At 72.7% G+C, this 43,883-nt stretch carries 37 protein-coding genes and 1 pseudogene; 19 read left to right on the top strand and 19 right to left on the bottom strand.

The window, feature by feature from the left end; translation table 11 throughout:
* Positions 1–18: 18 nt before the first annotated feature.
* The 6 genes from JHD21_RS02070 to JHD21_RS02045 are packed head-to-tail and all read left to right on the top strand — an operon-like array spanning position 19 to position 7,560.
* A complete protein-coding gene (locus JHD21_RS02070; RefSeq protein WP_292671264.1) occupies positions 19–3,711 on the top strand; it encodes a nitrate reductase subunit alpha in 3,693 nt (1,230 codons plus the stop codon).
* Positions 3,711–5,381 carry a nitrate reductase subunit beta gene (gene narH, locus JHD21_RS02065; protein WP_292671263.1) on the top strand — a complete coding sequence of 557 codons (1,671 nt, stop codon included), beginning with the start codon at positions 3,711–3,713 and terminating at the stop codon, positions 5,379–5,381. Before JHD21_RS02070 ends, narH begins: the two co-directional genes overlap by 1 nt.
* Entirely contained in the window at positions 5,378–6,034 is a 657-nt protein-coding gene (gene narJ / locus JHD21_RS02060) for a nitrate reductase molybdenum cofactor assembly chaperone (protein WP_292671261.1), read from the top strand. Before narH ends, narJ begins: the two co-directional genes overlap by 4 nt.
* On the top strand, positions 6,034–6,762 hold the full coding sequence (gene narI, locus JHD21_RS02055) for a respiratory nitrate reductase subunit gamma (RefSeq protein WP_292671258.1): 729 nt from the start codon (positions 6,034–6,036) through the stop codon (positions 6,760–6,762). Before narJ ends, narI begins: the two co-directional genes overlap by 1 nt.
* 5 nt (positions 6,763–6,767) lie before the next feature.
* Entirely contained in the window at positions 6,768–7,232 is a 465-nt protein-coding gene (locus JHD21_RS02050; RefSeq protein ID WP_292671256.1) for a hemerythrin domain-containing protein, read from the top strand.
* A 1-nt stretch (position 7,233) separates the two neighbouring features.
* A complete protein-coding gene (locus JHD21_RS02045) occupies positions 7,234–7,560 on the top strand; it encodes a cupin domain-containing protein (protein ID WP_292671254.1) in 327 nt (108 codons plus the stop codon).
* Positions 7,561–7,960: 400 nt separating this feature from the next.
* On the opposite strand, the gene JHD21_RS02040 is transcribed toward JHD21_RS02045, so the two are convergent.
* Positions 7,961–10,630 carry a bifunctional GNAT family N-acetyltransferase/acetate--CoA ligase family protein gene (locus JHD21_RS02040; RefSeq protein ID WP_292671253.1) on the bottom strand — a complete coding sequence of 890 codons (2,670 nt, stop codon included), beginning with the start codon at positions 10,628–10,630 and terminating at the stop codon, positions 7,961–7,963.
* Between the two features lie 169 nt (positions 10,631–10,799).
* Here JHD21_RS02040 and JHD21_RS02035 point away from each other — a divergent pair, with 169 nt between their 5' ends.
* The 3 genes from JHD21_RS02035 (at position 10,800) to JHD21_RS02025 (ending at position 12,723) form a co-directional block, all read left to right on the top strand.
* Positions 10,800–11,690: a universal stress protein gene (locus tag JHD21_RS02035; protein WP_292671251.1), complete on the top strand. Its 891-nt coding sequence runs from the start codon at positions 10,800–10,802 to the stop codon at positions 11,688–11,690.
* 136 nt (positions 11,691–11,826) lie between these two features.
* Entirely contained in the window at positions 11,827–12,414 is a 588-nt protein-coding gene (locus tag JHD21_RS02030) for a hypothetical protein (protein ID WP_292671249.1), read from the top strand.
* 153 nt (positions 12,415–12,567) lie between these two features.
* Complete coding sequence (locus JHD21_RS02025) at positions 12,568–12,723, top strand: hypothetical protein (RefSeq protein ID WP_292671247.1); 156 nt, start codon at positions 12,568–12,570, stop codon at positions 12,721–12,723.
* 5 nt (positions 12,724–12,728) lie between these two features.
* On the opposite strand, the gene JHD21_RS02020 is transcribed toward JHD21_RS02025, so the two are convergent.
* A complete protein-coding gene (locus tag JHD21_RS02020; RefSeq protein WP_292671245.1) occupies positions 12,729–13,208 on the bottom strand; it encodes a pyridoxamine 5'-phosphate oxidase family protein in 480 nt (159 codons plus the stop codon).
* 48 nt (positions 13,209–13,256) lie between these two features.
* On the opposite strand from JHD21_RS02020, the gene JHD21_RS02015 reads away from it, so the two are divergent.
* Positions 13,257–13,811, top strand: coding sequence for a GNAT family protein (locus JHD21_RS02015; protein WP_292671243.1), 555 nt, complete (start codon positions 13,257–13,259; stop codon positions 13,809–13,811).
* Positions 13,808–14,383: a GNAT family N-acetyltransferase gene (locus tag JHD21_RS02010; protein WP_292671241.1), complete on the top strand. Its 576-nt coding sequence runs from the start codon at positions 13,808–13,810 to the stop codon at positions 14,381–14,383. Before JHD21_RS02015 ends, JHD21_RS02010 begins: the two co-directional genes overlap by 4 nt.
* Before the next feature lie 65 nt (positions 14,384–14,448).
* Here JHD21_RS02010 and JHD21_RS02005 read toward each other — a convergent pair whose 3' ends face one another.
* From JHD21_RS02005 to JHD21_RS01985, 5 genes are all read right to left on the bottom strand, one after another.
* Positions 14,449–16,608: an MMPL family transporter gene (locus tag JHD21_RS02005; RefSeq protein ID WP_292671239.1), complete on the bottom strand. Its 2,160-nt coding sequence runs from the start codon at positions 16,606–16,608 to the stop codon at positions 14,449–14,451.
* Positions 16,605–16,880, bottom strand: coding sequence for a hypothetical protein (locus tag JHD21_RS02000; protein ID WP_292671237.1), 276 nt, complete (start codon positions 16,878–16,880; stop codon positions 16,605–16,607). The genes JHD21_RS02005 and JHD21_RS02000 overlap by 4 nt, the downstream gene beginning before the upstream one ends.
* 71 nt (positions 16,881–16,951) lie before the next feature.
* The gene (locus JHD21_RS01995) at positions 16,952–19,687 is read right to left on the bottom strand and encodes a LuxR C-terminal-related transcriptional regulator (protein ID WP_292671235.1); all 2,736 of its coding nucleotides are present in this window, start codon (positions 19,685–19,687) and stop codon (positions 16,952–16,954) included.
* A 32-nt stretch (positions 19,688–19,719) separates the two neighbouring features.
* On the bottom strand, positions 19,720–19,941 hold the full coding sequence (locus tag JHD21_RS01990; RefSeq protein WP_292671233.1) for a hypothetical protein: 222 nt from the start codon (positions 19,939–19,941) through the stop codon (positions 19,720–19,722).
* Positions 19,938–20,897, bottom strand: a complete 960-nt coding sequence (locus JHD21_RS01985) for an NAD(P)/FAD-dependent oxidoreductase (protein WP_292671232.1) — start codon at positions 20,895–20,897, stop codon at positions 19,938–19,940. The genes JHD21_RS01990 and JHD21_RS01985 overlap by 4 nt, the downstream gene beginning before the upstream one ends.
* A gap of 76 nt (positions 20,898–20,973) precedes the next feature.
* On the opposite strand from JHD21_RS01985, the gene JHD21_RS01980 reads away from it, so the two are divergent.
* A complete protein-coding gene (locus tag JHD21_RS01980; RefSeq protein ID WP_292671230.1) occupies positions 20,974–21,543 on the top strand; it encodes an XRE family transcriptional regulator in 570 nt (189 codons plus the stop codon).
* Between the two features lie 4 nt (positions 21,544–21,547).
* Here the strand turns inward: JHD21_RS01980 and JHD21_RS01975 are convergent, their stop codons facing one another.
* Entirely contained in the window at positions 21,548–21,943 is a 396-nt protein-coding gene (locus JHD21_RS01975) for a DUF4260 domain-containing protein (RefSeq protein ID WP_292671228.1), read from the bottom strand.
* 43 nt (positions 21,944–21,986) lie between these two features.
* Here JHD21_RS01975 and JHD21_RS01970 point away from each other — a divergent pair, with 43 nt between their 5' ends.
* Complete coding sequence (locus JHD21_RS01970; RefSeq protein ID WP_292671226.1) at positions 21,987–22,850, top strand: cyclase family protein; 864 nt, start codon at positions 21,987–21,989, stop codon at positions 22,848–22,850.
* Between the two features lie 12 nt (positions 22,851–22,862).
* Here the strand turns inward: JHD21_RS01970 and JHD21_RS01965 are convergent, their stop codons facing one another.
* The gene (locus JHD21_RS01965) at positions 22,863–23,330 is read right to left on the bottom strand and encodes a GreA/GreB family elongation factor (RefSeq protein WP_292671224.1); all 468 of its coding nucleotides are present in this window, start codon (positions 23,328–23,330) and stop codon (positions 22,863–22,865) included.
* Positions 23,331–23,532: 202 nt separating this feature from the next.
* Here JHD21_RS01965 and JHD21_RS01960 point away from each other — a divergent pair, with 202 nt between their 5' ends.
* On the top strand, positions 23,533–25,143 hold the full coding sequence (locus tag JHD21_RS01960; RefSeq protein WP_292671222.1) for an AMP-binding protein: 1,611 nt from the start codon (positions 23,533–23,535) through the stop codon (positions 25,141–25,143).
* Between the two features lie 6 nt (positions 25,144–25,149).
* Here JHD21_RS01960 and JHD21_RS01955 read toward each other — a convergent pair whose 3' ends face one another.
* The 3 genes from JHD21_RS01955 to JHD21_RS01945 are packed head-to-tail and all read right to left on the bottom strand — an operon-like array spanning position 25,150 to position 29,032.
* The gene (locus JHD21_RS01955) at positions 25,150–26,496 is read right to left on the bottom strand and encodes a flavin monoamine oxidase family protein (protein ID WP_292671220.1); all 1,347 of its coding nucleotides are present in this window, start codon (positions 26,494–26,496) and stop codon (positions 25,150–25,152) included.
* A complete protein-coding gene (locus JHD21_RS01950; RefSeq protein ID WP_292671218.1) occupies positions 26,493–27,698 on the bottom strand; it encodes a hypothetical protein in 1,206 nt (401 codons plus the stop codon). The genes JHD21_RS01955 and JHD21_RS01950 overlap by 4 nt, the downstream gene beginning before the upstream one ends.
* 47 nt (positions 27,699–27,745) lie before the next feature.
* A complete protein-coding gene (locus tag JHD21_RS01945) occupies positions 27,746–29,032 on the bottom strand; it encodes an MFS transporter (protein WP_292671216.1) in 1,287 nt (428 codons plus the stop codon).
* A 108-nt stretch (positions 29,033–29,140) separates the two neighbouring features.
* Here JHD21_RS01945 and JHD21_RS01940 point away from each other — a divergent pair, with 108 nt between their 5' ends.
* Positions 29,141–32,146, top strand: coding sequence for a BTAD domain-containing putative transcriptional regulator (locus JHD21_RS01940; protein ID WP_292671215.1), 3,006 nt, complete (start codon positions 29,141–29,143; stop codon positions 32,144–32,146).
* Here the strand turns inward: JHD21_RS01940 and JHD21_RS01935 are convergent.
* A complete protein-coding gene (locus tag JHD21_RS01935; protein WP_292671214.1) occupies positions 32,131–33,213 on the bottom strand; it encodes a class I SAM-dependent methyltransferase in 1,083 nt (360 codons plus the stop codon). The genes JHD21_RS01940 and JHD21_RS01935 overlap by 16 nt on opposite strands.
* Before the next feature lie 129 nt (positions 33,214–33,342).
* Here JHD21_RS01935 and JHD21_RS01930 point away from each other — a divergent pair, with 129 nt between their 5' ends.
* Positions 33,343–34,008: a class I SAM-dependent methyltransferase gene (locus JHD21_RS01930; protein ID WP_292671213.1), complete on the top strand. Its 666-nt coding sequence runs from the start codon at positions 33,343–33,345 to the stop codon at positions 34,006–34,008.
* A gap of 61 nt (positions 34,009–34,069) precedes the next feature.
* Here the strand turns inward: JHD21_RS01930 and JHD21_RS01925 are convergent, their stop codons facing one another.
* From JHD21_RS01925 to JHD21_RS01910, 4 genes are all read right to left on the bottom strand, one after another.
* Positions 34,070–35,815 carry a hypothetical protein gene (locus JHD21_RS01925; RefSeq protein WP_292671212.1) on the bottom strand — a complete coding sequence of 582 codons (1,746 nt, stop codon included), beginning with the start codon at positions 35,813–35,815 and terminating at the stop codon, positions 34,070–34,072.
* Entirely contained in the window at positions 35,812–36,519 is a 708-nt protein-coding gene (locus JHD21_RS01920) for a hypothetical protein (protein ID WP_292671211.1), read from the bottom strand. Before JHD21_RS01920 ends, JHD21_RS01925 begins: the two co-directional genes overlap by 4 nt.
* A gap of 117 nt (positions 36,520–36,636) precedes the next feature.
* Entirely contained in the window at positions 36,637–37,320 is a 684-nt protein-coding gene (locus JHD21_RS01915) for a response regulator transcription factor (RefSeq protein ID WP_292671210.1), read from the bottom strand.
* Complete coding sequence (locus tag JHD21_RS01910; protein ID WP_292671208.1) at positions 37,317–39,362, bottom strand: ATP-binding protein; 2,046 nt, start codon at positions 39,360–39,362, stop codon at positions 37,317–37,319. Before JHD21_RS01910 ends, JHD21_RS01915 begins: the two co-directional genes overlap by 4 nt.
* Before the next feature lie 135 nt (positions 39,363–39,497).
* Between JHD21_RS01910 and JHD21_RS01905 the strand changes: the two genes are divergently transcribed.
* Positions 39,498–39,641, top strand: a complete 144-nt coding sequence (locus JHD21_RS01905) for a hypothetical protein (RefSeq protein ID WP_292671207.1) — start codon at positions 39,498–39,500, stop codon at positions 39,639–39,641.
* A complete protein-coding gene (locus JHD21_RS01900; RefSeq protein WP_292671206.1) occupies positions 39,638–40,492 on the top strand; it encodes a PhzF family phenazine biosynthesis isomerase in 855 nt (284 codons plus the stop codon). Before JHD21_RS01905 ends, JHD21_RS01900 begins: the two co-directional genes overlap by 4 nt.
* Here the strand turns inward: JHD21_RS01900 and JHD21_RS01895 are convergent.
* On the bottom strand, positions 40,482–41,918 hold the full coding sequence (locus JHD21_RS01895) for a hypothetical protein (RefSeq protein WP_292671205.1): 1,437 nt from the start codon (positions 41,916–41,918) through the stop codon (positions 40,482–40,484). The genes JHD21_RS01900 and JHD21_RS01895 overlap by 11 nt on opposite strands.
* A 488-nt stretch (positions 41,919–42,406) precedes the next feature.
* A complete protein-coding gene (locus JHD21_RS01890) occupies positions 42,407–43,006 on the bottom strand; it encodes a dihydrofolate reductase family protein (protein ID WP_292671204.1) in 600 nt (199 codons plus the stop codon).
* Positions 43,007–43,145: 139 nt separating this feature from the next.
* Here JHD21_RS01890 and JHD21_RS01885 point away from each other — a divergent pair.
* Positions 43,146–43,883: pseudogene (locus JHD21_RS01885) on the top strand (hypothetical protein); the annotation flags it as partial.

Here is a 43,883-nt window from a genome sequence, read left to right as displayed (position 1 = left end):
CACCGGAGGTTCCTCCTCGTGACGCCCGCCCGCCCTGGACTCGACGACTCGATCACCGACCTGCTGGTCGGGACCCGGCGCTACTTCACCAGGGCGGAGGTGAGCGACGACCGGCGCACCATGGTCAAGGCCGGCGGTCGCGGGGCCGACGCGTTCTACCGGGACCGGTGGAGCCACGACAAGGTCGTCCGCTCGACCCACGGCGTCAACTGCACGGGCTCCTGCTCGTGGAAGGTGTACGTCAAGGACGGGATCATCACCTGGGAGACCCAGCAGACCGACTACCCGTCGGTCGGCCCGGACAAGCCGGAGTACGAGCCCCGCGGGTGCCCGCGCGGCGCCGCCTTCTCCTGGTACACCTACTCCCCCACCCGGGTGCGCTACCCCTACGTGCGCGGCGTGCTCCTCCAGATGTACCGCGAGGCCAAGAGCCAGCACGACGGGGACCCGGTGCAGGCCTGGGCGCACATCGTCGACAACCCGCAGCGGGCCAAGGCCTACAAGGCCGCCCGCGGCAAGGGCGGCCTGGTCCGGGCCACGTGGGACGAGGCCACCGAGATGGTCGCCGCCGCCTACGTCCACACGATCCGGAAGTGGGGGCCCGACCGGGTCGCCGGCTTCTCCCCGATCCCCGCGATGTCCATGGTCTCGCACGCCTCCGGCGCCCGGTTCACCTCGCTGGTCGGCGGGTCGATGCTGTCCTTCTACGACTGGTACGCCGACCTGCCGGTCGCCTCACCGCAGGTCTTCGGGGACCAGACCGACGTCCCGGAGTCCGGCGACTGGTGGGACGCGGGCTACCTGATCATGTGGGGCTCCAACGTCCCGGTGACCCGCACGCCCGACGCGCACTGGATGACCGAGGCCCGCTACCGCGGCCAGAAGGTCGTGGTGGTCGCGCCCGACTACGCCGACAACGTGAAGTTCGCCGACGAGTGGCTGGCCATCGCGCCGGGAACCGACGGCGCGCTGGCCATGTCGATGGGCCACGTGATCCTCAAGGAGTTCTTCGTCGACCGGGAGACGCCCTACTTCGCCGACTACACCAAGAAGTACACCGACCTGCCCTACCTGGTCGCGCTCGACGAGGTGGCCGATGCACCCGGCACCTACCGGGCCGGCAAGTTCCTCACCGCCGCCGACCTCCCGGCGCACGCCGCCGAGGAGAACGCGCACTTCAAGACCGTGCTCCTCGACGCCCGGACCGACGAGCCGGTCGTGCCCAACGGCTCGCTCGGCGACCGGTTCGGGGACGCCGGCGTCGGCAGGTGGAACCTCGACCTCGGTGACGTCGACCCGTTGTTGAGCGTGCTCGGCGGCGAGACCGTCTCCCTCGAGCTGCCGCGCTTCGACGACGTCGACGGGACGCCGGGCTCGCTCGTCCGCGACGTGCCCGTGCGTCGGGTCGGTGACCGGCTGGTCACCACCGTGTTCGACCTGATGCTCGCCCAGTACGGCGTCGGCCGCGACGGGCTGGACGGCTACGCCACGTCGTACGCCGACGCGACCGCGCCCTACACGCCGGCCTGGCAGGAGGCCATCACCGGCGTCCCGGGGTCCGCCGCCGCCCGGATCGCCCGGGAGTTCGCGCAGAACGCCGAGGAGTCCCAGGGCCGCTCGATGATCCTGATGGGGGCGGGCACCAACCACTGGTTCCACTCCGACACCATCTACCGCGGCTTCCTCGGGCTGACGACGCTCACCGGCTGCCAGGGCGTCAACGGCGGCGGCTGGGCGCACTACGTCGGCCAGGAGAAGTGCCGGCCGGTCACCGGCTGGGCGCAGCTCGCCTTCGGGCTGGACTGGAGCCGGCCGCCGCGCCAGATGATCCACACGGCGTACTGGTACCTCCACACCGACCAGTTCCGCTACGACACCTTCGGCGCCGACACCGTCTCGGCCAAGACCGGCAGCGGGCTGCTGGACGGCATGAGCACCGCCGACGTGATCGCGAAGAGCGCGCGGATGGGCTGGATGCCGTCCTACCCGACGTTCGACCGCAACCCCCTCGACCTCGCCGACGAGGCCGGCGCCGCCGGGAAGCCGGTGGCCGAGCACGTCGTCGACCAGCTCAAGTCGGGCGACCTGCGGTTCGCGGCCGAGGACCCGGACTCGCCGGAGAACTTCCCGCGGGTGCTGGCGATCTGGCGGGCCAACCTGCTCGGCTCGTCCGGCAAGGGCAACGAGTACTTCCTCAAGCACCTGCTCGGCACCGACAGCTCGCTGCGGGCGACCGAGGCGTCGGAGAGCCAGCGGCCGCAGGAGGTGGACTGGCACGACGGTGCGCCCGAGGGCAAGCTCGACCTGCTGCTCACGCTCGACTTCCGCCAGACCAGCACCACGATCTTCAGCGACGTCGTGCTGCCGGCGGCCACGTGGTACGAGAAGCACGACCTCAACACCACGGATATGCACCCGTTCATCCACTCGTTCAACCCGGCGATCGCGCCGCCGTGGCAGACCCGCACCGACTGGGACGCGTGGCAGACGATCGCCACGAAGTTCAGCGAGCTCGCCGCCGGCCGGCTGGACACCCGCACGGACGTCGTCGCCGTGCCGCTGCTGCACGACACCCCGGACGCGATGGCCAACCCGCACGGCGTGGTCCGGGACTGGAAGCACGGCGAGTGCGAGCCGGTCCCCGGCGTCACGATGCCCAAGATCGTCGAGGTCGAGCGTGACTACACGGCCGTCGGCGCCAAGATGCAGGCGCTCGGGCCGCTGCTGGAGAAGCTCGGCACCACGACCAAGGGCGTCACCTACGACGTCACGAAGGCCGTCGACTACCTGCTTCACAAGAACGGGCCGGTGCGCGGCGGAGCGGCCGACGGGCGACCGTCCCTGGTGCGGGACATCCACGCCTGCGAGATGATCCTGGCCCTGTCCGGCACGACCAACGGCGCGCTCGCCACCCAGGGCTTCAAGACCCTGGAGAAGCGGACCGGGCACCTGCTGCACGACCTGGCGGCCGAGCACGAGGGCAAGCAGATCACCTTCGCCGACACGGTGGCCGCGCCGGTCCCGGTCATCACGTCCCCCGAGTGGTCCGGGTCCGAGACCGGCGGTCGCCGCTACTCGCCGTTCACCATCAACGTGGAGCGGCTCAAGCCCTGGCACACGCTGACCGGGCGCCAGCACTTCTACCTCGACCACGACTGGATGACCGAGCTCGGCGAGGGCCTGCCGGTCTACCGGCCGCCGCTCAACATGGGGGCGCTGTTCAGCGAGCCGGACATCGGCTCGATGGGCGAGCTGGGGGTGACCGTGCGCTACCTGACCCCGCACAACAAGTGGTCGATCCACTCGGAGTACCAGGACAACCTGTTCATGCTGTCGCTCTCCCGCGGCGGCCAGACGATCTGGATGAGTGACAAGGACGCCGCCAAGGTCGGCGTCGAGGACAACGACTGGATCGAGGCCGTCAACCGCAACGGCGTCGTCGTGGCCCGGGCGATCGTCTCGCACCGGATGCCGGAGGGGACCGTCTACATGCACCACGCCCAGGACCGGCTCATCGACGTGCCGATCGCGGAGACCTCGGGAAAGCGGGGCGGGATCCACAACTCGCTGACCCGGATCCTGGTCAAGCCCAGCCACGTGATCGGCGGCTACGCGCAGCTGTCCTTCGCCTTCAACTACCTCGGCCCGACCGGAAACCAGCGCGACGAAGTGACCGTCATCCGCAAGCGCTCGCAGGACGTGACCTACTGATGAAGGTCATGGCCCAGATGGCGATGGTGATGAACCTCGACAAGTGCATCGGGTGCCACACCTGCTCGGTCACCTGCAAGCAGGCGTGGACCAACCGGACCGGCACCGAGTACGTCTGGTTCAACAACGTCGAGACCCGGCCCGGCCAGGGCTACCCCCGGCGCTACGAGGACCAGGAGGAGTGGAAGGGCGGCTGGACGATCAACAAGCGCGGCCGGCTGGCGCTCAAGGGCGGCGGGCGGCTCCGCAAGCTCTTCACGATCTTCTCCAACCCCAAGATGCCGAAGATCCAGGACTACTACGAGCCCTGGACCTACGACTACGCGACGCTCACCGACGCTCCCGCGCAGGAGCACACGCCGGTCGCCAGGCCGAAGTCGCTGCTCACCGGCAAGGACATGAAGATCACCTGGTCGTCCAACTGGGACGACAACCTCGGTGGCTCCGCGGCCACCCTGGAGCACGACCCGATGCTGAAGAAGATCTCGGACAAGGTGAAGTTCGAGTTCGAAGAGACCTTCATGTTCTACCTGCCGCGGATCTGCGAGCACTGCCTGAACCCGTCCTGCGCGGCGTCCTGCCCGAGCGGTGCGATCTACAAGCGCGCCGAGGACGGCATCGTGCTGGTGGACCAGGACCGGTGCCGCGGCTGGCGGATGTGCATCTCCGGCTGCCCCTACAAGAAGGTCTACTTCAACCACCGCACCGGCAAGGCCGAGAAGTGCACGTTCTGCTTCCCGCGGATCGAGGTGGGCCTGCCGACCGTCTGCTCGGAGACCTGCGTCGGCCGGCTGCGCTACATCGGGCTGATGCTGTACGACGCCGACAAGGTCCTCGAGGCCGCCTCCACCACCGACGAGCACGGTCTCTACGAGGCCCAGCGCGAGGTGTTCCTGGACCCGAACGACCCGGAGGTGCAGCGCGCGGCCGAGGCGGCCGGCATCCCGCGCGACTGGGTGCAGGCCGCCCAGCGCTCGCCGATCTACGCCCTGATCAACCGGTTCAAGGTCGCGCTGCCGCTGCACCCGGAGTACCGCACGATGCCGATGGTCTGGTACATCCCGCCGCTGTCGCCCGTGGTCGACGTCGTCAAGGACACGGGCTACGACGCCGAGGACAAGGGCAACCTGTTCGCCGCCATCGACGCGCTCCGGATCCCGATCGAGTACCTCGCCGAGCTGTTCACGGCCGGTGACGTCGCGCCGGTCGACCGGGTGCTGAAGAAGCTGGCCGCGATGCGCTCCTACATGCGCGACATCAACATGGGTCGCGACCCCGACCCGTCGATCCCGGCCGCGGTCGGGATGACGGAGGAGGAGATGTACGACATGTACCGGCTCCTCGCCATCGCGAAGTACGACGAGCGCTACGTCATCCCGCCCGCGCACGCCGAGCAGGCGCACTCGCTCGAGGAGCTGGCCACGGAGTGCTCGGTCTCGGAGTACGGCGGCGGCAACCCGGAGATCTTCGGCGAGGGGTCGGGCGGCCTCACGCCCATCGCGGTCGAGAACTTCCAGATGCTGCAGGACCGGCAGACCGCCGACTCGGTGGCGTCGCCGGCCGACAAGTCCTCCCGGGTCAACCTGCTCAACTGGGACGGCAAGGGCAGCCCGAGCGGGCTGTTCCCGCCCCGTCAGGACGAGCCCAGGGACGAGGAGGGGACACCGTGAACCGGCGCTCGCTCACCACGGCCTGGCAGGCGGCCTCACTGCTGCTCGGCTACCCGGACGAGGACCTGCTGCGGCGTCTCGACGCCATCGAACGGGCGACCGACGGGCTGCCCGACCGGCTCGGCGGGCCGCTGCGCGCATGCGTGGCGCACCTGCGGGAGACGCCGCTGGTCGAGCTGGAGGCGGACTACGTCGACACCTTCGACACCCGGCGGCGGCACAACCTCTTCCTCACCTACTTCGCGCACGGCGACACCCGCAAACGAGGCATGGCCCTGCTCCGCTTCAAGCAGACCTACGTGGCCTCGGGGCTCGAGCTGACCGACACCGAGCTGCCCGACCACCTCTGCGTGGTGCTCGAGTACGCAGCCACCTACGACGCCGAGCAGGGGCGCCAGCTGCTGCTCGACCACCGGGCGGGCCTCGAGCTGCTCCGGATCGCCCTCGCCGAGGCCGGGTCCCGGTGGGCGGGGGCGATCGAGGCCGTGACCGCCACGCTGCCGCCGTTGCGGGGCGACGAGTGGGAGGCCATCCGCCGGCTGGCGGCCGACGGGCCACCCGAGGAGGAGGTCGGCCTCACGCCGTACTCCGCCGGACCCACGTCGCTGCCGATGCCGTCGTTCCCCGCGCCGTCCGTGGGAGGAGTCCGCTGATGGACGTGTTCCTGTGGGTGATCGTCCCCTACCTCTGCCTGGCGACCTTTGTGGTCGGGCACTTCTGGCGCTACCGCTACGACAAGTTCGGCTGGACCACCCGGTCCTCGCAGCTCTACGAGGACCGGATGCTGCGGATCGGCAGCCCGCTGTTCCACTTCGGGATGCTCGGTGTCGTGGGCGGCCACGTCATCGGCCTGCTGATCCCGCGCGGCTGGACCGAGGCGGTCGGGATGGACGACCACCTCTACCACTACGTCGCGGTGATCGGCGGGCTGCTGGCCGGCATCGCGGCGACGGTGGGGCTGGTCATCCTGATCTACCGGCGCCGCACCGTCGGCCCGGTCTTCTCGGCCACGACCGCGATGGACAAGGTCATGTACCTGTTCCTCGGCGCGGCGATCGTGCTGGGCATGTGGAACACCATCGCCGGCTCGATCTTCACCCTGGGTGGCGAGTACAACTACCGCGAGGGTGTCTCGGTCTGGTACCGCTCCTTCCTCGCCTTCAACCCCGACCCCGAGCTGATGGCCGACGCGCCGATCGGGTTCCAGCTGCACGCGCTGGTCGCCTTCGGCCTGTTCGCGCTGTGGCCGTTCACCCGGCTGGTGCACGTATTCTCGGCACCCGTCGGCTACCTGACCCGTCCCTACATCGTCTACCGCTCCCGCGACGACGACCAGCTCGGCTCGCACAAACCGCGCCGCGGCTGGGACCGGGTGGGCTGACCGCCGTGTGCGAGCACTGCGGCTGTCGCCAGGTGGCCCCCATCGCCGAGCTGATGGACGAGCACACCGCGCTGCTCGACGAGGCCTACGAGGTGCGCAAGGCGCTCGGTGGCGGCGAGCCGGTCCGGGCGATGGAGCTGCTCCGAACGCTGGTGGGCCACCTCGACCAGCACGTCCGCCGCGAGGAGACGGGGATCTTCCCGGCGATGCGCGAGACCGGGGAGTTCCTGGAGGAGGTCGACGAGCTGGAGGGCGAGCACCGCGACCTCGACGCGGCCCTCGAGCGGCTCGACCCGCACGCCCCGGACTTCGCCCAGCGGGTCACCGACCTGCTGCACACGCTCGACCTGCACGTCCAGCGCGAGAACCTGGGCGTGTTCCCGGTCGCGATCGTGACCCTGGGCGCTGACGGCTGGAACACCATCGACCGGGCGCACGCCGCCACCCCGACGTTCCTCGGAAGGAACTGACATGGAGCCCCTCTCGCTCGACGAGCTCATCACCGACCTGTTCGCCCGCGCCCAGGACGGACAGGCGGGACGCGCCGCGCACAACCTCCTGGCCGGGCGGGAGCACCCGCTCAGCCAGACCGTCATCGCGATCCTCGCCGGCCACGGGCTCGCCGAGCACGAGAGCCCCGGCGAGGCCACCCTCCAGCTGCTGCGCGGCCGGGTCCGGTTCACCGCCGGTGACTCCTCGTGCGAGCTGGGTGCCGGCGACTTCCTGCCGATCCCGCGGGAGCGGCACTCGGTCGACGCGCTCGAGGACTCGGTGCTGTTGCTCAGCGTGGTGAAGTAGCCGGGCGTTCCTGTGCTGGCCGTGGTGCCCGCGCGCCCGTCTGCGTTGTGGTGGTCCGGCCCTCGCGTGCGGATCCCACGCACCTGGTGGATGCAGATCGCACGCTTGGGGGTTCGCCGCGGCGGCATCTGGTCGCGACACAGTTAGCGTCGCCCACGTGGGGGCTGAGCCTGGAGCTGTGGCTGCCTGGGGTGAACTGTGTCGCGAGCCCGGTTGGCGGCCGCGCATGCGGCGGCGCGGGCGGAGCCCGCGTCGTTGAGCGCGCCGCCTACCAGCCCGACAGAGGCTCGCGGTCAAGGATCGACGAAGTCGACCGCGCAGCGGCGGAGCGGAGCGACGTCCTTGACGGCGAGCGTCGGGCTGGTACGCGCGCGGCCGCCACCACAGCCCGAAGACCGCCTCAGCCCAGCGGCCGCAGCTGCCGAGGCGCGGTCGGGTCGGGACCGACGGGCGCGGACAGCCGCATCTTGACGTCGACCACGGCGTAGCCGTCGGGGCTGACCATGACCGGGTTGAGGTCGAGCTCGGCGAGCTCCCGGACGTCGGCGGCGAGCCGGCCGACGGCGAGGACCAGCCGCTCCAGTGACGCGACGTCGGCGGGCGCCGAACCCCGGTAGCCCTCGAGGAGCGGCCAGATGCGCAGGCTGCGCACCGCCCGCGACGCGTCGGCGTGGGAGAGCGGCGGCACCAGGAAGACCCGGTCGTCCCACACGTCGGTCGCGACGCCGCCGGCGGCGACCATCACGAGCGGACCGAGTGCGGGGTCGCGGACGACGCCGAGCGCGACCTCCACGCCGGAGGCCATCGGCTGCACCAGGACCGGCGGCACGGTGCCGAGCTCGGCGGCGAAGTCGGCCACCGCGGCGGCGACCTGCATGTCGCCGCTGACGCCGATCCGGACCAGGCCCCGGTCGGTCTTGTGCACGACCTCCGGGTCGGCGACCTTCATCGCCACCGGGTAGCCCATCCGCGTGGCGGCCTCGACGGCCGCCTCGGCGCCGACGACGGTCTCCCCCATCGCCGCGATGCCGTAGTCGGCGAGCAGGGCGGCGGCCTGCTCGGGGGGCAGCCAGCCGTCCTTGTCGGCCTCGAGGAGCAGGTCGGCGGCGCGCCGCTGGACGGTACGCCGGAGCTCGGCGTCAGTGGGGTCGCCGGCCTCGCGGGGCGCGGCCAGCCACTCGGCGTACCGCACCACCCGGCTGAGCGCCCGCACCGCGGACGCGGTCGTGCGGTAGGTCGTGACCGGGGCACCGTCGGACGCCGGCACCTGCAGGCCGCCGAGGGGCACCATGACGACCGGCAGGTCCGGGTGGTCGGCGCGGGCCCTCAGCATCGCGCGCAGCGACTCCGTGCCGTCGGTGACGCCGGTCGCGACCGGGACCAGGAGCAGTGCGTCGACCTCGCCCGAGGAGAGCATCACGTCGACGAGACCGGACATCGCCTCCGGAGATGCGCCGGCGCCGGCGTCGATCGGGTTGGCGGTGCCGGTGGTGCCCTGGACGAGGGCGGCGATCCGGGCCTGGAGGTCGGCGGACAGCTCCGGGACCTCGAGGCCGAGCTGGTCGGCGGCGTCGGCGGCGAGGACACCCATGCCGCCGGCGTTGGACACGATGCCGAGCCGCCGGCCCTGCGGCAGCGGCTGCTCGGCGAGCAGCAGCGCGGTGCGGGCCAGCTCCTCGGCGTCGAGGCACTCGATGACGCCGGACTGGGCGAACAGCGCGGACACACCGACCGCCGGCGACGCGGCCGAGGCGGTGTGCGACGCGCCGGCGCGCTTGCCGCCGGACGAGCGGCCGCCGACGACCGCCAGCAGCGGCTTGCGCTCGGCGAAGGTGCGGGCGAACCGGCCGAACTTCACCGCGTTGCCGAACGACTCCAGGTAGAGCGCCGCGGCGGTGACGTCCGGGTCGTCGTACCAGGCGGCCAGGAGGTCGTTGCTGGAGACGTCGGCCTTGTTGCCGAGGGAGACGAAGGTCCGGACCCCCAGCCCGACCTCGCGAGCGAGGTCCAGCATCACGATCCCGACGCCGCCGGACTGGCTGGCGATCGCCAGTCCTCCCGACGGCGGGATCGACTCCTGGAAGGTCGCATTGAGTCGGACGTCGGGGGCGTTGAGGAGCAGACCCAGGCAGTTGGGCCCGATCATCCGGATGCCGAGCGACCTGGCCGTCGCGGCCAGTGACCGTTGCCGCGAGACCCCGTCGCCGCCGAGCTCGCTGAAGCCCGAGGACACGACCACGGCTGCCCGCGCGCCGGCCGCGGCGGCCTGCCGCAGGACGTCGTCAGCGGCGGTGGCCGGGACGCAGAGCACCACCAGGTCGACCGGGCCGGGTACGTCGGCCATCGTCGGGAAGGCCTTGACGCCGACGATCTCGGCGGCGCGCGGGTGGACCGCGACGACCTGGCCCTGGAAACCGCCCGACCGGATCGCGCGCAGCACGGTCGCGCCGATGCCGGTCTCGTCGGAGCGAGCCCCGACCACCGCGACCGAGCGTGGTCGCAGCATCGGCGCCAGGGAGGCCGCTTCGGCGCGGAACTCGCGCTGGTCGGCCCGGGCGAGCAGGTCGGCACCGGCCTCGGTGGTCAGGCCGACCACGACGGTCGACCCGTCCGAGGCACGGGTGACGGACAGGCCCGACTCCTTGAAGACGGCGAGCATCGCGCGGTTCTCGCTCAGCACGTCGGCCTCGAGGTGGGTGAAGCCGCGGTCGCGGGTCAGTCCGGCGAGGTGCTCGAGCAGCAGCGTGCCGACGCCCTGGCCACGGGTCTCGTCGGCGACGAGGAACGCGACCTCGCAGGTGGTCTCGTTGATCGGCTCCGCGGTGCCGAGCCCGACCAGCTCGCCGCGCACCTCGGCGACGAGCGCCAGGCTGCCCTCCCGACGCAGGAGGTGGTCGACGTAGTCGTGGGCGGCCTGGCGCGAGGGCGCGAAGAACCGCATCCGGATGGCATCGTCGGAGACCCGGTCGTGCAGAGCGTGGAGGTTGGCGGCGTCCTCGGGCCCGAGCGGGCGCAGCACGGCGAGGGTGCCGTCGGCCAGGAGGACGTCGGCGGGGGCCAGGCTGCTCACAGGTCCGGCTCGTCGGTCTTCGGCATGACCCAAGTCTGTGCCGACGGGTCCATGCCAAGCAGGGTACTTGGTCCCTCGCCCAGGGGTCCCCGGGCCGTTCTGCGGTCGAACAGCGGCGTCAACGCTGGAGTCACAGGCATGCAGCCACCCTGACTCGACAGGAGACGTCATGAACCAGCCCGAGCACGCGATCGTCGTCGGCGTCCCCGCCGAGAACGGCGAGGCGGCGCTGACCTTCGCCATCGAGGAGGCTCGCCGTTCCGGGTCGCCGGTGCATGTCGTGCACGTGCTGCAGGTCCCCGCCGGAGAGCCGTACGCCGGGGTCTACGACGGCGCGAGGGCCGAGGCCGACGCGGTGCTCGAGGCGGCCACGGCCCGCGCCCGCGAGCTGGCCGGTGGCGGTGTCCCGGTCACCAGCGAGCTCACCGGCTCCGGGTCCATCGTGGGTGAGCTGGTCAGGCGGTCGGCGACCGCACGGATGGTCGTGGTGGAGCACCGCGACCTCGGCCGCCTGCGCCGGCTGTTCACCGGGTCGAGGAGCAACGGTGTGGCCTCCCGCGCACAGTCCGCCGTGGTGACGGTGCCCGCGAGCTGGCGACCCACCCAGACCCGCACCCCGGTCGTGACGGCGGCGGTGCAGCACGTGGACGAGGCCGACGACGTCCTGCGCACGGCGTTCGAGGAGGCCCGCGAGCGCGGTGCTGACCTGGTGGTCCTGCACGCGTGGTGGCTGGCCAACGGCTACGACGACGTCGTGGTCGACCAGGCCTTCCTGGACGAGCGGGAGTCACTGTTCCTCACTGACCTCGCCCCGGCACTGGAGCGGCTGTGGGCGCGCTACCCGATGGTCGACACGAGGGTGGAGGTCCGGCACGGGCCCCCGGTGGAGGCCGTGCTCGACGCCGCCGACCGGTCGGACCTGCTCGTGATCGGGCGCCGGCACCACCTGCTGCCCCTCGGCAGCCACCTCGGCCCCGTCTCCCGGGCGGTCATCGGGCGCAGCCCCGTGCCCGTCCTGATGACCCCCGAGCCCGAGTCCGTGCTGGTCACGGTGCCGTGACCGGCCGGCGCGACGCCCAGACGTCGGGACTTAGGTCACCCACAGGAGGTGTCGCACGGCACTGAACCTCGACCGACCGGGCACTCAGGCTGGAGCCACTAGACCAGAGCACCTCACAGAACAGGAGGTCATGGAGATGACCACCATCCACACCCCGCACTTCTCGCAAGCGGCCGTAGAGGACCAGGTCGTGACGCCGTTCGCGGCCCGCGCCCTGGCCGCAGTTCGCATCGCCTTCGGTCTCACGTTCCTGTGGGCCTTCTTCGACAAGCTGCTCGCCCTCGGGTTCTCGACCGGGCGCACCGTCGACCCCGCCACCGGCGCCGAGACCGTCGACCGCTTCGGCGACGCGGCCTGGATCAACGACGGCAGCCCGACCCTGGGCTTCCTGAAGTTCGGTGCGGATGGTCCCTTCAAGGGCTTCTACAACGACATCGCGGGCACCCACGTCGCCAACTGGCTGTTCATGCTCGGCCTGCTCGGCATCGGCGTCGCGCTGACCCTCGGCATCGGGATGCGGATCGGCACCGCCGCCGGCGCCCTCATGTACGTCCTGATGTGGACCGTCGTGCTGCCCCCGGAGAACAACCCGGTGCTGGACGACCACATCCTCGGCGCGCTGACCCTGATCGCCCTCGGCGCCCTGCACGCCGGCAACACCTGGGGCCTCGGGCGGGTCTGGGCGGCGACCGACCTCGTCAAGTCCAACCCCATCCTGCGGTAACCCCCTACCGCGAACCACCAGGCCCCGGACGCCAGCGTCCGGGGCCTGGCGCGTTCGTTAGCGCCACCGGGAATCGGGCACAGCAGAGGTGGGGGAACGAGAACGACGCGGTCGGGCCTACGGCTCGGCGGTGCCCTGGGGAGGGACAGCACGATGTGGGAGACCACGACCAGCGACGACGACGCAGAGCCCCTGACGCACGAGATGCCGTGCCCGCGCTGCGGGCACCCCCCGCACCTCTACCTCGCCTGCGGAGACGACTGCCCGTGCGAGCCGGACGGCATGCCCGGCGACCGGCTGACCGGCTGACCGGGTCAGAGGTCAGCCGTGCCCGTGTCGGTGTCGTAGGTGTCGCCGGTGACCTTCGTCTTGACGAAGCTGATCAGCGACGCGACCCGGCCGCCCGGGCTGTCCCAGTACTCACCGCCGGCGAGGTCGACGCGGATGAGCGCGGCGTTGTCGTCGTCCGGCCCCCCGGGCAGCCACGCCTCGGCGAAGGTGTTCCACAGCTCCTCGAGCTTGGCGTGGTCGTCCACCAGCGTCGCCGTGCCGTGGACCGAGACCCAGGAGTCCCGGCTCGAGAAGGTCAGGCCCACCTGCGGACGGGCCTGGAGGTTGCGCACGTGCTCGGTGTCACGGGCGGTGATGAACCACAGCTCGGCGGACGGGTCCACCTCCTGGCGCGCCATCGGCACCGCCTGGAAGGTCCCGTTGTCGCGGGTCGTGGTGAGCATCGCGACGTACATGTCGCGCATGAGCTCGAGCAGCTTGGCCTGGTCGTCAGTGTCGGTCACCCGCCGCCGGTACCCGCCCGGCCCCGGCTCCATCTACGCTCCCCCACCATGGACGACGACGTCTTCTTCTCGACCGAGCGGCTGACGGTGCGCGCCATGCGGCCCTCCGACGTCGAGGCCTTCGTCGGCTACCGGTCCGACCCGGACGTCGCGCGCTACCAGAGCTGGGAGGACTACACCCTCGAGCAGGGTGTCGCCCTCGTCGCGGACATGCAGACGCTGCGGCTCGGCGTCCCCGGCGAGTGGTACCAGCTCGCCCTCGTGGACGACGCCGGCCACCTGGTCGGTGACCTCGCCGCGTGCGTCAGCGCGGACGAGCCCCGGCAGCTGGAGGTCGGGTTCACGCTCGCGCCGGAGCACCAGGGCCAGGGCTACGCGACCGAGGCGCTCCGCGGCCTCCTCTCCTACGTCTTCGGCGAGCTGGGGGTCCACCGGGTCGTCGCCATCACCGATGCCCGCAACGACGCCGCGGCCGCCCTCCTCACCAGGGTCGGCTTCCGCAAGGAGGCGCACTTCCACGACAACGTGTTCTTCAAGGGCGCGTGGGGCAGCGAGTTCCTCTTCGCGGTCCTCGCTTCCGAGTGGCCCGGCGAGGCGGCATGACCGTCGAGGTCCGCCCGGCGCACGGCTTCCCGGACGTCGCGGCCGTCCTGGGCCCGAAGAAGAACCCCGATGCCAGCGTCTGCTGGTGCCTCAGCCACCGCGTCGACTCGGCCACCAACAAGTCGCTGGTCGGCAGGGCCCGCGGTGAGTACGTCGAGGAGCTGTGCCGCCGGAAGGTGCCCCCGGGCGTCCTCGCCTACGAGGACGGGGCGGTCGCCGGCTGGGCCGGGATCGCCCCGCGCGCCGGGCTCCCGGTGGCCCGCTCGACCAAGATCGACGCCGTCGACGACCTCCCGGTCTGGAACATCTTCTGCGTCCGGGTCCAGCCCGGCTTCCGCGGCCGCGGCATCTCCCACGCCCTGGTCGCCGGCGCCGTCGACCTCGCCCGCTCGCAGGGAGCACCGGCGGTGGAGGCGATCCCGGTCGACAACAAGGGGGCCAAGGTCGACCTCACGATGGCCTTCGTCGGGACCAGGGCGCTGTTCGAGAGCGCCGGATTCACCAAGGTCGCGGACACCCGGTCGGTGAGCGGCGGGTTCCCGCGGGTCGTGATGCGCCTGCCGCTGTCCTAGCCCGACCGGACGCAGACGATCCGGGCCGCCTGGTGGCCCGGATCGTCCGCGTTGCTGTCGTCGGCTCAGCGGGCGACGAGCTCCTGACGCCGTACGCCGTCGAGCGGGGCCGCGACCGGGTCGGACTCGACCGTGACCCTGGGCAGCACCCGGTCGAGCCAGGCGGGCAGCCACCAGTTGGCGTTGCCGAGCAGGGCCATCGTGGCGGGGACCAGGACCATCCGGACGATCGTGGCGTCCACCAGGATCGCCGTGGCGAGACCGAGGCCCAGCATCTTCAGCGACGGCACCGGGCTGGCGACGAAGCTGAGGAACACCACGATCATGATCAGCGCCGCCGAGGTGATGACCCGTCCGGTGCCGGCCAGCCCGCGGGCCACCGACTCGACGTTGTCGCCGGTCCGCTCGAGCTCCTCGCGGACCCGGGACAGAAGGAACACCTCGTAGTCCATCGACAGCCCGAACAGGATCGGGAACATCAGCACGATGATGATCGAGGTGATCGGGGTCGGGCCCTCCAGCCCGATCAGGCTGCCGCCCCAGCCCCACTGGAAGACCGCGACCAGGACGCCGTACGCCGCCCCGATGGACAGCAGGTTCATCGCCGCAGCCTTGAGCGGCACGACGACCGACCGGAACACCATCGTCAGCAGCAGGAACGAGATGGCGATGACGACACCCATGAACAGCGGGAGCTTGTCCCTGAGCTGGGTGTTGACGTCGTCGGTGACCGCGGTGATGCCGGAGACGTAGACGTTGCCGGGGATCAGGTCACGGACCTGGTCGATGGCCAGCGAGGTGTCGAGGTCGGCGGGCCCGGTGGTGGGCAGCGCCTGGAACACCGCGGTCCGGCCGTCCGCCGAGACCTGCGGCTCGGTCACCGACGCGATCCGCGGGAGGGCGTCGATGTCCGCGGTCAGCCCGTCGAGGCCGTCCGCACCCACACCCGGGGCGTCCAGGTCGGCGACGACCAGCAGCGGCCCGTTGAAGCCCACCCCGAAGCCCTCGGTGAGGAGGTCGTAGGCCTGCCGGTGCGTGGTGCCGGCGGGAGCGTCCCCGGCCGCGGGGAAGGCGGTCTGCAGCCACAGCGTGGGCGTGGCGATGGCGAGCAGCGCGACGACGGACCCGAGCAGGTAGGGCCACGGGCGGGCGGACACCCGGTGCCCGAAGCGCCACCACGCGGTGTCCTGGGGCTGCGTGGCCGGGCGGTGCCGGCGGACGACCTTGCCCCTGTCGATCCGGTCGCCCAGCAGGGTGAGCACGGCGGGGAGCAGGGTGGTCGCCGCGGCGACGGCGAAGAGCACCATCATCGCGGTGGAGAGGCCGATCGAGGTGAGGACGCCCAGCCCGGTGAGGGCCAGCGCCGAGGTCGCGATGACCACCGTGCCGCCGGCGAACACCACGGCGGACCCCGATGACGCCATCGCGTCGGACAGCGCGCTCTGGTTGGCCTGACCCGACGCGCGGTTGTCGCGGTAGCGGGCCACGATGAACAGTGCGTAGTCGACGCCGACGCCCAGGCCCACGAGGCCCGCGACCGGGATGGCCGAGGCCGACACCTCCATCGAGCCGGCCAGGAGGGTGATGCCGCCGATGCCGGCGCCCACGCCGACGATCGACAACCCGATAGGCACGACCGCGGACACCAGGGTCCCGAACACCACGACCAGCACGAGCAGGGCGACCAGCAGGCCGATCCCCACGTGGCCGGTGTCGTCCTCGGCCTTGAGGAAGACCGCGTCTCCGCCGAGCTCGACCTGCAGCCCGTCCACCTCGACGCCGGAGACCGCCTCGGAGATCACCGTCATCTCGGGCTTCTCGATCTCGCGCACCGGCACGTCGAGGGTGACCAGCGCGTAGCCGATCCGGCCGTCCGCCGACACGGTGCGGTCCGCGAACGGGTCGCCCACCGACTGCACGTGGGTCAGCCCGGCGACGTCGGCCAGGACGTCGGAGATGTCGGCGGCGTGCGACTCCAGCGTCTCGCCGTCCTCCGCCGCGAGGACGACCATGGCCGTGGCCTTGGCCGCCTCGGGGAAGCTCTCCTCGAGCATGGCCCGTGCCTGCCCGCTCTGGCTGTCGGGGACCGAGAAGTCCTCGGAGAAGGTGCCTCCCCCGGCTCCGGCGAGGAAGAAGATGCCGCCCAGGAGGAGGGCCCAGGAGGCGATGGTGCGCCACGGGTGCCGCGCACTGGTCATCGCGATGCGACGGGTGAACCTGTTCATGGTCGTGCCTTTCGGGGTGAGGGTGGAGGTGGCTGGTCCGCGTCGAGGCGGACGACCGAGACGAGGGGCAGCCCGATGTCCCGCACCTTGTGCAGGAGCCCGTGGAGCGCCGACTGGTCGACGACGTCACCGCGGATCACCGTGGTGCCGTCGGCGTCGTTGGTGACGGCCATGCCGTCGAACCAGCCCGCCCAGCGGGGGTCGAGGTGTCCCGTGAGCCGGATCTCGTAGCGCCCGGGACCGTGGTCGGCACCGCTCGACATCTCGCTCATGGCGCTGAAGCTAGGAACGGATGTGGTGAGTGCGGATCACCAGGTGTGGTGAGCGAGGTGGTGAACCGGCTCTAGAGGTCGAGCTCCTCGGCCCGGCGGACCGCGGCCCGACGGCTGTTGACGCCGAGCTTGGCGTAGATGTTCTTGGTGTGCGTGCGCACCGTGTTGAGCGAGACCACGAGCCGGCGGGCGATCTCCGGTCCGCTGAGGTCGGTCGCGAGCAGGCGCAGCACGTCGCGCTCGCGCTCGCTCAGCGGCTCGACCGGGTCGCCGCTGCGCGGACGACGCGAGCTCGGTGCCGTAGCGCCCTGCCCGGCCAGCAGCCGGTGCAGGTACGCCGGCCCGTGACCGCTCGCCGCCGCGGCGCGCAGCAGCGAGGCCATCGGCTCGCCCTCGTCCACGAAGACCTGCACGTGGCCCTCCGGCTCCGCCAGCTCGAGCGCCCGGGACACCGCGGCCAGGGCGGTGCGCGGGTCGCCCTGCCGCTGCGCGACGAGCGCCCGGAGGACGAGGACCTCGATCACGGCACCGGTCCGGCCACCGGACTGGGCCGCCTCCTGGAGCCGGTCCAGCAGACCGGCCGCCTCGTCCAGTCGGTCCTCGACGAGCAGCGCTCGGGCCAGCGTGACGTGCTCGAACTCGCGAAGGTAGGAGAGCTCGTCGTCCGGCGCCAGGCCCTCTCTCCGCGCCCAGGAGCGGACGTCGTCGAGACGACCCTGCTTGACCCACACCCGGGCCTTCCGGGCGGGCACGGGCCGCACCCGTGGCGAGAAGTCCCCGACGTACAGCCGCTCGGCCTCGTCGAGCAGCTCGAGGGCGCCGTCGAGGTCGCCCTCGGCCTCGAGGAGGCGGGCCATGGCCACACGGGACCGGTAGCGGTTCTGCGGCAGACCGAGATGCTCCCCGAGCTCCCGGCAGCGCAGCAGCGCGGCGTGGGCGGCGCCGAGGTCACCGCGCTCGAAGTGGACGCCGCTGATGCCGACGTACATGTCGGCGCTCCCGCGCGGGGCGGGTCCGCCCTGGGCCGCGGCCAGGGCGAGCGCGCTCTCATAGGTGCCCATGGCCTCGTCGAGCCGGCCGAAGGCGACGCAGAGGTCTCCGACCGTGATCGCGATCCCCATGACGTCCGCGACGTGACCGGCCCGCTCGAACGTGGTCAGGCACGAGACGTAGGCCGCATAGGTGGTGGCGAGGTCACCGGTGCCCCAGGACGCCAGACCGATGAGGGCGGTGGCGGCGCCCAGGCCGACGACGTCGTCCTCGTCGAGGACCTCGAGCGCCCGGCGGGCGTGGAGCACGGTGGCGGGTCCGTCACCGAGCGCCAGGGCCAGGCCGGCCCGGTAGATCGAGACCCACGTCGGCAGCCAGGCGAACTCCTGCTCGTTGACCACCACCAGCTCCGGCGGTCGTTCGCCCTGGCGTCCGGCGTCGTCGAAGACCAGGTCGCGCCATCGTTCGGCGTCCCGCAGCCTCCGCTCCACCCCCTCGACCTCGGCGGTGGAGAGCAGGGAGCCGGCGGCGGCGATGCACAGCACGGGGCGGACCCGGATGACGTCCTCGGGCAGGGCCTCGAGCCAGCTGCGGAGCAACGCGTCCTGACGGTCCCGGCGGACCGCGGCCAGGGTCCGCTCCACCAGGTCCGCGGCCTGTTGGACGTCGCCGCCCGCCATCGCGTGGCGGATGGCCTCGGCGGGCTCGCCGTTGTCGGCGTACCACCGGCTGGCCGCCGCGTGCAGGTCCGGCAGCAGCTCCGGGTGCTCGTCCATCAGCCGCGCCTGCAGGACGTCGGCGAACAGGTGGTGGTAGCGGTACCACCGGCGCTGGTCGTCGAGCGGGACCAGGAACAGGTTGCCGCGCTCGAGCGCCTGCAGCATCGCCTTGCCGCCGGTGGAGCCGGCGACCGCGTCGCAGAGAGGACCACTCATCCGGGTGAGCACCGAGGTGCGGAGCAGGAAGTCCTGCACCGGCTGGGGCTGCCGCTGCACGACCTCCTCCACCAGGTAGTCGACGACGTAGCGGTCGTCACCGGCGAACCCGGCGATGAAGTCCCCCGCGTCGGCGCGACCCTGCATCGACAGCGCGGCGAGCTGGAGCGCGGCGATCCAGCCCTCGGTGCGTCCCTCGAGGGCGGCGACGTCCGGGGCGGTGAGCTGCAGGCCCATCGCGTCGTTGAGGTAGGCCGCTGCCTCCTCGGCCGTGAACCGCAGGTCGGCGGCCCGCACCTCCACGAGCTCGCCGCCCGCCCGCAACCTGGCCAGCGGCAGCGGCGGGTCGGCCCGACTGGAGATCACCAGGTGCAGCTGCGGTGGGAGGTGGTCGAGCAGGAACCCCATCGCGTCGTGCACCTCGCGCGACTCGATCACGTGGTAGTCGTCCAGGACCAGCACCACGTCGCCGTCGACGGTGCCGAGGTCGTTGATCAGCGTGGTCAGCACCGCCTCGACCGGCAGCGCCTGCGGCGACTGCAGCAGCTCGAGGGCGCTGGCGCCCATGTCGGGGACGAGCGAGCGGAGTCCCGCGATGACGTAGGTCCAGAAGTGCGCCGGGTCGTTGTCGCCGGCGTCCAGCGAGAGCCAGGCGGCCGTACGCCGACCGCCGTCCGCCGACGAGGCGGCCAGCCACTCGGTGAGCAGCGTGGTCTTGCCGAAGCCCGCCGGGGCCGAGACGAGCACCAGGGTGGCCCGGGTCGCGCGGTCCAGGCGCTCCCGCAGCCGCGGTCGCGACACCTGGCCCGGACGCGGTCGAGGGACGTAGAGCTTCGTCTCGAGCACGGTGACGGGGATGACGGGCTGCGGCTGCGCGCGCATGGTGGGACGCACTCTAGGTCGAAGGGCCCGCCTCAGGCGCGCGCGAGCAGCCGGGCGCGGAGCCGGTGCAGCCGTGGCATCAGCCCGTAGATGACGATCGGAACCGCGATGGTGGCGAGGACGAACGTCCTCGGCACCGTGGACAGGCCGTCCAGTGCGTCCTCCAGGGCCAGGTTGAGGCCGACCAGGGTCGGCACCACGGCGACCCAGATCATCAGGGCGAGCTGGTGCTTGGTGGGTGGCGGGACGGTCATGTCGTTGCTCCTTGTTCCGTGGTTGCGTACGTGAGGGCATGGCGGACGTCCTCGTCCACCAGGTCGTTGTTGAGGGCGATGGCGGCGGCGGATCCCTCTCCAGCGGCGGTGATCACCTGCGCGCGGGGGTTGGCGACGTTGCCGGCAGCCCAGACCCCGGGGACTGTGGTCGCGCCCGTGGGGTCGACGACCGGCCACCCGTCGTCGCCGGTCGCGCAGCCGAGCCCGACGAGCAGGTCGCTGTGGGGGACGAAGCGGGGCCGGACGAAGACGGCCCGCCGGGCGACGACGGAGCCGTCGTCGAGCTCGACTCCTCGCAGCTCGTCGTCCTCGACCACGAGCCGGCGCACCGGCCGGTCGTCGACGACGATGCCGCGGGCGCTGAGCTGCTGGCGCTCCTCCGCGGTCGGCGTGCTGCCGTGGGTGAACAGGACGACGTCGGGTGACCACTGCCGGACCAGCAGCGCGTGCTGGACCGGGCCGCTCCCCTGCCCGAGCACGCCGAGCGGCTCGTCGCGCACCTCGTGGCCGTGGCAGTAGGGGCAGTGCAGCAGGTCGCGGCCCCAGCGGTCCCAGGCCCCGGCCACGTCGGGGATCTCGTCGCGGAGGCCGGTCGCCACGATGACGCGACGGGTGGCGAGCGTCGTGCCGCTCGCCAGCCGGACGTCGAAGCGAGGTCCCTCGTGCCGCACCACCCCGGACACCGTGTCCTCGACCAGGTGTCCGCCGTAGCGCGTCACCTCCGCCCGTCCCATCTCGACCAGCTCAGCGGGTGGTAGTCCGTCGCGCGAGAGGAAGCCCTGCATGTGCGCGGCGGGCGCGTTGCGCGGCCGGCCGCCGTCCACCACGGCCACCCGCCGGCGGGCCCGGGTCAGGACCAGTGCCGCGGACAGGCCGGCGGCGCCGCCGCCCACCACGATCGCGTCGTACTCGTTGTCGCTCTCGGTGTCGCTCATGGTCCCAGGCTGGACCCGTCCAGAATCGCCAGCAACGTCTGTTGCCATTCCTGGGAATCGCGGGTGGACTGCCGGGATGGACACCACCCCCATCGCGGCGGCCCTCGACCAGGTCGGTCCGCGCCTGCGGCGGATCCGCGCCGAGCGCGGCGTCACCCTGACCGACCTGTCAGAGCAGACCGGCATCTCCAAGAGCACGCTGTCGCGACTGGAGAACGGCCAGCGCCGGCCCAGCCTCGAGCTGCTCCTCCCGCTCGCCCAGGCGCACCGGGTGCCGCTCGACGACCTCGTCGGCGCACCCGAGGTCGGCGACCCTCGCATCCGGCTCAAGCCCCGGCGGGTCAAGGGGCGCACCGTTGTTCCGCTGACCAGGCAGCCCGGGGCCATGCAGGCCTGGAAGATCGTCATCCCGGCGACCCAGTCGAAGCCCGACCCGCGTGTCCACGACGGGTACGAGTGGCTCTACGTCCTCTCCGGCCGGATGCGGCTGGTCCTTGGGGACCGGGACCTCGTGCTCGAGACCGGAGAGGTCGTGGAGTTCGACACCGCGCTCCCCCACTGGTTCGGCAGCACCGGCGCCGGCGGGGCCGAGGTGCTCAGCATCTTCGGCCGCCCCGGCGAGCGGATGCACGTGCGGGAGACCTGAGTTCTCAGGCCCGCCCGATCCGGCCGAGGTGCGTGTCCTGGAAGCCGGTCCCGTACTTGAGCCCGTAGCCGAGCGCCCGGTCCATCCCGATGTGGGCGAACCACACCAGGGCGACGCCCTGCCACAGCGGCTCGTCCGCGGCGAGGGCGAGCGCACCGAGCATCGCCGGCACCGGGTAGCTGTGCGCCAGGTTGTAGGTCCACGCGCCGACCCGGGACGAGGCGGCGTACCCGGCCATGAACACGTCCGGCACGAACAGCAGCAGGGGCACCAGCCACCACGGCTCGTCGAGCCCGGCGAAGTACGCCGCGAGCGCGGCGGCCAGGAGGACGACTCCCTCGGTCTGGAGGATGCGGCGCGGGATGCCCGCAACGCCAGGCGCGTCGGACACGACAGTCATGCGCGACATGGTGGCAGGCCACGGGTCGAGTACCGTCCCGCGAATGACCCGCTGGGGAGCTGACGACGAGCGCGGCGCGCTCAACCTGCAGACACCGGGGACGGTGCTCGACGGTGTGGGCGCGGCCCGGAGCGGCCGGGTCTACAGCCTGGGTCTGCCGGTGCAGCGGTCCGGTGTGCCGCACGTGGCGCACCGGCCCACGCCCCAGCGCCTGACGCTGACCTCGGACAGCGACGCAGGGATGTTCGCCGCGTTCGGCGCCGCACCGGGCACCGGGTCGCACGAGGACGTCGTCGTCCTCCCGACGCACGAGGCCACCCACATGGACGCGCTGGGCCACGTCTACGCCGGCGACGTGCTCTACAACGGGTTCCCGCACGACGCCGCGTCGACCTACGACGGCCTGCAGCGCTGCGGCATCGACAAGTCCGGCCCGATCGTGGCCCGCGGCGTCCTGCTCGACGTCGTCGCTGCGCTCGGCGAGCTGGCACCGGGCTACGTGATCACGCCTGCCGACCTCGCGGTCTGCCTCGAGCGGCAGCAGGTCTCGCTCTCACCGGGCTCCGTCGCCGTGGTCCGCACCGGCTGGCTCGAGCGCTTCGACCCGGTCGCCGGGCTGACGTACGAGCAACCCGGCCTCGGCGTCGAGGCCGCCCGCTTCCTCGGCGACCACGACGTGATCGCGGTCGGCGCCGACAACACGGCGGTCGAGGCGATGCCGTTCGACGGCGGCGGGTTCATGCCGGTCCACGTCGAGCTCCTCGTGCGACGAGGCATCTACCTGCTCGAGCACCTCGTCGTCGAACAGCTCGCGCGCGACCAGGTTCACGAGTTCCTGCTGGTGTGCGCTCCCCTGCCGATCACGGGAGCGTCCGGCTCTCCGGTCTGCCCGGTGGCGATCGCCTGACGAGCGGGGAGCTCAGGCGCTGGCGGGCAGCAGCTCGCCGGCCGACCTGATGACGACGTCCAAGGAGACGCCGCGACGCGGCTCGTAGGTGACCGTCGAGCCGACCTCGGCGCCGACGATGGCCTGTCCCAGCGGGCTGCCGGGGGTGATGGTGTCCACGCCGGCGACGGCCTGCTCGACCGAGCCGACGACATAGGTCTCGTCGCCGTCGCCCAGGTCGAGGGTCACCACGTCACCCACGGACACGACACCGTCGACGTGCTCCCGGTGGTGGCTCTCGGCGATCTCGAGCTCGACGGTGGCGATCCGCTCGTCGAGCAGCTGCAGCCGGATCAGCGCCTCGACGTTCGTGGCCTGGTCGGCCGCGTCGCCCCTGTTGTCGGTCCGGGCCTCGGCCAGGAGGACGTCCCTCTCGGCACGGAGGGTGGCGAGGCGGGCGGTGAGGACGCGGTTGCTGTCGGAGGCGACGGGGACGGTCATGGGGCGATCCTCTCGGGGCGTTCAAGGGCGGCGGCGGTGGCTCCTCACTGCCCAATCACGAGGAGGCCCAAACCATTCCCGTCGCGCCCATCGGTTCAGGTGTCGGACGGCGGCACCACGGTCTCGTCGGTCGGCCGCGCGCCGCCGTTTGCGCAGATCCTCGGCAGGCGACGCAAGACCGGTCCAGGCGTAGCGTCGGCCCATGGAGTCGTACGCCCAGGGCGAGACCGAGCCGGCACTGCTCGACCAGACGATCGGCGACAGCTTCCAGGCGACCGCGGCGGCGTACGCCGACCGCGAGGCGTTGGTGGAGGTCGCCAGCGGGCGGCGGTGGACGTGGGCCGAGCTCGACCGCGACGTCGACGCCCTCGCGCTCGGGCTCGTCCGGGCCGGCATCACCAAGGGCGACCGGGTCGGGATGTGGTCGCCCAACTGCGCCGAGTGGACGATCGCGCAGTTCGCCACCGCCAAGATCGGCGCGATCCTGGTCAACATCAACCCGGCGTACCGCACCCACGAGCTGGCCTACGCGCTCGAGCAGTCCGGCACCCGGCTGCTGCTCTCGGCCGAGGAGTTCAAGGCCAGCAGCTACCGGGCGATGGTCGGCGAGGTGCGCGACCAGCTGCCGATGCTCGAGCAGGTCGTCTTCCTCGACAGCCCGGAGTGGACCGACCTGGTCGCGCCCGATCCGGGCCTCACCCTGGCGCAGGCGATGGACTGGGAGCTCTCACCCGACGACCCGATCAACATCCAGTACACCTCGGGCACCACCGGCTATCCCAAGGGCGCGACGCTCAGCCACCGCAACATCCTCAACAACGGCTACTTCACGACCGAGCTGATCAACTTCACCGCCGACGACCGGCTCTGCATCCCGGTGCCCTTCTACCACTGCTTCGGGATGGTGATGGGCAACCTCGGCTGCACCACCCACGGCGCCACCATGGTCATCCCGGCGCCGGGCTTCGACCCCGAGATCACGCTGCGCACCATCGCCGAGGAGAGGTGCACGGCCGTCTACGGCGTCCCGACGATGTTCATCGCGATGCAGAACCACCCGACGTTCGCCGAGCACGACCTGTCGTCGCTGCGGACCGGGATCATGGCCGGCTCGATCTGCCCGGTCGAGGTGATGAAGCGCTGCATCGAGGACATGGGCATGACCGAGGTGTCGATCGCCTACGGCATGACCGAGACCTCCCCGGTGTCCTGCCAGACTCGCGACGACGACGACCTCGACCGGCGTACGGCGTCGATCGGGCGGGTCCACCCGCACCTGGAGATCAAGATCGTCGACCCCACGACCGGGGAGACCGTCGAGCGCGGCCAGCCCGGCGAGCTCTGCACCCGCGGCTACTCGGTCATGCTCGGCTACTGGAACGACCCCGAGAAGACCGCCGAGGCCGTCGACGCCGACGGCTGGATGCACACCGGCGACCTCGCCGAGATGCGCGAGGACGGCTACTGCAACATCGTCGGCCGGATCAAGGACATGGTCATCCGCGGCGGCGAGAACATCTACCCCCGCGAGATCGAGGAGTTCCTCTACCAGCACCCCGACATCGAGGACGTCCAGGTCATCGGCGTCCCCGACCAGAAGTACGGCGAGGAGCTCTGCGCCTGGGTCAAGATGCGCGCCGGCGCCGCACCCCTCGACGCCGACGCGGTCCGGGAGTTCTGCGCGGGCCGGCTGAGCCACTACAAGATCCCGCGCTACGTCATGGTCGTCGAGGACTTCCCGATGACCGTCACGGGCAAGATCCGCAAGGTCGCGATGCGGGAGAGGACCGCCGAGCAGCTGGGGTTGGCCTGACCTGGGTCACCCGTCCGCTTCGAGGACCTCACGCGCCGTGGTCGCCCCCGAGCGGACGGCACCCTCCATGTAGCCGTTCCACTGGACGGCGTACTCGGCACCGGCCCAGTGGACCCGGCCGACCGGCGGCCGGAGCGCCGGTCCGTAGCTGGTCCACACCCCGGGCGCGAAGTGGGCGCCGTAGCAGCCGCGGGTGAACTCCTCGGCGCTCCAGTCCTTCTCCACGTACGCCGACGACTCGGCGGCCTGCGGCCCGAAGTAGCGCACGAAGCTGTCCAGCACCGCACGCCGGCGCTCCCCCTCCGGCAGCCGCTGCCACCGGCGCGCCTCGCCTCCCTCGACGAACCCCAGCAGGATGCCGACCGAGCCGTCTGGCGGGGAGACGTCGAAGGTGACCTTGACCGGCCCGGTGTCGGAGGCGGCCTGGCCGTTGAGCCCGGCGTCCCGCCAGAACGGCGTCGGGTAGGCGGCGAAGGTCTTCGCGACCGTGCCCGCGGGGACGCGCTGGGTCAGCTGGTCGCGCCAGGCGGGCAGCACCGGGTCGTAGTGCAGGCGACCGGCCAGGGTCGGCGGCAGCGCCACGACGACCCGGTCGGCGGCGATCGTCTCGCCTGACCGGGTGACGACCGAGGCACCGGAGTCGTCCTGGGCGACGGTCGTGACCGGTGTCGAGAGCCGGACGTCGAGGTCGGCGGCCATCCGCTCGGCCACGAGCACCGACCCGCCCACGACCCGGTCCTGCTGGGCGCCGCGGTCGACGGCGAGCAGCGTCTCGAGGTCGGCGTTGCTCACCGCGTAGAACAAGGCGTGCAGCAGTGACAGGTCACTGGCGTCGGCGGCGAAGACGGCCTCGGTGGCGACCCGGAAGTAGGCCCGGCCGGAGGGGGTGCGCAGGGTGCGGCGTACCCAGCTCTCGAAGGTCTGGCCGTCCAGCCGTTCCGCCCGCGGGTGCGCCCACGGCTGGGCGGGGTCGACGCTGCGGGCCAGCCGGCCGAACCTGGCCATGCCCTGCGCGAGGTCGGCGAGCGCGACCGGGTTGAGCCGCGGGACCGCGCCCTTCGTGCCGGAGACCAGCGCCCGCTTCGTGCCGAGCTGGATGAGCAGCTTGCCCTCGTCGTTCCAGGTGCGGAAGGTCTCGAGCCCGAGCTCCTCGACCAGCGCGTACATCCGCGTGTGGCCCTCGCCGAGCCAGGTGCCGCCGAGCTCGACCGGCCGGCCCTCGATCGTGCCGCCCTCCAGCCGGCCGCCGACCCGGTCCCTGGCCTCGACGACCACGAGCTCGACGCCGGCGCGCTGGAGGTCACGGGCCGCCGACAGCCCGGCCAGGCCCGCACCGACCACGACCACCCTCATGACCCCGCCTCCGGCATCCCGGCCGCCCGGTCGATCCCTCGCCAGCGCCGGCGCAGCCAGCCCGGCCGGGTGTCGCCCAGGCCGGCCTCTGCCAGCTCGTGCCGCCAGGACTCCTCGAGCTCGTCCGCGGCGGCGAACGCCTCGGCGCTGCCGGGCGGGTCGTGCAGCCACTCCTTCTCGACCCGGTCCCGGGCGCCGCCGAAGACCGCGAGTGCGGCGGCGTGGTCGCTCAGCGCCAGCCGGTGCAGCCGCTCGTGCCGCCACCAGCGGTACGCCGCGTCGTACCGGTTGCTCGGCATCGCCTCCGGGTCCACCACGACCGGCTCGTCCACCCGCACGGGCTTGGCGAGGGAGGTGCAGGGCGCCGACGTGGCGGTCACCCAGTGCCGCGGGTCGCCCCGCAGGTCGGCCACCCACGAGGCCGTCGACTGGGTCGTGGTGATCATCCCGGCGGCGTGGGCGCAGGGCGCCGAGAGGGCGCCGTTGACCCGGGACCAGCGCGGCGCGGGACCGCCGTGGTCGCGCAGGGCGGCGAGCATCGCGGCGACGTCGTCGGCCCCCTCGGCGGACGCCTGCGTCCGTGCCTGGCGGGCGGCGCACTGCGCGACCCGGCCGCGCACCGGGTCGGCGTGGGCCCGCGCGAAGGCGGGGATCGTCAGCCCGTTGCTGATGGACCGCCCCCGGCCGGTCACCCGCTCGGTCGCCCAGCGCCGGCCGGCGGTCTCCAGCACGATCGCGCCGTCCGGGTCGGCGACGATGAACGAGTTGTCGTAGGTGAAGCGCGGGTGCTCGTGGCTGCACGAGCCACCCTGCCCGTGCCGCTCGAGCAGTCCGACGATGACCCCGACCGCGTCCTCGGCGGTGGCGCCGCGTTCGAGACCGAGCCGGAGCAGGTCCATGCCCAGGAGCGCGGAGTCGGACCGCTCGCGGCCGGTCCCCCGGGTGAACACGGCCTCGTTGCCGATCACCACACCGTGCTCGTTGGCGCCCATCTCGGCACCCCACATCCACCACGGCTGGCTGAGCAGCACGGCGTGGGTGCGGGGCACCTGGTCGATCTCGCTCCAGGTGCAGCGCAGCCTGGTCGCGGTCGTCGTCGCCGCGGGGTACCAGCGCAGCACCTGGGCCTCGTTGGGGTCCCGGTCGCTGTTCTTGGCGAACAGCACCCCGTCGCCGGTGAGGCTCACCAGGGTGTCGCACATGGCCGCACGCTACTGCGCCCGACGCGGCCCGGCCCGGGCCGGACGTCCTAGGTCTGCGGGACCGCCGCGGTCGGCTCCGCCGTCGCGCGGGGCAGGTTCCGCACCGCCGGGAGGGCCGCGACCGCCAGCGAGACACCCACGCCGATGACCGTCATGCCCACCAGCGTCGAGTGCAGTCCGTACGCCGCGCTGGCGGCTCCGGCGAGCAGGTTGCCGAGCGGGATCGACCCGTTGGAGGCGAGGTAGTCGTAGCTCGACACCCGGGACAGCGCCTGGTCGGGGATGTGCTCCCCCAGCGACGTCTCCCACAGCGTGAAGGCGCCGGTGACGCAGATGCCGGCGAGCACCTCGAGTCCGCCGATCGCCCAGGTGCCGAGGCCGCTGCCGATGAAGGCCGCCTGGCAGGACGCACCCACCAGGAGGAGGCTGGCGACCCGCATCGCGTACCGCGGCCGCCACCGCAGGAACAGGATGTCGCCGAGGACCGCACCGACGCCGAAGCAGGTCACGATGACCGCCCAGCTGCGCGCCCCGTCGAGCTCGCGCTCCATCAGCACCGGACCGATCACGAAGATCGCGGGCAGCACGGCGAGGTGGTAGACGCTCAGGGAGCCGAGGAACCCGGTCACCCAGGGTCGGCTGCGCACCTCGCGCCAGCCCTGGACCAGGCTGGTCAGGAAGTGGTCGGTGGTGGCGGTCGGGTCCTCCTCGTGCAGCGCCTGCTGGACGAGCCTCGGTCGCAGCGGCAGCAGCAGGGCGATCGAGACCGCGAAGGTGAGCGCGTCGAAGAGCAGTGCCCAGCCCGGTCCGCCCATGACCGCGATCAGCACGCCGGCCACGATCGGGCCGGCGACGCTGCCGAACGAGAACGACAGCCCCCGCAGCGCGTTGGCGGGCTGGAGGTTGACCGGGCTGACCGTCGACGGCAGCAGCCCGCTGAACGCCGGGGCGAAGAACGCGTCGGCGGCGCCGTAGACCGCGGCGATGGCGACCAGCGCCGGTATCGACGCGCCGCCGCCGAGCAGCAGGGTCGCCGCGACGAGCTGGCAGACGAGCCGGACCAGGTCGGAGGCGATCAGGATCGTCTTGCGGTCCCACCGGTCGGCCCACACGCCCGCGGGGAGCGCGAGCACGACGAACGGGAGGAACTGGGCGGCCGAGACCAGCGCGACGTCGGCCACGCCGCCCCCGCTGGCCAGCACCGCGAACGGCAGCGCCACCGCGGTGACCCGGTCGCCGAGGATCGAGAGCACCTGGCTGCCGAAGAGCAGACGGAACTGCGGCTCCTGCCGGAGCACCGCAGGCAGGGGGATGCGTCTGACCTGCGTGAGCACCGGGACAGGATGCCAGCGCGGTCACCGTCGGCGCCCCCGATATACGGGCGCGAACACCGGCGTGAAATACCAGCGCTCCCGGGCCCGCATCTCCTCTAGCGTGCTGTCATGTCGACCCCCGCAGCGCCCGCGCCGCAGCTGCGCGTCCTGGGGTCCGTCGAGGTCGGCGCGTCGACCCCCGGCCTGCGGGTGCGGCGGCTGCTCGCCGCCCTGGTCGCGAGGTCGGGCGAGGTGGTGTCGGTCGACGCGTTGGCGGACGTCGTCTGGGGTGACGACCAGCCGGCTGCTCCCGAGGCCGCGCTGCACAACCTGGTCTCACGGCTGCGTACGTCGTTGCGCGAGCTCGGGGAGTCCGCACCCGAGGTGCTGACCCGCCCACCCGGCTACCTGCTGAGCGCGGTCGACGGGGTGGTCGACGCCGACCGGTTCGACCAGCTGGTGCAGCAGGCGCGGGAGTCGCTCCCCCAGCAGCCCGCCCGGGCGGAGGCCGCGTTCGCGGCGGCCCTGGGGCTGTGGCGCGGCCCGGCCTACGGCGAGCTCGCCCACGACGACCTGGTGCGTCCGGAGGCGGCCCGGCTCGACGAGCTGCGCAACGTGGCCACCGAGCAGCGGGCCGAGACGCTGCTCCTCCTGGACCGGGCCCGGGAGGCGGTGCCACTGCTGCAGCACCTGCTCGCGACCGAGCCGCTGCGCGAGCAGGCGCAGGGACTGCTGATGCGTGCGCTCTACCTGGCCGGGCGACAGGCCGAGGCGCTCGAGGTCTTCACCGCCTACCGGGAGACCCTCGCGGACGAGCTCGGCCTCGACCCCTCACCGGAGCTCCAGCGGCTGCACGCGCAGGTCCTGCGGCAGGACGCCGACCTCGGCTCGCCGGGTGCGGAGAGCGTGGGCCGGCCCGCGACCGGCAACCTGCCGGCCACCGGCCGGGCCCTCGTCGCGCGTGACCGCGAGGCGGCGGCCCTCGAGGCGGCGTTGTCGCCGGGAGCCGTCGTGACGCTGACCGGCCCTGGCGGGGTGGGCAAGACCAGCCTCGCGCTCGCGGTCGCGGCGGCGCTGCAGCCCGCGGTGCCGGACGGCGCCTGGTTGTGCGAGCTCGCGACGTTGACCCCGCAGGACGACCTGGCCCTCGCCGTCACCAGCGCGCTCGACCTCCAGGCCGGGTCCGGGCCGGACGTCCTGGCCCGCCTGATCGACCACCTCGAGTCGCGGCGGCTGCTGCTGGTGCTCGACAACTGTGAGCACGTGCTGGCAGCCGTCGCGGAGCTCGCCCGCGAGGTGAACCGCCACTGTCCCCGGGTCACGCTGCTGGCCACCAGCCGCTCGGCGCTGGACGTGCCCGGCGAGCGGGTCCTGCCGGTGTCCCCGCTGCCCGTGCCCGCGGCCGGCGGCTCGACCGGGGCTGCGGACGGGTTGTCCGAGGTGCCTGCGGTGGCGCTCTTCCTGGACCGGGCGCGCAGCCGCGTCGACGGCTTCGAGCTCACCGACCACAACGCCGCCGCGGTCGCCGAGATCTGTCGCCGCCTCGACGGGCTCCCCCTCGCGCTCGAGCTGGCGGCGGCCCGGATGGCCGCCATGAGCCCGGACGACCTGGCCCAGCGGCTCTCGTGGCGGTTCCGCCTGCTGCACGGCGGCGGCGGCTCGGGTGACGAGCGGCACCGGACGCTGGGAGCGCTCCTCGACTGGTCCTACGACCTGCTCGACGACGAGCACCGCCGGGTGTTCGAGCTGCTGTCGGTGTTCGCGGGCGGCTTCGACCTCGCGGACGCCGTCACCCTCGTCCTCGGGTTGCCCGAAGCGGTCCCGGCCGCCGACGAGGGCTCGGTCGCGCACGTCGTCCTCGGCCTGGCGGACCGGTCGATGCTGCAGGTCACCCAGCTGCGCGGGCGCACCCGCTACGTGCTGCTCGAGTCGCTGCGCGACTACGGGCGGCACCGGCTGGGGGCGCGGCCGTGGGCCGGCGCGGTGCCGGGGGCGCACGCCCGCCTGGTCGCGCAGCGCACCGCCGACGCGGCGGACCGGCTCTACGGCCCGGACCACGTCGCCGCCTCGACCTTCGTCACGGCGTACCTCGACGAGCTCCGCGCGGCGCACGCCTGGGCACTCGCCCACGACCTGGAGCTGGCGGCCAGGATGGTCGGCTCGCTGGCCCTCTACGTCGAGCACCGGATCCCCGTCGAGGTCCCCGAGTGGGCCCGGCGGACGATCGCCGCGGCCGACGACTCCACCCCGGCGCTGGCCGGCGCCTACGCCGTGGCCGCCTCGGGTGCCCGCTTCACCGGCCACCTCGACGAGGCGGTCCGGCTGGCCGAGCACGGGCTCTCGCTGCCCGCCGACCCGAGGACCGGGGCCAACCTGCGGATGGTGCTCTGCGAGGTCGCCCTGTTCGAGGGCCGGCTCGACGACGTCGAGCGGCTGCAGACCGAGGTCCGCTCCTTGGGTCCCCCCGACGAGCTCGGGGCAGCGGGATGGCTGCCCGAGCTCATGCCCCCGCTCGTGGCCGCCTACCGCGGGGACGCGGAGGAGGCCTCGCGGCAGGCCGAGGCACTCGAGGACTGGGCGGTCCGGCTGGGCTCGGGTCCGCTGCGTGCCTGGACGCTCTACATCCGCGGCGAGTGCCTGCTCGACACCGATCCCGACGCCTCGCTCGAGCTGCTCGAGGCGGCGCTCGGCCTGGCCCGCGAGCAGGGCGACCGCTACGTCGCCGGTGTCGCGCTCGTCTCGATCGCGTCACTGCGCGGGAGGCACGGCGACCCGCGCGCGGCCGTGCCCCTGTTCGTGGAGGTCGTCGACCACTGGGCCTCGCTCGGCGACTGGACCCACCAGTGGACGACCCTGCGCAGCGTGGTCGACGTGCTGCTGCGCCTCGACCGGCACCACGACGCCGCCGTCCTCGTCGGGGCGCTGCGCAGCCGCGACCGCGCCGCGCCGGTGTACGGCGCCGACGCGGAGCGGCTGACGCAGGCCGAGCAGGGTCTCGTGCGCACCCTCGGGGACGACGTCGCCGCCGGGCTGCGCGGGCGTGGGGCCCGGCTGCCCGACGACGACGTGGTCGCGTTCGTGCGCGACGCCCTGGCGGCGGTCGTGCCGACCGACGACCCTCAGACCAGGCGGTAGAACCGGAAGAAGCTGAAGTCCTCGATCGGCAGGACCTCGACGTCGTCGAAGCCGGCCTCGGCGGCGTACCCGCGGAGGATGCCGGGCCGCATCACGGTCCCGGTTCCGGCCGACGGGCCCGACGACCGCCCGTCGGGCAGGCAGATGAAGATGCTGCAGGCGTACATGAAGCGCTCCAGCTCGTTGCCGGGAGCGGAGAACTCCTCACCCACGGCCTCGTCCATGACGACGACGACCCCGTCGGAGCGCACGGCCCGGCGCACCTCGGCGAGGACCTCGACCGGGCGCGCCATGTCGTGCACGCACTCGAAGGCGAACGCGGCGTCGTACGCGTTCTCCTCGAGGGAGGCCGCGTCGGCCGCCAGGAAGGTGACCCGGTCGGCCAGACCGGCCTCGGCGGTGGCCCGGCGGGCCATCTCGATGGACGGCTCGTCGATGTCGACCCCGACCACGACGGCCGAGGGGTAGGCACGCGCCAGGGCGATGGAGGACCAGCCGGCGCCGCAGCCGACGTCGAGGATGCGGGCTCCCGGGCGGCTGAGCACGTCGTGGACGCCGGCCACCCCCGCGAGGGCGGGGGCGAGCTGGTGCTCGAACCATGGGCGGTTCACCGCGGCCTGGGCCTCGCGCGCGTCCTCGCCCAGGTCGTGCCAGCTGACCCCGCCGCCGGTGCGGTAGGCGTCGAGCAGCTGCGGCATCACGCCGGCGGCGGCCACGATGAGGCGCGGCAGCGCACCGAGGTAGGCGAGGCTCGTCTCGTCCGTCAGCGCCTCGGCGGCCCCGGGGGCCAGCTCGAAGCGGCGCCCGTCCGGCTCGTCGTGGGCCAGCAGCAAGCCGCACACGGCCTGCTGCTCCAGCCACTCGCGGGCGTACCTCTCGTCGGTCCCGGTCCGCCCGGCGAGCTCGGCCGGGGTGACCGCGCCGCCGGCGGCGAGCGCGTCGTACCAGCCCAGGCGGTCGCCGAGGTAGATGCTCATCGCCTCCGCGCCGGCCAGGGTCAGGGCGAAGACCCGCTCGGAGATCTCGTCGGCGGTCGCGGCGGCGGGGTGGATGTCGGTGATGGTCATGGGGCGCTCCTCGAAGGTTCGGTGTGGTCGTGCGCCGAGCAATCTGGCACCGGTCGCTCCCACCCCGCTGTCAACCGAGCGGCGTCTGCTGGGAGCCCGATGACAGGGGCGGCCAGGACGCTGGCGGGCATGACCACTCACGACCTTCGACCCGACCTGGCCACGATCGCCAACCCCGTGCGCGGCCGTCTCAACGCGGCCTTCTTCCGACTCGTCGACGGCTACGTGCACCGTCGCCTCGGCGACCGGAAGCAGGCGCTCTTCGCCGACCTGCCGCAGCGGGTCGTGGAGCTGGGACCTGGCACCGGCGCCAACCTCAGGTACTTCCGGCCCGGCACCCACCTCGTCGCGATCGAGCCCAACCCGCACATGCACCCGCCACTCGCCAGGGCCGCGGCGGCGGCCGGCATCACCCTGGACGTCCGCGCCGTCGGTGCCGAGGCCACAGGGCTCCCGTCTGCGAGCGTCGACGCCGTCGTCTGCACACTGGTGCTCTGCACGGTGCCCGACCCGGCGGCCGCCCTGGCCGAGGTACGCCGGATCCTGCGCCCGGGCGGTCGACTGCTCCTCGTCGAGCACGTCGCGGCCGGCCGTGGGACGTTCCTGGCCCGGCTCCAGCGGCTGCTCGGCCGGCCCTGGCGGTGGGCCTTCGAGGGATGCCACCTGCACCGGCACACGGCGGACGCCGTCCACGCGGCGGGCTTCTCCGAGGTGCGGCTCGAGCACTACCGGCTCCGGTCGGTGTTCCTGCCGGTCAACCAGCAGGTGTCCGGCACCGCGATCGTGGCCGCGTGACGGGTACGACGCAGAGGACCGGCCGGGCGGAGGGAATTCGCCCGGCCGGTCCGAGGAAGGGTCAGCGCACCTTGGCGGAGACCCGGATCGTGCGCGCCTCGACGCCTGGGGAGCCCGCGTAGAGCACCGTCCAGGTCACCTTGCCCGTGGGCTGGCGCTTGAGCGTGAGCACCAGCCGACCGGTGCTGGTGACGGTGCCGCGGGCGACGACCTTGCTGCCGCGCTTCACCGTCACCGGAGCACTCGGGTCCAGCCCGGGCACCGCGACCGAGACGGTCAGCTTGACCTTGCCGTCCTTCTTCGCCTTGGCCTGGGCGGTGACCACGGGAGTCGCCTGCCCGACGGCGGGTCCGGGGATGCTGACGAGGACCACGGGCTCGAACCCCTCCTGCGGTGGTCGGGTCGCGGTGGTCCGCACGGTCACCCGGCGGCCGACCTCGGCGGCGGTCAGTCGGTACGTCGGCTGGGTGGCTCCCGCGATCGGCGTACCGTCGGCCAGCCACTGGTAGGCGAACGTCGCCGACGGCAGCTCGTCCCTCCGCTCGACGGGAGGCACCGTCACCGTGGGCGGGACGGCGGTGAGGACGCTGCCCGCCTGCATCGTCCCGGAGACCGTCGGCACGCCGGTGACCTTGAGCGACTTGCCGCGCACGACGTCACTCGGCGCGGTCACCCAGACGGCCTCGGCGTGTCCGGGTGCCGTGGCGGCGACCCGCACCGAGATCCGCTTGCCGATGTCCTCGGCGGCCGGGAGGTAGGTGCGGCCGGTGGCCGCGGGAACCAGCACCCCGTCGCGCAGCCACTGGTAGCTGATCGCGGCCGCGGTGGGCGTGACCGTGCCGTGCGCGACCTGGAGACTTCCCCCGACCCGTGCGTCACCCGACAGCACGGGCTGCGAGGAGATGCTGATGGGCGCCGGCTGCACCTCGTAGGCCGGGGAGACCACCGTCCGGTCCTTCCAGCCCGACCGGGTCGCCGTCGCCTGGAGACGGAGCGTGGTGCGGGCGTCGCTCGGCGTCAACGTGTACGTCGTCCCGGTGGCGTTCGGGATCGCCACCCCGTTGCGGGTCCACTGGTAGGCGACGGCGGTCGGCACCGGGTCGAAGACCGGGGTCTGCGCCTGCACCTCCCTGCCCACGGTCGTGGAGCCGAGCACGTCGACCCCCCGGGTGACGGCGAACTCGTTGCTGACCACCCGGTAGGTCCGGGTCACCTTGGTCTCGTGGCCGACCCGGTCCCGCGTGGTGACGGTCACCGTGTGCGTCCCGATGGTGCTGGTGTCGAGCAACGCCCCGGATGCCTGCGAGCCGGTGCACGAGACGACCCCGGAGTCGGCGTCGGCGCAGCGGAACGTCATGCGCTCCTCCTCCCCCTGGGCGAACATCGGGTCGGGGAGGTTGATCCGGCCGAAGAACTCGACGGTGGGACGGACCCGGTCGACGCCGACCTGGATCTGCTCCCGCGTCTCGTTGCCGTTGCCGTCGATCGCCTCGAGCTCGATCGTCGTGAGGCCGGGGTTGCTGATCGTCAGCGTGCCTCCCGAGGTGCGGTGCAGGCTGCCCGAGCCGGTGGTGGCGCCGGAGAGCTGGTAGTTGAGCCACACGACCCCCGTGGCGATCCGGCCGGGGTCGGTCGCCTTGGCGAAGACGTCGATCGTGTCGGTGTACCAGCCACCGACGTCGCCGGACGGCGTGGTGATGGTGATGACCGGTGGCGTCAGGTCCTCGTCCGGGTCCTCGGCGTGGGCCGGACCGGGGTTCGCGGTGACTCCGAGCGCGACGGCGAAGAGGAAGGCGAGGGCCTTCATGCCGTCACCTCCTGCGTGATCGGGCTGCGGCCGACGGCCAGCCAGATGCCGACGATGACGAGCACCATCGAGCCGGCGAACGGCAGGCCGGGGACGCCGGTGACCACGACCGAGCCGAAGATGACCAGCGCGAAGAAGCCGGTCACCCCGCCGAGGGCGCGGGACACGAGGCGCTCGCGGAAGGCCATCCAGACCAGGCCGAACAAGGCGACGGTGATGGGGAACCAGCCGATGTAGGGGCTGAAGTCGTTCATCACGTAGTAGACGTAGAGGCCGCTGTCGTCGTAGGTGCCCTCCTCCATCGCCCCGTGCAGGTAGTTGCCGAGCGAGGCCTTCCAGCCGTAGGCCAGGGTGAGCGCCGCCGCGGCGCTGATGAAGCCGTACGTGACGATCGGGGCGCCGAGCGACCAGGTGAACCGCTGCGCGACCCGGCGGTGCCACAGAGCGGCGAAGAGGAGCAGCATGCCGACGGTGACGAAGCCGGTGAGGCCGCCGATCCGGTACATCTCGTGACCCAGCGGCTCCATGTCGGCGACCGTGACCATGTAGTCGGGGTCGGAGGTGTCGCCGGCCCGGTCGTCGGTGACCACGGTGCTGACGAAGCCGAGGGCCCCCGCGGCCGCGGCCCAGAGCGGCCAGGCGCGGGAGTGGGAGCGCTCTGCGGAGAGCTCGATCCGGGTGGGGTCGGTCGTTGGTGCTGCCATGACGACGTCCTTCGTTGCTGCTCGGGTCGGCCCCGTCGAGGGGTCGGCCGCGACCTGCTGCCGCGACAGCGACGACCCTCCGTCGCCGGGCGACCCGACCGGCAGGGACGGGCGTCCTCAGTACGCCGGGTCGCCGCCCTCGGGACGGGTCAGGCCCACCCCGGCCTGGCGGGCGCGGACGATCAGCGTCGCCCGGTCGTTGACCTCCAGCTTGGTGAAGATCGCCGAGACGTAGTTGCGCACGGTCTTGGGGGTCAGCACCAGCATCCGCGCGATGGTCGCGTTGTCGTGGCCGCGGGCGAGCAGCTCGAGGACGTCGCGCTCGCGGTCGGTCAGCTCGGAGAACGCGCCGCCCCGGGCGCTCTTGGCCCCGGTCAGGTAGTCGACGGCCCGCTGGGCGACCTGCGGCCCGAGCACGAGACCGCCGTCCGCCACCGCACGTACCGCCCGCTCGACCTCGTCGGGCCCGGCGCCCTTGACCAGGTAGCCCCGGGCGCCGGCCTTCACCGCCCCGAAGAGCGCCTCGTCGTCGCCGAACATGGTCACGACCAGCACGCCGGTCTGCGGGGCCTGCCGCAGGATCTCCCGGGTCGCCTCGGCGCCCGAGCCGCCGGCCAGGTCGAGGTCCATGACCACGACCCGCGGGCCGCTCTCGAGGACCACTTCCACGGCCTCGTCCTGGCTGGCGGCCTGGCCGACCACCCGGACGCCGTCCATCTCGTCGAGCAGGGCACTCATCCCGATCCGGAACACGGGATGGTCGTCGACGACCACGACGGTGATCTCTGCGTCTGCGTTCATGGCAGCACCATCTTGACCTGGGTCCCTCGTCCCGTCGGCCCCGGCCGGATCGTCAGCGTGCCGCCGAGCTCGTCGGCGCGCTCGCGCATCGACTGGAGGCCGACCCCCGGCCGCGCGTCGGGGTCGACGCCCAGGCCGTCGTCGACGACGTCGAGCGAGACCCCGTCGTCGACGGCCGCCACGGTGAGCTCGACCCGGGCCGCGCCGGCGTGCCGGTAGGCGTTGAGCACCGCCTCGGCGGCCACGTGGTAGATCGCGATCTGGTGCCGGATGTCCAGGTCCTCGGGGGCGGCCACGTGGGCGTCGATGCGCAGGCCCGAGCCCTCGAACCGCTCGGTCAGCACCTCGAGCGCCGCCGCCAGGTCGCCGTCGTCGAGCTGGGCCGGCAGGAGCGAGCGGGCCAGCAGCCGGACGTCGTCGGTGCGGCGCGACAGCTCGGCCTCGAGCTCGGTGAGCAGGTGCAGCGTGCCGGGCACGTCGTGCGCCAGCTTGCTGCGGGCTGCGGCCAGCCCGAGCCCGACGCCGGCCAGCGACGGACCGAGCCCGTCGTGCAGCTCGCGGCGCAGCAGTCTCCGCTCCTCGTGCCGCACCTCGCCGAGCCGCTGCGAGGCGGCCCGGAGCCGCTGGTTGGCCTGGGCCAGGTCGAGCGAGACGGCGATCACGTCGCTCAGGTGGCGGACGACCCGGATGGTGCGCAGGTCCAACCGCTGGCCCGGCGTCGCCCGCAGCACCAGCGTCCCGATCTCGCGGCGGTCGACGACCAGCGGCAGCTCGACATGGGTGTCCTGGCGGCCCTCGTCCTGGGCGAGGCCCGACCGGGCCTCGATGTGCGGAGGCTCGTGGGCGAGCACCTCGACACCGCCGAGCCTGAGCCCGTGCCGCAGGCTGTCGACGAGCGCGGGGAGCGTGCCGTCACCCTGGCCGCTCCCGCGCAGCTGCTCCCCCAGCCGGGCCAGCAGCGAGACCGGGTCGCTGTCGTCGCCGTAGACGATCCGGTCGACCTGGCGCTGGAGCCAGGTGCGCAGCGGCTGCACCGCCAGTGCCAGGCTCGCCGCAGCCAGGAGCCCGGCCACCTCGTCGTCGACGGGCAGCAGCCGGCCGACCGCCCAGACGAGGAGGACGTAGATCGCGACGACGGCACTGGTGAGCAGGGCCCACACGGTCGCCCGCGAGACGGCGAGGTCCACGCCCCACAGCCGGCTGCGGAGGACCAGGAGCACGATCGCCAGGGGCATCATGACCTGGGCGGCGAAGAGCACCGGGATGACCAGGATCGTCATCAGCTCGTAGCCGGCCGCGTCCTGCGGCCAGAACGCCAGAGGTACGAACGCCGCCACGAGGACGGCGAGCGCCGTCGCCAGCGTGCGCAGGGCTCGCCGGACCTGGGCGGTCTCCTGTCGTGCTCTGACCGCGAGGTCGCGCACCGCGGCGACCGCGAGCAGCACCAGGCCCGTGACCGCGATCCAGTGCAGCACCCAGAGCACGTCGCCGGTCGTCGTACCGCTGAGCGCGAGCGGGTTCGCGGGCGCGTCCGGTTGCTGGAACCCCGCCCGTTGGACGGTCGTCACCACGGCCAGCCCGGTTCCGACGTACGCCGCTCGGCGTGCCCACGTCCCCGGTGGACCCTCGCGCAGGAACCACGGCATCACCGACGCGGCCAGGAACGCCCCGGGGACCCAGAAGACGGTGAACATCTGGGCCAGGAACCCCACTGCCGGCTCGGGCCACTGCCGCTCGACACCCAGCAGCGCCAGGGCGAGCGCCATCGCGGAGGCGGCGAACCCGAGCGACACCAGCGCCGCGATCCAGCCGACCACGTGCCGGGACCGGGCGAGCAGCAGAGCCGCGGCCGGCGCGAAGACCAACCCCATCGCGATGTCGAGGGCGAAGTAGATCGGGTCGGCGAAGAAGCCGACCTCGTCACCGGCGGGCAGGACACCAGCCACGAGCTGGATGCCCAGGGCCGTGAGCGAGAGCGCCCAGGCCACGACCCACACGGCGACCGCCGCCACGGGGTGCCCACCACCCGGGCGCTGGTCCATGGGCGACATTGTCGGGCATCCGCGGTCCCGGCGGGCAGGGACGGGCGTCCCGGCCGGGCCGGGCCTGTCACTGCGCTGTCAGCGACGGCAGTGCGGTGCCAGCCGGATGACAGGGGCACCCAGCACGCTCTCCCCATGACGATCACCGAGAGAAACCAGCGACACCGCCGGCGGGCCCTGGCACCCTTCAAGCGCGCGGTCCGTCCCTCGACCGAGTTCGGCGCGCCCACCCGCCCCCGACGGGAGGCCAACCCCGTCTGGGTCAGGATGTCCTCGTGAGCAGTGAGGCGGCGCGGGCACTGCGCTACGCGGCGTTCACCGACCACGGCCGCGGAGGCAACCCGGCAGGCATCGTGCTCGACGCGGCGCACCTCGACGACGCCGCCCGGCTGGCGATCGCGGCGGAGGTCGGCTACTCCGAGACGGCGTTCGTCGAGGCGGACGGGGACGCCGGAAGCTACCGGGTGCGCTACTTCAGCCCGCTGGCCGAGGTCGCGTTCTGCGGGCACGCCACCATCGCGACCGCGGTCGCGCTCGCCGAGCGCGACGGCGCCGGCCTGTTCAGGTTCGCGACGCTCGCCGGGCTGATCGAGGTCAGCACCACGGTGACCGACGACGGCGTGGCCGCGACCCTGACCAGCGTGCCGACCCGGACCCGGGCGGCCTCCCCGGAAGCCGTGGCCGCGGCGCTGCGCACGCTGCGCTGGACCGAGGACGACCTCGACCCGAGCTATCCGGCGCACGTGGCGTTCGCCGGCGTGCAGCACCTCGTCCTCGCCGTCCGGGACCGGGCCACCCTGGCCGCGCTGGACTACGACTTCGACGCCCTCCAGACGCTGATGGCCGACCAGGACTGGACGACCCTGCAGCTGGTGTGGGCGGAGGACGAGCGCACGTTCCACGCCCGTGACCCGTTCCCGCCCGGCGGTGTCGTGGAGGACCCGGCGACGGGTGCCGCGGCGGCGGCGTTCGGTGGCTACCTGCGCGAGATCGGCGCGGCCGAGCCCGGCGCCAGGGTCACGATCCTCCAGGGGGAGGACATGGGGCGGCCGAGCCGGCTGGTGGTCGACCTGCCCGTGGACAGCGACCGGGTACGCGTCACCGGGACGGCCGGCGCGATCAGGGACTGAGTCGTACGTCGACCTCGCCGGGGAAGATGTCGACCCCCGGCGGGGCGTCGAGGACGAGCCGGGCCTGACCGGCGGTGATCCGGCGGGTGCCGCGGTGGTCGACGAGGAACCCGAGGCCGAGCGGGGTCAGCCAGACGTATCTGCCTGGCCCGGCTTGTCGGGAGCGGTAGCCGCCGTGGGTCTTCCAGCGGTGATGTCGACGGCCCAGCGGACCGGAGTTGTGAGTGCCCGTCTGCCCCGGAGGACCGGTGTCGTCGTACGGGGTCGGGTGGTCGTAGTCGACGCGGCGGCTGGTGGAGGTGGCGTAGGGCCAGTAGTCGCCGCCGGTGGTCAGGTGCACCCGTTCCTTGAGGGACTCCGGGTGCTCGTAGGCGATGGTCCGGACCCGGTCGTTGAGGTCTACCACGGGCTTGACGACCAGGTCGGTGCGGGCGAGCAGCTCGGCCAGGGAGGAGAAGCTCCGCGGCCCGAGGCCCTCGGCGCGGGCGACGCCGGTCGCGATCCCGTCGACCGCGGCCTGGTGGAGGTGGACGTAGAGCACCGCCTTCGGAGCCAGCGGCGTCAGGTCGAGCTCGCGCAGCGCGTCGAGGAGGTCGGCGGGCATCGCCATCGCCCGGTTGGTCTCAGCTGCCTCTGCGGCCGATGTCTCTGCGCCCAGGTCGAGGTCGAGCGTCTCCTGCTCGTCGCGGTGCTCCAGCAGCAGGGTGAGGAGCTCGGCCGGGCGGGCCAGCCAGCCGAAGGCGATCGAGCGGAGCTCGTCGGCGCCGGCGTCCGGGTGCCGGGGGGCGATGATCTCTACGACCCGGGCCAGGGTCGCCTCGATCCACACCACGTCACCGGCCTCACAGCGGGCGATCACGGTGCGCAGCCCGAACTCGTCGGTGCGCGAGGACGACACGTAGCGCCGGCGGCGTTCCGCCTCCACCCGTTGGTCGTGCAGTGCTGGGTCGGCCTCGATGATCTTGGCCTCCGCGACCTCCAGCACCCGGCCACCGGACTCGTGGGCGATGATCCGCGCGACCGCCTTGTCGACCACCGGCATCACCGCGAGCGGCAGGTGGGCGGACATCTTGGCGACCCGGCGGGCGATGTGCACCTCGGCCTCGCCCGACTCGAGCACCTTCCAGGTCCTCGGCATCCGGTAGACCAGGTTGAGGGTGTCGGCCAGCGCGTTGGTGGTCGCGGTGACCCCGGTGCCACGGGACAGCGCGATCTCACCGAGGCAGAACTCCTGCACCTGCGGCGTGCCCTCGCCGGCCAGCTGCAGCAACCGGTCCCGCGGATGCTCCGGCTCACCCGAGTGCGCGCGAGCCCACTCCAGCATCACCTCGAGGTCACGCACCTCGGCCCGCCGACGAGCCCGCACCGCCTCCGACGCGGCAGCCAACAGGCCCGCCTTGTCGAGGTTGGTGAGGTCGTCGTCCATACCAAGAACGCTAGGCGCGACCACCGACACTCAACGCGGATCAGCGGTCCGTCCCGCGCGGGCCTGTGGAACGAGGTTCGTGCGAAAACGCGAACGCGCGCGCGGCTGGAACCTGCGTCGCCTCGTGGCGCAGGAGTCAGGGTCGGACGACAAGCGGATGCGGCTGCGGTACGCCGGGCGCTGCCGGATGTGCGGCGCCGATCTGCCGACCCGGACCGAGGCCATCTACGAGCGCGCCACCAGGACGGTCCGGTGCGTCGGGCATCTCGACCCCTCTGCGCAGTACGACCCAGCTATCGACGGCGGAACGCCCGGTGCCTCGGCGCGACAGGAGTTCGAGCGGCGCCGGCGCCGCCGTGAGGAGCGGCTAGGTGCCCGGCATCCCAGGCTCGTGGGGCTCATGTTGGCGCTAGGCGAGGGTCCGCTGGACGCGCGCATCCGCGAGCTCCACCGCGACCTGGCGGCCGCCCTGCCCGCCGCCTGGTCGGTCAGCGCACCACGCGATAGCGCACGTGAGTGGCGTACGGCGAGCTGACGACCTTGAGCACCTCGAGGTCGATGTCCTGCTCGAACCCGTCGAACAGCCGCTTGCCCGCACCCAGGATCACGGGGGCGGTCGAGATGACCAGCTCGTCCACCCGGCCCGACGCGAGCCCCTGGCGGATCAGGTCCGCACCGCCGGCGAGACCGACGTCGGCGTCACCGGCCGCGTCGATCGCCTGGTCGAGCGCCTCGTCGAAGCCGGAGACGAACCGGAACCCGCTCTCCGCCGGTGGCTGGTCCTCGAGCCGGTGCGTCAGCACCACGAGCGGCCCGCCGAACGGGTTCGTGCCACCCCACGCACCTGCGGCGTCGTACATCCCGCGACCGCAGACGCCCGCGCCGAGCCCGGCGACCAGCTCGTCGAAGAACTCCTTGTCCGGACCGCTCATGGCGAACGCGTGCTCGCCCTCGTAGGTCCACGGTCCACCCATGACCCAGTAGTGCAGCCGCTCACCGCCGCGGCCCAGTCCCTGCCCGGCATGGTCGTCGGGCCCCGTGATGTAGCCGTCGACGGACGTGGTGATCGACGCGATGACGGTGCTCATGGCCTGCCTCCTCGGACGGAATGGTCTGTAGACCGGGCGAGGCACCTGCGTTCATCGCCAGACCTGCAGCCACGGCCGGGACACCCTGCGGATCAGGCCCTGGGTCGTGTCCCCTTGGCCGGTCGGCATACTCGACGTGATGCCTCCTGATCCCTCCCCCAAGCTCGAGATCGACTGGCTCAAGACGGCTGCCGGAGCCTTCGCGGCAGTCTCGTCGGCGTTCCTGCTCTCGACCCTCGGCGCGGCGGGCACCATCATCGGCGCAGCGCTCGGCAGCGTCATCGTGACGGTCGGCGGCGCGCTCTACACGCAGGCCCTGGCCCGCAGCCAGCAACGTCTGGCCCAGGTGCAGAGCGTGGCGATGCGCAAGGTCGGGGTGGCCCAGGCCGACGTACGCCGTGCCGCCCGGCGTCCGGGCGACGACGAGGCTGTGGAGGGCGACCTCGCCCATGCTGACGAGCGGCTCGACGAGGTGAAGGAGGAGCTCGGCGCCATCGCGGACGAGCCGACCGGCCTCGGCTGGCCGGATCGCTTCGTGAAGCTGCCGTGGAAGCGGATCACGCTGGCCGCCGCAGGGCTGTTCGTGGCGGCCCTCCTGGCCATCACCGCGTTCGAGCTCATCGCGGGCAAGAGCGTCTCGTCGTTGACCGGTGGTAGCGAGGGCGACGGCCCCACGATCGGCCGCATCGTCGGAGACTCCGACGAGGGCACCTCGGACCAGGACGACCAGCCTCCGCCGAAGGACGAGCCCTCACCGTCCGAGACGTCGACGGGGACGCCCTCCGAGCAGCCCACCCCGACGGATGCGCCCACCGACGAGCCGAGCCCGACCCCGGAGCCCACCACGGCGGTGCCCACCCCGACGGCTCCCACGACC

It is taken from the genome of Nocardioides sp. (assembly GCF_016462705.1).
Classification (GTDB): Bacteria; Actinomycetota; Actinomycetes; order Propionibacteriales; family Nocardioidaceae; genus Nocardioides.
This window is presented reverse-complemented; position numbering and strand designations above follow the sequence as displayed.

What these genes read in the sequence shown, in the direction of transcription:
- narI (WP_292671258.1), top strand. Translation starts at nt 6,034, where the DNA reads ATGGACGTGTTCCTGTGGGTGATCGTCCCCTACCTCTGCCTGGCGACC.
- JHD21_RS01940 (WP_292671215.1), top strand. Translation starts at nt 29,141, where the DNA reads ATGTCGACCCCCGCAGCGCCCGCGCCGCAGCTGCGCGTCCTGGGGTCC.
- JHD21_RS01975 (WP_292671228.1), bottom strand. Translation starts at nt 21,943, where the DNA reads ATGACTGTCGTGTCCGACGCGCCTGGCGTTGCGGGCATCCCGCGCCGC.
- JHD21_RS01910 (WP_292671208.1), bottom strand. Translation starts at nt 39,362, where the DNA reads ATGGACCAGCGCCCGGGTGGTGGGCACCCCGTGGCGGCGGTCGCCGTG.
- JHD21_RS02045 (WP_292671254.1), top strand. Translation starts at nt 7,234, where the DNA reads ATGGAGCCCCTCTCGCTCGACGAGCTCATCACCGACCTGTTCGCCCGC.
- JHD21_RS02010 (WP_292671241.1), top strand. Translation starts at nt 13,808, where the DNA reads ATGACCGTCGAGGTCCGCCCGGCGCACGGCTTCCCGGACGTCGCGGCC.
- JHD21_RS01985 (WP_292671232.1), bottom strand. Translation starts at nt 20,897, where the DNA reads ATGAGCGACACCGAGAGCGACAACGAGTACGACGCGATCGTGGTGGGC.
- JHD21_RS01930 (WP_292671213.1), top strand. Translation starts at nt 33,343, where the DNA reads ATGACCACTCACGACCTTCGACCCGACCTGGCCACGATCGCCAACCCC.
- JHD21_RS01970 (WP_292671226.1), top strand. Translation starts at nt 21,987, where the DNA reads ATGACCCGCTGGGGAGCTGACGACGAGCGCGGCGCGCTCAACCTGCAG.
- JHD21_RS01965 (WP_292671224.1), bottom strand. Translation starts at nt 23,330, where the DNA reads ATGACCGTCCCCGTCGCCTCCGACAGCAACCGCGTCCTCACCGCCCGC.
- JHD21_RS01915 (WP_292671210.1), bottom strand. Translation starts at nt 37,320, where the DNA reads ATGAACGCAGACGCAGAGATCACCGTCGTGGTCGTCGACGACCATCCC.
- JHD21_RS01905 (WP_292671207.1), top strand. Translation starts at nt 39,498, where the DNA reads ATGACGATCACCGAGAGAAACCAGCGACACCGCCGGCGGGCCCTGGCA.
- JHD21_RS01950 (WP_292671218.1), bottom strand. Translation starts at nt 27,698, where the DNA reads ATGTGCGACACCCTGGTGAGCCTCACCGGCGACGGGGTGCTGTTCGCC.
- JHD21_RS01995 (WP_292671235.1), bottom strand. Translation starts at nt 19,687, where the DNA reads ATGCGCGCGCAGCCGCAGCCCGTCATCCCCGTCACCGTGCTCGAGACG.
- JHD21_RS01935 (WP_292671214.1), bottom strand. Translation starts at nt 33,213, where the DNA reads ATGACCATCACCGACATCCACCCCGCCGCCGCGACCGCCGACGAGATC.
- JHD21_RS01920 (WP_292671211.1), bottom strand. Translation starts at nt 36,519, where the DNA reads ATGGCAGCACCAACGACCGACCCCACCCGGATCGAGCTCTCCGCAGAG.
- JHD21_RS02035 (WP_292671251.1), top strand. Translation starts at nt 10,800, where the DNA reads ATGAACCAGCCCGAGCACGCGATCGTCGTCGGCGTCCCCGCCGAGAAC.
- JHD21_RS01960 (WP_292671222.1), top strand. Translation starts at nt 23,533, where the DNA reads ATGGAGTCGTACGCCCAGGGCGAGACCGAGCCGGCACTGCTCGACCAG.
- JHD21_RS01980 (WP_292671230.1), top strand. Translation starts at nt 20,974, where the DNA reads ATGGACACCACCCCCATCGCGGCGGCCCTCGACCAGGTCGGTCCGCGC.
- narH (WP_292671263.1), top strand. Translation starts at nt 3,711, where the DNA reads ATGAAGGTCATGGCCCAGATGGCGATGGTGATGAACCTCGACAAGTGC.
- JHD21_RS02005 (WP_292671239.1), bottom strand. Translation starts at nt 16,608, where the DNA reads ATGAACAGGTTCACCCGTCGCATCGCGATGACCAGTGCGCGGCACCCG.
- JHD21_RS02025 (WP_292671247.1), top strand. Translation starts at nt 12,568, where the DNA reads ATGTGGGAGACCACGACCAGCGACGACGACGCAGAGCCCCTGACGCAC.
- JHD21_RS02015 (WP_292671243.1), top strand. Translation starts at nt 13,257, where the DNA reads ATGGACGACGACGTCTTCTTCTCGACCGAGCGGCTGACGGTGCGCGCC.
- JHD21_RS01895 (WP_292671205.1), bottom strand. Translation starts at nt 41,918, where the DNA reads ATGGACGACGACCTCACCAACCTCGACAAGGCGGGCCTGTTGGCTGCC.
- JHD21_RS01890 (WP_292671204.1), bottom strand. Translation starts at nt 43,006, where the DNA reads ATGAGCACCGTCATCGCGTCGATCACCACGTCCGTCGACGGCTACATC.
- JHD21_RS01955 (WP_292671220.1), bottom strand. Translation starts at nt 26,496, where the DNA reads ATGAGGGTGGTCGTGGTCGGTGCGGGCCTGGCCGGGCTGTCGGCGGCC.
- JHD21_RS01990 (WP_292671233.1), bottom strand. Translation starts at nt 19,941, where the DNA reads ATGACCGTCCCGCCACCCACCAAGCACCAGCTCGCCCTGATGATCTGG.
- JHD21_RS01925 (WP_292671212.1), bottom strand. Translation starts at nt 35,815, where the DNA reads ATGAAGGCCCTCGCCTTCCTCTTCGCCGTCGCGCTCGGAGTCACCGCG.
- JHD21_RS02000 (WP_292671237.1), bottom strand. Translation starts at nt 16,880, where the DNA reads ATGAGCGAGATGTCGAGCGGTGCCGACCACGGTCCCGGGCGCTACGAG.
- JHD21_RS02030 (WP_292671249.1), top strand. Translation starts at nt 11,827, where the DNA reads ATGACCACCATCCACACCCCGCACTTCTCGCAAGCGGCCGTAGAGGAC.